This is a genomic window from Algibacter lectus, assembly GCF_004368925.1.
Taxonomy (GTDB): domain Bacteria; phylum Bacteroidota; class Bacteroidia; order Flavobacteriales; family Flavobacteriaceae; genus Algibacter; species Algibacter lectus.
Genome location: NZ_SORL01000007.1, coordinates 1,285,327 through 1,342,997, shown reverse-complemented (window position 1 = coordinate 1,342,997; position 57,671 = coordinate 1,285,327). Strand labels below are relative to the sequence as shown.

At 33.3% G+C, this 57,671-nt stretch carries 39 protein-coding genes (2 of these 39 only partly in view); 33 read left to right on the top strand and 6 right to left on the bottom strand.

The features are described 5' to 3' along the window. Positions 1–644, bottom strand: the 5' portion of a protein-coding gene (locus DFQ06_RS06185; protein ID WP_133966705.1) for a pyridoxal-phosphate dependent enzyme. It extends 418 nt beyond the left edge of the window; only the first 644 of its 1,062 coding nucleotides appear in the window; its start codon is at positions 642–644; its stop codon lies beyond the left edge, outside the window. A gap of 472 nt (positions 645–1,116) precedes the next feature. On the opposite strand from DFQ06_RS06185, the gene fsa reads away from it, so the two are divergent. The 12 genes from fsa to DFQ06_RS06125 all read left to right on the top strand — a co-directional run bounded on the left by fsa (position 1,117) and on the right by DFQ06_RS06125 (position 26,081). After that, positions 1,117–1,773: a fructose-6-phosphate aldolase gene (gene fsa / locus DFQ06_RS06180; RefSeq protein ID WP_133966704.1), complete on the top strand. Its 657-nt coding sequence runs from the start codon at positions 1,117–1,119 to the stop codon at positions 1,771–1,773. Between the two features lie 124 nt (positions 1,774–1,897). Next, positions 1,898–4,726: a DUF5060 domain-containing protein gene (locus DFQ06_RS06175; protein ID WP_206672765.1), complete on the top strand. Its 2,829-nt coding sequence runs from the start codon at positions 1,898–1,900 to the stop codon at positions 4,724–4,726. A gap of 59 nt (positions 4,727–4,785) precedes the next feature. Further along, positions 4,786–8,871 carry a two-component regulator propeller domain-containing protein gene (locus DFQ06_RS06170; RefSeq protein ID WP_235833501.1) on the top strand — a complete coding sequence of 1,362 codons (4,086 nt, stop codon included), beginning with the start codon at positions 4,786–4,788 and terminating at the stop codon, positions 8,869–8,871. 502 nt (positions 8,872–9,373) lie between these two features. Then, positions 9,374–11,962 carry a glycoside hydrolase family 3 protein gene (locus tag DFQ06_RS06165; protein ID WP_159140073.1) on the top strand — a complete coding sequence of 863 codons (2,589 nt, stop codon included), beginning with the start codon at positions 9,374–9,376 and terminating at the stop codon, positions 11,960–11,962. A gap of 35 nt (positions 11,963–11,997) precedes the next feature. Then, positions 11,998–14,997, top strand: a complete 3,000-nt coding sequence (locus DFQ06_RS06160; protein ID WP_042504554.1) for a SusC/RagA family TonB-linked outer membrane protein — start codon at positions 11,998–12,000, stop codon at positions 14,995–14,997. 17 nt (positions 14,998–15,014) lie between these two features. After that, positions 15,015–16,508 (top strand): RagB/SusD family nutrient uptake outer membrane protein, encoded by a 1,494-nt coding sequence (locus DFQ06_RS06155; RefSeq protein ID WP_133966701.1) that lies wholly within the window; start codon positions 15,015–15,017, stop codon positions 16,506–16,508. Between the two features lie 144 nt (positions 16,509–16,652). After that, positions 16,653–19,979, top strand: coding sequence for a VCBS repeat-containing protein (locus DFQ06_RS06150; protein ID WP_133966700.1), 3,327 nt, complete (start codon positions 16,653–16,655; stop codon positions 19,977–19,979). 183 nt (positions 19,980–20,162) lie between these two features. Then, the gene (locus DFQ06_RS06145; protein ID WP_133966698.1) at positions 20,163–21,425 is read left to right on the top strand and encodes a carbohydrate binding domain-containing protein; all 1,263 of its coding nucleotides are present in this window, start codon (positions 20,163–20,165) and stop codon (positions 21,423–21,425) included. Positions 21,426–21,441: 16 nt separating this feature from the next. Then, entirely contained in the window at positions 21,442–22,809 is a 1,368-nt protein-coding gene (locus DFQ06_RS06140; protein WP_159140074.1) for an endo-1,4-beta-xylanase, read from the top strand. A gap of 137 nt (positions 22,810–22,946) precedes the next feature. Further along, complete coding sequence (locus DFQ06_RS06135; protein WP_133966695.1) at positions 22,947–24,029, top strand: endo-1,4-beta-xylanase; 1,083 nt, start codon at positions 22,947–22,949, stop codon at positions 24,027–24,029. Then, positions 24,029–25,318, top strand: a complete 1,290-nt coding sequence (locus DFQ06_RS06130) for a sugar phosphate isomerase/epimerase family protein (protein ID WP_133966694.1) — start codon at positions 24,029–24,031, stop codon at positions 25,316–25,318. The genes DFQ06_RS06135 and DFQ06_RS06130 overlap by 1 nt, the downstream gene beginning before the upstream one ends. Positions 25,319–25,328: 10 nt before the next feature. Continuing rightward, positions 25,329–26,081 (top strand): ThuA domain-containing protein, encoded by a 753-nt coding sequence (locus tag DFQ06_RS06125; protein WP_081958663.1) that lies wholly within the window; start codon positions 25,329–25,331, stop codon positions 26,079–26,081. A 115-nt stretch (positions 26,082–26,196) separates the two neighbouring features. Here DFQ06_RS06125 and DFQ06_RS06120 read toward each other — a convergent pair whose 3' ends face one another. From DFQ06_RS06120 to DFQ06_RS06105, 4 genes are all read right to left on the bottom strand, one after another. Continuing rightward, a complete protein-coding gene (locus tag DFQ06_RS06120) occupies positions 26,197–27,234 on the bottom strand; it encodes a glycoside hydrolase family 43 protein (protein ID WP_133966692.1) in 1,038 nt (345 codons plus the stop codon). A gap of 20 nt (positions 27,235–27,254) precedes the next feature. After that, positions 27,255–28,691: an MFS transporter gene (locus DFQ06_RS06115; RefSeq protein WP_133966691.1), complete on the bottom strand. Its 1,437-nt coding sequence runs from the start codon at positions 28,689–28,691 to the stop codon at positions 27,255–27,257. A gap of 5 nt (positions 28,692–28,696) precedes the next feature. Beyond that, positions 28,697–29,857: an endo-1,4-beta-xylanase gene (locus DFQ06_RS06110; RefSeq protein ID WP_133966690.1), complete on the bottom strand. Its 1,161-nt coding sequence runs from the start codon at positions 29,855–29,857 to the stop codon at positions 28,697–28,699. A 540-nt stretch (positions 29,858–30,397) separates the two neighbouring features. Then, positions 30,398–30,868 carry a hypothetical protein gene (locus DFQ06_RS06105; RefSeq protein ID WP_133966688.1) on the bottom strand — a complete coding sequence of 157 codons (471 nt, stop codon included), beginning with the start codon at positions 30,866–30,868 and terminating at the stop codon, positions 30,398–30,400. Between the two features lie 433 nt (positions 30,869–31,301). On the opposite strand from DFQ06_RS06105, the gene DFQ06_RS06100 reads away from it, so the two are divergent. From DFQ06_RS06100 to DFQ06_RS06055, 10 genes are all read left to right on the top strand, one after another. After that, a complete protein-coding gene (locus DFQ06_RS06100; protein ID WP_206672766.1) occupies positions 31,302–32,258 on the top strand; it encodes a glycoside hydrolase family protein in 957 nt (318 codons plus the stop codon). Positions 32,259–32,458: 200 nt separating this feature from the next. Then, positions 32,459–33,118 (top strand): Crp/Fnr family transcriptional regulator, encoded by a 660-nt coding sequence (locus DFQ06_RS06095; RefSeq protein ID WP_042499009.1) that lies wholly within the window; start codon positions 32,459–32,461, stop codon positions 33,116–33,118. A 207-nt stretch (positions 33,119–33,325) separates the two neighbouring features. Beyond that, positions 33,326–33,991, top strand: coding sequence for a DUF6796 family protein (locus DFQ06_RS06090; RefSeq protein WP_133966687.1), 666 nt, complete (start codon positions 33,326–33,328; stop codon positions 33,989–33,991). Beyond that, a complete protein-coding gene (locus tag DFQ06_RS06085; RefSeq protein ID WP_133966686.1) occupies positions 33,984–35,651 on the top strand; it encodes a CRTAC1 family protein in 1,668 nt (555 codons plus the stop codon). The genes DFQ06_RS06090 and DFQ06_RS06085 overlap by 8 nt, the downstream gene beginning before the upstream one ends. Positions 35,652–35,654: 3 nt before the next feature. Beyond that, the gene (locus DFQ06_RS06080; protein ID WP_133966684.1) at positions 35,655–35,924 is read left to right on the top strand and encodes a hypothetical protein; all 270 of its coding nucleotides are present in this window, start codon (positions 35,655–35,657) and stop codon (positions 35,922–35,924) included. Then, positions 35,924–36,304, top strand: a complete 381-nt coding sequence (locus DFQ06_RS06075; RefSeq protein ID WP_133966683.1) for a hypothetical protein — start codon at positions 35,924–35,926, stop codon at positions 36,302–36,304. Before DFQ06_RS06080 ends, DFQ06_RS06075 begins: the two co-directional genes overlap by 1 nt. Before the next feature lie 38 nt (positions 36,305–36,342). Continuing rightward, positions 36,343–37,749, top strand: coding sequence for an FAD-dependent oxidoreductase (locus tag DFQ06_RS06070; RefSeq protein WP_133966681.1), 1,407 nt, complete (start codon positions 36,343–36,345; stop codon positions 37,747–37,749). Between the two features lie 4 nt (positions 37,750–37,753). Then, positions 37,754–38,125: a hypothetical protein gene (locus DFQ06_RS06065; RefSeq protein ID WP_042504565.1), complete on the top strand. Its 372-nt coding sequence runs from the start codon at positions 37,754–37,756 to the stop codon at positions 38,123–38,125. An 88-nt stretch (positions 38,126–38,213) separates the two neighbouring features. Next, a complete protein-coding gene (locus DFQ06_RS06060; RefSeq protein ID WP_133966680.1) occupies positions 38,214–39,455 on the top strand; it encodes a cation:proton antiporter in 1,242 nt (413 codons plus the stop codon). A gap of 25 nt (positions 39,456–39,480) precedes the next feature. Further along, the gene (locus DFQ06_RS06055; protein WP_133966679.1) at positions 39,481–40,107 is read left to right on the top strand and encodes a Pycsar system effector family protein; all 627 of its coding nucleotides are present in this window, start codon (positions 39,481–39,483) and stop codon (positions 40,105–40,107) included. A gap of 112 nt (positions 40,108–40,219) precedes the next feature. Here the strand turns inward: DFQ06_RS06055 and DFQ06_RS06050 are convergent, their stop codons facing one another. After that, complete coding sequence (locus DFQ06_RS06050; RefSeq protein WP_074935687.1) at positions 40,220–40,864, bottom strand: carbohydrate-binding family 9-like protein; 645 nt, start codon at positions 40,862–40,864, stop codon at positions 40,220–40,222. 264 nt (positions 40,865–41,128) lie between these two features. On the opposite strand from DFQ06_RS06050, the gene DFQ06_RS06045 reads away from it, so the two are divergent. From DFQ06_RS06045 to DFQ06_RS05995, 11 genes are all read left to right on the top strand, one after another. Next, complete coding sequence (locus DFQ06_RS06045; RefSeq protein ID WP_074935686.1) at positions 41,129–42,181, top strand: substrate-binding domain-containing protein; 1,053 nt, start codon at positions 41,129–41,131, stop codon at positions 42,179–42,181. Positions 42,182–42,296: 115 nt separating this feature from the next. Further along, entirely contained in the window at positions 42,297–43,784 is a 1,488-nt protein-coding gene (locus tag DFQ06_RS06040) for a sodium:solute symporter family protein (protein WP_074935685.1), read from the top strand. 23 nt (positions 43,785–43,807) lie between these two features. Beyond that, entirely contained in the window at positions 43,808–44,941 is a 1,134-nt protein-coding gene (locus tag DFQ06_RS06035; RefSeq protein ID WP_074935684.1) for an N-acetylglucosamine-6-phosphate deacetylase, read from the top strand. A gap of 47 nt (positions 44,942–44,988) precedes the next feature. Next, on the top strand, positions 44,989–46,305 hold the full coding sequence (locus DFQ06_RS06030; protein WP_074935683.1) for a sugar MFS transporter: 1,317 nt from the start codon (positions 44,989–44,991) through the stop codon (positions 46,303–46,305). A gap of 1 nt (position 46,306) precedes the next feature. Continuing rightward, positions 46,307–48,250: a glucosamine-6-phosphate deaminase gene (gene nagB, locus DFQ06_RS06025; RefSeq protein WP_262709880.1), complete on the top strand. Its 1,944-nt coding sequence runs from the start codon at positions 46,307–46,309 to the stop codon at positions 48,248–48,250. 118 nt (positions 48,251–48,368) lie between these two features. Beyond that, positions 48,369–49,970: an aryl-sulfate sulfotransferase gene (locus tag DFQ06_RS06020; protein ID WP_133966676.1), complete on the top strand. Its 1,602-nt coding sequence runs from the start codon at positions 48,369–48,371 to the stop codon at positions 49,968–49,970. 439 nt (positions 49,971–50,409) lie between these two features. Further along, positions 50,410–53,502: a SusC/RagA family TonB-linked outer membrane protein gene (locus tag DFQ06_RS06015; RefSeq protein ID WP_133966671.1), complete on the top strand. Its 3,093-nt coding sequence runs from the start codon at positions 50,410–50,412 to the stop codon at positions 53,500–53,502. A 12-nt stretch (positions 53,503–53,514) separates the two neighbouring features. Next, positions 53,515–54,885 carry a RagB/SusD family nutrient uptake outer membrane protein gene (locus tag DFQ06_RS06010; RefSeq protein WP_133966670.1) on the top strand — a complete coding sequence of 457 codons (1,371 nt, stop codon included), beginning with the start codon at positions 53,515–53,517 and terminating at the stop codon, positions 54,883–54,885. Between the two features lie 44 nt (positions 54,886–54,929). Further along, positions 54,930–56,375, top strand: coding sequence for a CBM96 family carbohydrate-binding protein (locus DFQ06_RS06005; RefSeq protein ID WP_133966668.1), 1,446 nt, complete (start codon positions 54,930–54,932; stop codon positions 56,373–56,375). A gap of 18 nt (positions 56,376–56,393) precedes the next feature. Beyond that, positions 56,394–57,140, top strand: coding sequence for a glycoside hydrolase family 16 protein (locus DFQ06_RS06000; RefSeq protein WP_133966666.1), 747 nt, complete (start codon positions 56,394–56,396; stop codon positions 57,138–57,140). Between the two features lie 124 nt (positions 57,141–57,264). Next, positions 57,265–57,671, top strand: partial view of a 6-phosphogluconolactonase gene (locus tag DFQ06_RS05995; protein ID WP_133966664.1) — the 5' portion only. It continues 355 nt past the right edge of the window; only the first 407 of its 762 coding nucleotides appear in the window; it begins with the start codon at positions 57,265–57,267; the stop codon falls past the right edge of the window.

The window sequence follows — 57,671 nt, the reverse complement described above, 5'->3', positions numbered from 1 at the left end:
GCAAATAAAGTGCCGTTAGAAACTGGTGCAGCGCAATATTTTGGGGCATCACCTAGATCTTCCACGATTTCGTAAGCTATTTGTGCATAAGCCGTAATTTGTAAAGGTGTATTGGCTCCGCCTGGATTGGCATCGTACCAACCATACTCAAAAGCATAATCTGTGCTAGATTTTACAACATCTTCATAGCTGCCTTCCAATTTAATAATTTCCGCGTTAAGTATTTCCATTTCCTTAATACGCTCGGTATGGTAACTTTCAGGAATAAACACTTTACATTTTAAGCCCGCTAAATTTGCTGCCAATGCTACAGCTACGCCATAATTACCACAGGTTGCTAGAGAAATAGTATCGTAATCGCGACGCAAAGCATCATACACCTGTGCAAAGGCAATGCGGTCTTTTTGCGTACCGGTTGGGTTGTCACCTTCATATTTAATATATAGTTGGCGAATATCGAATTCGCGTTCTAAGGCTTTTGCTCTATTTAATCCGGTATCTCCAACTTCAATATTTATAATATCTTCAAAATACTCCAATCTATCGATTAGTGATTTCGTTTTATCTTTTACAAAATCACTCAGTTTTCGAGTTTCCGAAGAGACCTTTATCTCTGCATTTTTTACGCCATCTCTTAATAACATAGCATTGTTAGATTTATTAATTGCGTATCTAATTTATACACAAAAAGAATATAAAGGTCAATTTTTTAGATAAATTTTTATTAAATTTTTGAGTACTTTTTAATGAGGATAAACTGTGAAATTTAAGGTGGTTTTTAAGAGCAATTTACTTCTGTATTTATGAGGTTTAATGGGCGATATTGATCTTTAATCGACCATGTGCTTTACCTTTTTTTTTCAAAAATTTTAAAGTTGAAAAACGAAAAGTTCTCTTTTAGTTTTAATACTATCTAGCAATAACTGTTTCTATAGATGTGAATTATGGAGCAATTCGCATCATTTGTTTCATAGAATGATTGATTTGTAATATGGGGTCGACTTTTCTGTATGTAGATTTGAGTATGAATTTTCGATTTAAGGGAGAATTTAATTTATTTCAGATAAACGAAAATTAAATAGTAAAAACTTAACGATAAAATTAAGAAAGTAAATTATGAAATTTTTTATTGATACAGCAAATTTAAGTGATATTGCAGAAGCTCAAGCTTTGGGTGTTTTAGATGGCGTTACAACAAACCCATCGTTAATGGCGAAGGAAGGTGTTACAGGAAGCGATGCAATTTTGGCACATTATAAAAAAATATGTGAGTTAGTTGAAGGTGATGTAAGTGCCGAAGTAATTTCTACCGATTATGAAGGTATGATAAAAGAGGGAGAAGCTTTAGCCGCGTTGCATCCACAAATTGTAGTAAAACTACCGATGATTGCTAATGGCGTAAAAGCTTGTAAATATTTTTCGGATAAAGGGATTAGAACCAATGTTACTTTGGTGTTTTCAGTTGGGCAGGCCTTATTAGCAGCCAAAGCAGGAGCAGCCTATGTGTCGCCTTTTTTAGGGCGTTTAGATGATATTTCTACAGATGGTTTACACTTAGTAAAAGAAATTAGACATGTGTATGATAACTATAATTTTGAAACACAAATTTTATCAGCATCTGTTAGAAATACTATGCATGTTATTAATTGTGCTAAAATTGGCTCTGATGTGATGACGGGACCACTATCATCTATAACAGGTTTATTAAAACACCCTTTAACAGATAGTGGTTTGGCTAAATTTTTAGAAGACTATAAGAAAGGTAATGGGTAGGATGTGATAAAAATAATATATACTTTTAAAGAGTAAATAAAAACTAAAGTAGATTTTGGTGGATTTTAATTTAATTCTCCGAAATTTAGCAAAACAACCAATTAACCAACCAAAACTAGATATAATGAGAACATTAACAGTGATGTTTTTTTTAATTACCCAATTAACTTTTTCGCAAAATAATGATGTGAAAGTCGAAGGCGTCTTAAAAAAATGGCAAAAAATAACCTTAAGTTTTAAAGGAGATACTTTTAGTGAAAGTCAAGAGGATAATCCATTTTTAAATTACAGACTTAATGTTGTTTTTAAGAATAAAAACAAGACTTATAACGTTCCCGGTTTTTATGCTGCAGATGGTAATGCTGCCGAAACAAGCGCTAAGAAAGGAAAGGTTTGGCAAGTTCGATTTACTCCAGATGAAGTTGGCACATGGACTTACGAGGTGTCTTTTAGAAAAGGAAAATATATAGCTATAGATGATAGTAAAGAAGCCGGAGAACCAGTGGCTTTTGATGGTGTAAAAGGTGATTTTGAAATTACTAAACCAGATGAACAAGTAAAAGGAAGATTGCAATATACGGGCGATAGATATTTGCACTATGCAGAAAATAATACACCATTTTTAAAAGGAGGAACGGATAGTCCTGAAAACTTTTTAGGATATTATGAGTTCGATCAAACACCTGATAAACACAGATACCAACCACATTTTAAAGATTGGAAAAATGGAGATCCAACGTGGCAAAATGGAAAAGGGAAAAACATTATTGGTGCATTAAATTATCTAGCATCAAAAGGCATGAATTCGGTTTATTTTTTAACAATGAATGTGCAAGGAGACGGAAAAGATGTTTGGCCATGGACAGACGAGAATGAGCGTTACCGCTTCGATTGTAGTAAACTAGACCAATGGGAAATTGTTTTCGATCACATGGATAAGTTAGGTTTAATGCTACATATTGTAACTCAAGAAACAGAGAACGAATTGTTAATGGATATTGGTGAACTTGGCGTACAAAGAAAACTGTATTACCGAGAGTTAATAGCAAGATTTTCTCATCATTTAGCAATAACATGGAATTTGGGAGAAGAAAATGGACCTGTACATTGGTCTCCAAAAGGTCAAAATAATAGCGATAGAAAAGCTATGGCTAAGTATATTAAAACCCATGACCCTTACCAGAGTTTAGTGGTGCTACATACACACTCTCAACCAAAAGATCAAGATTTGTTTTTAAATCCATTATTAGGCTATCCGTTTTTAGATGGTCCTTCACTTCAAACACACGAACCTGATTTAATTCATGACATAACCAAAAAATGGATAGATCAATCTCAAAAAAATGGAAGAAATTGGGTTGTAAATCAAGATGAAATTGGCCCTGCCGATACTGGAGCAAAACCAGATAAGGACGATCCTGACCATGATGATATTAGACACAAAGTGTTATGGGCAAATTTAATGGCTGGAGGAGCTGGCGTAGAGTGGTATTTTGGGTATAAATTTGATCACAACGATTTAAAATGTGAAGATTGGCGTTCTAGAGATGTCGTTTGGGATCAAACAAGATATGGTTTAGAGTTTTTTCAGAAGTATTTACCTTTTACAGAAATGCAATCGGCCGATGGTTTAACTGATAATCCAGACGATTTTGTTTTTGCTAAAAATGATGATATCTATGCTATTTATTTACCAGAGGTAAAAGAAACAAAAATTAACCTGTTTGGTTCTAAAAAAATGTTTCAAATACAATGGTATAACCCAAGAACAGGCGAAGCATTACAAAACGGAACTATTAAGAAAATACAAGGTGGCCAAAAAGTAGACATTGGTTTTCCTCCAAATAAAGAAAAAGATTGGGTGGCTTTATTAACCTTAAAAAATAAAAAGAAAAAAGGAACTTCGGAAACTAAAAAAGAAGTAGTAACCTTAAATGCTTTAACGGATTTTGAGATAGAAACAGATAATAACAACGCGGTATATTATAAAGATAAGTCCAATAACGTTTTAGCTATAAACGCTGCAGATAAAGACCAACCCTCTAAGTTAGCTTATGCTAGTAATAGGTTTAGCGGATTATCTGGATTGTATAACTTGACGTTTATTTCTATGTCTGAGAATGATGGGGAATCGGAATACCTTATTTTAAAAAATGGTAGTATTATAAGTGAGGTAACAAACCCAGAAACAGATAAAACATTTAATGAAGCACGTCATGATTTAGGCAGGATTTTTATTGCTGAAAATGATATTATCCAAATAGCATCTAAGGCTGTTACAAATAAACAAATACCTGAAAACGATGAAACAGCCTGGTCTAGAGGTCGATGGAGTCGTTTAGTTTTAACACCCGAAGGCATGGTAACTAACGGTATGTTACAAGCTGAAACTGCTTTTACAGAAAAAGATGGGGTGTTAGAAATTGAAGCAGAGGATTTTCATTATAATTCAAAAAATGGAACAAACAGAGCGTGGATTGTTAAAACGGCTAAAGAGAAAACAGACCAAAGTAAAACCGCAAGCTCTAATAAATATATTGAGGCCTTTCCGGATACACGCGTTACGCATGACGATGTTTTAATTACAGGTGATAATTTTTTCCCTTTGCCAGGTGTTGGTGGTTTGGTTTCATATAAAATAAACGTTAATACAGCTGGTCGTTATTATGTTTGGGTAAGTGCTTACTCTAAGGGTACCGAAGACAACGGCGTTCATGCTGGTGTAAACAATACGTGGCCAGAAAGTGGAGAACGCATGCAATGGTGCAATGGTAAAAATAAATGGACTTGGTCGTCAGCGCAACGTGTGCCTGAAAATCATTGTGGAACGCCAAAAACTATATTTTTAGATCTAGAAAAAGGAGAATCTATTTTATCATTCTCTATGCGCGAAGATGGTTTAAAAATGGATCGAATTATTCTAACAAATGATGTTAACTTTAGTCCTAAATAAATTGTAATAATATGCAGCTAAAAAGATGCACTAATCTTTTAATATTTTTCAGCTTTCTCTTGTCCCTAAATTTTTGGGCACAAACACCTACTCAAGATTTTAGTTTTGTTAATATCAGGGAAGGAATTTCTAAGGTAGGTATTTATTCTATCACCCAAGATCATCATGGGTTTATGTGGATTTGCACCAATGGCTCTGGGCTTTATAAGTTTGATGGTATAGATTATACGTCATATAAATTTAAAGTTGAAGACTCTACGTCATTACGAAGCAATCTTGTTTTTTCGTCGTATTTAGATAGAGAAAATCGACTATGGATTGGTACAGAAGATGGTTTAAATCTATACAATAGAGATTTAGATCAGTTTGAAAAAATACCTGTTGGTAATACCAATGAGATTGGTATTTCAGTATTAAGTATTAAAGAAGACAATCGAGGGAATCTTTTAATAGGGACTCGAGGTTTAGGTTTGTTTTTAATGAATTTAGAAACACGAGAAGTTGTTCAAGTGATTAACCGAAATCGATATCCCGCTATAAATGCCATAGAAATTTGTAATGAAACGGTGTTTTTGGGAACCAGTGTTGGGCTTCGCATATTAGATTATTCCAATAATAAAATTAGAAAACCACATAGCAACAATAATTTTAATTTCAATCTACCTATACAAACATTAAAATGTAGTTCAAGCAATAATTTATGGGCAGGAACTTACGGAAATGGCGTTTTTAAATATCAGTTAGAAGATGATACCATTACGGCATTTTCAAATTTTGAAATAAGTAATAAGCGCATACTTGCTATGGTTCAGTTGCCAGATCAGTCCTTATTAATTGGTTCTGAGAATGATGGGCTTTTTCATCTTAACTCCAACGGAACGCTGATTAAAAGATATTTGTATCACAAAAGAGATGAAAATAGTATTCGCTCAAACTCTATTTGGTCTTTATTTCTTGATAAGGAAGAGCGTATTTGGCTAGGGTATTACAACAGCGGTGTTGCTGTAAGTGATAAACTCTTTGATAAGTTTGGCAATATAGAAAGTTTAACAAGTAATGTAAACTCTTTACAAACGGGCTCTGTAACTGGTATAGTTGAAGATAGTGATGATAAACTATGGGTTTCCATGGATGGTGGAGGCATTGATGTAATTGATGTTAAAAACTCAAAATTTAAGCATATAAATCTATCTAACGTTAAGCATTATTCGGGGTTAACTAGTAACTATATCCAAACGATTTTTATAGATAGTAAAGAAAATGTTTGGGCAGGAAGTTGGGACAATGGTTTTTATATACTAAAAAAAGGAGAAAATAAATTTAAGAATTACAATGTAGAAAACTCTAATGGAAGTTTAATTTCTAATGCTATTTTATCCATCACAGAAGATCAAGATGGGATTATTTGGATAGGATCGTTTTACACTGGTATATACGCTTATAACCCAGAAACAGGTGTGCTTGAAAATTATAATTCTGGTCCGTTTGAAAGCATTTCAACTACCGATGTTAGAAAAATTTTAGTCGATAAAGATAATACCATTTGGTTTGGTACTACCGCTGGGCTTTTCAAAATAACAAAAAGTGAAAATGGCCAATTGCAACTGGATTCTTTAGAAGAGCAGATGTCGCAGGCACCTAACAATCAAAAAAGTGCCAATCATATTCTGTCATTATATCAATCTTCTAACCAATATATTTGGATAGGAACGCGGGGTGCCGGACTTTGTAGATACAACAAGGAAACCAACGAGTTTAAATGGTATAATAAAATTACAGGTTTTCTAGAAGAAAATGTAACCGGAATAATTGAAGATGATGCTGGCGATATTTGGGTAACGGGTAATTCGGGAATTTCAAAGTTAAATATTGAAACAAATGAGGTAACAAGCTACTCGTCTAACGATGGCTTATTGTCCGACGATTTTAATTTCAACGCCACGTTAAAAGATGAAGGTGGAGTGCTTTATTTTGGTAATTACAAAGGTATAGACTACTTCAACCCAGAAAAATTGGAGGTAAATTCGAGCGTACCTTCTTTGTTTTTAACAGGATTAAAAATTTTCAATAAAGATGTAGTTCCAAATCAGGAAAATAGCCCACTCACTAAGGTTATTACCGAAACTGAAAGTTTAGAGTTTAATTACGAGCAAACGGTATTTACTATAGAATATACAGGAATTAATTACACAAGACCAGAAAAAAATCAATATGCTTATTATTTAGAAGGCTTCGAGGAATCTTGGAATTATGTGGGCGATCTGCAAAGTGCCACCTACACAAACCTAGATTATGGCGAGTATACCTTTAAGCTGAAAGCCGCGAATAATGATGGAGTTTGGAACGAAACGCCGCTAACGCTTAAAATAACTATGTTACCACCTTGGTGGAAAACAAATGTTGCCATGGTGTGTTACATTGCTTTATTTTTTATGGGAGTATATCTTTTAAATAGAATGACTCAAAGTAGAATAAAAGAGAAGGAGGCTATTAAAAACGAACGTATTCAGCGTGCACAAGAAGATCAATTAAATGAGAAGAAAATTCAGTTTTTCACCAATATTTCTCACGAGTTTAGAACACCACTTACTTTAATAATTAATCCGCTACAAGATATTTTAAGAGATACAGGATTAAGCCTTCCGTTTACTGTTAAAGATAAACTAGATGTTATTTATCGAAATACCGATAGGCTTTATAGAATGATTAACGAGCTTATGGATTTTAGAAAGTTAGAACTCGATAAAGTTAATATTAGAGCTTCAGAATTTAACCTGGTGAGTTTAACAAAAGATGTGGTTGCTTTTTTTAAAGAAGAAGCATCTAACCGAAATATTTATCTTTCTATGGATTCCGATGTGCCCGATTTACCAATTTGGGCAGATGCGAGTATGTTGGAGAAAATTATTTTTAATATCCTGTCTAACGCTATAAAAGTTACGCCAGATGGTGGTGCTATTAATGCAGATATTTTATCTACAGACGATTTGGTTTTATTCCCTTTAATAGATGAAAAAGAACCACGTAAGGCATTAGAAATTAGAATATCGGATACAGGTCCAGGATTAGAAAAAGATCAAATAAATAAAATTTTTGAACGTTTTTATCAAATTGAAAACCTTAACAAAGGGTATTACGGAAGTACAGGTATAGGTTTAGAGGTTGTGCAAAGTTTTATTAAACTGCATAAAGGTAAAGTTGAAGTGGAAAGTGAAGTCGGTAAGGGCACCACATTCAGAATTCTACTTCCTGCTGGGAATACACATTTTACAAAAGAAGAACTTGCACCTCAGGTAGTTTCAGAAAGTGCGAAAAAGGAAAAATTTATATTAAATTCTGCTGTAGAGGCAACAGAAACCGATAGCGATGCAGCAAGTGGCACTAAATCGAGTACATTACTTATTGTAGAAGATAGTGTGGAGCTGAGAAAATATTTAAAAAGTGAATTAAAAAATCATTACAAAATATTGGTTGCAAAAAACGGAAAGGAAGGCTTAAAAATTGCAAAACAATCTATACCAGATATTATTCTAACCGATGTTATTATGCCAGAAATGGACGGCTTTGAGTTTTGTAAACAAATAAAAACGGATATAAAAACGAGTCATATTCCGTTATTAATGCTAACTGCTAAAACCAGAATAGACGACCGTATGGAGGGCATTGGTTTTGGTGCCGACGCGTATATGGTAAAACCGTTTGATATGCGTTTACTAAAATTACGTTTGGCACAATTAATAACGAGTAGAAAGTTAATATTCGATAAATATTTTGGAGATATAAGTGGTAAGGAACAAGCCGGAACTACATCTATTGATAAAGAGTTTATACAAAAAGTATTAAGCTACATTAGTGAAAACATGAGTGATTCCGATTTAAGTGTTGAGGTTTTGGCATCGCAGTTAAATTTAAGTAGAAGTCAGCTTTATCGCAAAATAAAATCGCTTACGGGCCAAACGGTAAATGAGTTTTTAAGAAAAATACGTATACAGAAGGCTAAACAAATTCTGGAAACCGGAAATTCTAATATTAGTGAGGTATGCTATAAAGTAGGGTTTTCTTCACCTTCATATTTTACAAAATGTTTTAAGGCCCACTTCGGAATTCTGCCTACGGAAGTTAAGGTAAAAGACGATGAGGTGTAAATAGATTATAGCTTCAAATTAAAGAAGAAAAACACATAAAAGCAGCTTGTAAAAGCATAGTTTTTATGTGTTTTTTTATACATTATAATCTGTGCTAAACGTATTCAATCTTAATATTTCTAGCTGCCTTATTTTAAGTATATCAATGTTTTAACATCAAGGCTGTTTTGTAATAGATGTTGCATCTTTTGTGTAAAATGTTGTAAAACATGTGTTTATAGGGGTAATCGCAACAAAATTCTCATTGTTTGCTTAATGCGTTCTATCAAAAAAGTGATTCGTCAAGTATATTTGATTTCATAATTATTGAATTTCAAAATGAAACATCGCAAAACCCTATTAAAACTTTTAGCAGAAATTTTACTGGTCTGTTTTATGCTTTTCATTTTGGTTATGATATTCAGTTTCTTTTAAACGCAAATTATATATGCTAATAACTAAACTTAACATATTGAACATTAAATATTATAACATAGCTTTTGTTGTAATATTGACATGTGTCTTGAATTTTTGTAACTCTAACAAAAAAGAGGTTGCTTTTCAATTTCAAGATGAATCGCTTTCTACAGAAGCACGTGTTAACGATTTAGTATCGCGTTTAACTTTAAAAGAAAAAATATCTCAATTAAGATATGATGCTCCAGCAATAGAACGGTTAGGTATTCCTGAATACAATTGGTGGAACGAGTGTTTACATGGTGTTGCTAGAGCGGGAGAAGCAACTGTTTTTCCTCAAGCTATAGGTATGGGGGCAACATGGAATCCAGGTTTAATTTTTGAAATGGGAACAGCAGTTTCAGATGAAGCTAGAGCTAAGCATCATCAGTTTATAAAAGAGGGTAAAAGACGCATGGGCCAAGGTTTAACATTTTGGACACCCAATATCAATATTTTTAGAGATCCGCGTTGGGGTAGAGGTCAAGAAACTTATGGTGAAGATCCATTTTTAACCAGTAAAATTGGTGTTAATTACATTAATGCCTTACAGGGCGATGATGATAAATACTTGAAAGTAGTTGCTACAGCTAAGCATTTTGCTGTACACAGTGGTCCGGAGAAATCGAGACACCAAGATAACTACCAAACGAATAATAAAGATTTATACGAAACGTATTTGCCAGCATTTAAGGCAGCCGTTAAGGAAGCGAATGTCTATTCCGTAATGTGTGCGTATAATAGATATAGAGATGTGCCATGCTGTGGTAGCGATATGCTATTACGAAAAATTCTTCGCGACGACTGGGGTTTCAATGGTTATGTAGTATCCGATTGTTGGGCGATAAACGATTTTTGGCAAGCCGAACATCATGGCGTTGTAGAAACACCAGCAGAAGCGGCGGCTATGGCGTTAAATAACGGCACAGATTTAAATTGCGGAAATGTTTACGACCCTAGTCTTAGCGATGCTGTTTTAAAAGAATTGGTAGATGAGGTAGCTATTGGTGCTGCTGTAAAAAAACTGTTTTTAGCACGTTTTAAATTAGGTATGTTTGATGCTCCAGAACATGTAAAATGGGCAAACATTCCTTATGATGTTGTAGTAAGCGAAGCGCATTTTGCACTGTCGGAAAAAGTGGCTAAGGAATCTATGGTGTTGCTTAAGAATGAAAACGAAACATTACCACTTAGTAAAGATTTAAAATCCGTTGCTATAATAGGTCCTAATGCAAATTCTACACAAGCTTTATTAGGGAATTATCATGGTACGCCAAACCAGTTTATTACTCCTTTAAAAGCTATAAAGTCGAAATTACCTAATACGGAAATACATTATGCTTTGGGTAGTGATATTGCTACGGGATGGTCCACTTTAACACCTATTCCTAATTCGGAACTCAAAAGCGAAGGCGAAGCAGGTTTAAAAGGAGAGTACTTTAGTAATAACATTTTTAAAGGTGAGCCTGAGTTTACAAGGGTAGATAGTATTATCAATTTTGTTTGGACGCCAAAACGCCCTATTAACGATTTAAAATCTGATAACTTTTCGGTTCGTTGGACAGGAGCATTAAAACCAACCGAAAGTGGTGCATACAGAATAGGTTTAAAGGCAAGTAGTTTTGCTAAATTGTTTATAAACGATTCACTTTATTTCGAGTTTAGTGCAGAATATGAGCCAAAAACAAAGTATTTCGATACGGTTTTAGAAAACGATAAATCATACAATATTAAAATAGAGTATAACAACGTATTGTCCGATCCGCAAGCACATTTGCTTTGGGCCAAATTAGATGAAGACTTAATAACTCCAGCTATAGAGGCGGTTAATAAGGCCGATGTTGCCATATTGTTTTTAGGGCTTTCACCAGAAATTGAAGGCGAAGAAATGGAAGTGAAATTAGAAGGTTTCGATAAAGGTGACCGCTCTGAAATTTCATTACCTAAAAACCAAATAGAATTAATGAAAAAGGTGCATGCAACCGGAAAACCAACTATTGTTGTTTTAATGAATGGGAGTGCGTTAGCTGTAAATTGGGCAGCCGAAAATGTTCCTGCAATTTTAGAAGCTTGGTATCCTGGAGAATTTGGAGGAAAAGCTATTGCCGATGTTTTGTTTGGTGATTATAATCCTGGAGGGAAACTTCCGGTAACCTTTTATAAATCGGTAACAGATTTACCAGATTTTAAAGATTATAACATGGAGAATAGAACGTATAAATATTTTAAAGGAGATCCTTTATTTCCTTTTGGTCACGGACTAAGTTATTCAAATTTCGAATATTCAAACCTAAAAATAGCAGATCAAGTAACGCTTAAAGATGCTATTAATGTTTCAGTTGAAATAAAAAATATAAGTAAAGTTGCAGGCGATGATGTGGTTCAAATTTATTTAACACATTTAGATAAACAAGAGCAAAACGCAATTAGAACTTTGGTTAGTTTTGATAGAGTGCATCTAGCTGCTGGAGAGACTAAAACCTTAAATTATAAATTAGATGCTGAACAGTATGCTTGGGTTAGTTCTAAAGGGAAAAAAATATTAGAACCGGGAAATGTATTGCTAAGTGTAGGAGGTAAACAACCAAATTTTACTGGTGTTGCCGATGCGAGTTCTACATCTGTTTTAAAAAAAAGAGTATTATTAACAAACTAAATAAATAACTAATTAATTAACTTAAACTATTTAATATGATGAAGTTTAAACTTTTGGGTATGTTGCTTGCTATGTTCTGCATGCAAAATGCCTTTTCACAAGCAAAAACCATAAGCGGTACAGTTTCAGATACTGGAGGTATGCCTTTACCTGGTGTGTCTGTAATTGTTTTGGGTACCACAAATGGAGCATCTACAGATTTCGATGGTAATTTTTCTTTGAAAAACGTAAATATAGGAGATCAAATTACAGTAAGTTACGTTGGTATGGCTACTAAAACGCTAACTGTAGGTAATCAAAATACATTAAAAATAACTTTAGAAGAATCTCTAGAAGCACTAGAAGCTATTGTTGTAGTTGGTTACGGAAAGCAGAGTAGAGCCACGGTAACAGGAGCCGTTTCTACGGTAGATGCTGAAGAAATGTCGGCTTTACCAGTAACTAATGCAGAGTCTGCACTTCAGGGGCGTGCACCAGGAATTACTGTTGTAAACGGTGGTGTTCCAGGTTCTAGTCCAGTAGTTTTGATTAGAGGTTTAGGTACTTTTGGTAACAACTCGCCATTATATGTTATAGATGGTGTTATTGTTGGTAATTTATCTGGAATAAGCCCTAACGATATCGAGAATGTATCTATTTTAAAAGATGCATCTACTACTGCTATTTATGGAGCACGTGGTTCTAATGGTGTGGTTTTGGTAACAACTAAAAAAGGAAAAAGTGGTAAAAGCCAACTATCATTCAATACGTATACGGGGTTTCAACAAAACACGAAACGTTACAACACCATGAATACCATTGAGTATTTGCAACATGCAGGTAATTTAGGAGTTTTTCCAAACAGACCATTATCTACGTATAAAATAAATACAAACTATCAAGATGAGATATTTAGAACAGGAATGATGCAAAATCATAGTTTAAACTATTCTGCGGGAACCGATAAAAGTTCTCAATATTTTTCTGCGGAATATTTAAAACAAGAAGGAATTATTGTTAACACAGGCTTTGAGCGTTATTCGTTTAGAGCAAACAGTTCTGTTAATATCGGTAAATTAAAAGTAGGTGAGTCTATGGCGCTTTCGTTTGGAAAACAAAACCCAGAATTATCGGGTGGTGGACGTTCTTTAATTACTCATGCTATTAAAGCGGCTCCGTATTTACCCGTTTATAACTCTAATAACGATGGCGGTTTTCAAGGGCCTTCTTCATCTGCAGATGGACAAGATGCTGAAAACCCAGTACGTATTCAAACACACCCTACAAGCATTAACAAAACGTTAAGCGTTATCGGTAACTTATATGCCGATTTAGAGATTATTGAAGGTTTAAATTATAAAACACAAGTTGGTTTAGATTATTTTACGTTTGATGGAAACACATTTACGCCATCATTTAGTGATGATAGTGTTGACGGTAGTAGTACACATGCTCAAAACTATGCCGAGTATGGTAGAAGTCATACTCAAGGGCAAACTTTAATTTTTACAAACAGTTTAAGTTACAGTACAACTATTGCTGAAAAGCATAATTTAGAATTATTAGCACTTGCTGAAAAAACAGAGAACAAGAGTACAAATTTTGGTGGAAGTGCAAGAAACTTAATTACAAACGAGTTAGTTCAATTTGGTGCCACAACGCCATCTATTGGAAGTGGTTCTAGTGAAACCAATAGATTAGGTTATTTAGGAAGGGTTAATTATAACTTTGAAGATAAATATATTTTATCTGCTTCTATTAGAAGAGATGCTTCTTCAAGATTTGGTGCAAACAATCGTTGGGGAACATTTCCATCGGCTTCTTTAGGTTGGAATATTGCTAAAGAAAACTTTTTAGACGATTCTAATGTTAGTAATTTAAAACTTAGAGCAAGTTACGGTGTAGTTGGTAACGATAATATTGGAGACTATTTATACAGTGCCACGTTAACGGGTAATTTTGAGTACCCATTAGGCGATGGTAATGGAGCAGGTGTAACTGCAAATGGTGGCGCAAATCCGGATTTAAAATGGGAGGAAACTACCATGTTTAATGTTGGTTTAGATTTTGGTTTAAATAATGGGCAGTTTACTGCAAGTTTAGAATATTATAGAAACCAAAGTGACGATTTATTATTAAGCTTACCAGCACCATTATCTAATGGTATTAATGCCGGAAACATCACGGCAAACGTTGGTTCGGTAGAAACTAGTGGTGTAGAGTTAGCTTTAGGATTTAATGATTATGAAGGGGATTTTACATGGTCGGCGAATTTAAATTTAGGAACTAGTGGAAACGAAGTTTTAAGTTTAGGAAGCTTAGATGCTTTTGAAGGTGCAGCCATGAAAGATGGTAAAGGAAACATTTCTAGAACTACGGTTGGCGAATCGTTATTTCATTTTTATGGTTTAGTAAGCGATGGTATTTACCAAACTCCAGAAGAGGTAGCAGCGGTATTTACATCAAATCCAGGGCAAACTACAGTACAACCTGGAGATGTTAGGTATAAAGATTTAAATGGAGATGGAGACATTACTTCTGAAGATCGCGATATTTTGGCAAACCCTTATCCAGACTTTACTTATGGATTAAACTTAAGTGCTAATTATAAAAACTTCGATTTAAATTTATACATCACAGGTATAGAAGGTGTTGATATTTATAACACTAACAAATACGATTTAGAAGCTGGTGCCAATAGATTATTTAATGGAAGTAAAGTATTACTAGATAGTTGGACACCAACTAATCCATCTACAACACAACCAAGAGTGCCAGGAGCACCGCAAAACCATAGTGTTTCAGATAGATATATTGAAGACGGATCGTTTACAAGGTTAAAGAACATTAGCTTAGGTTATACGTTTACCGACGGTGTATTCGAAAATTATTTTTCAAAGTTGAGATTATATGTAAGTGCCCAAAACTTAATCACCTTAACGGATTACAGCGGATTAGATCCAGAAATAGGACAAGGAAATCAAGAATTTGGAATAGACCGTGGACTTTATCCACAACCTAAATCTGTTATTTTAGGACTTCAAGTATCATTTTAATAAAAAAGAAATAAATTATGAAAACATATAAATTAATACTTACAGCACTGTTCGGGATATTTATAGTGAATTCCTGTTCAGAGAGCGAGTTCGAATTAGCCAACCCTAATCAACTGTCTCCCGAAACTTTCTTCGCTACAGAAACTCAAGTAGAATCTGCAGTAAATGCTGCTTATGCTAACCTACAAACCATTTCATTATATGGTAGATTAATTTGGTATATGATGGATAATATGTCTCATGAGCAATCTCCAAACGGACAGCAAGAGGCCGATAAAATTACATTTTACGATTTCTCGTTCGATTCCACTAACGGACAAATTGCAGAATATTGGGACAGTTGTTTTAGAGGCATAAACAAAGCAAACTTTGTTATAGGTAATGAAGCTACTATAAATAAGATTCCAGAAAACGAATTGTCGACTGCTACAAAGGCTAAATTTATGGCAGAAGCTAAATTTTTAAGAGCGCAATATTACTGGTTATTAGTAAATAGATTTGGTAATGTGCCTTTAAGAAACGGTGATTTTACACAACCAGAAGGAAAACCATTGAGCCCAAAAGCCGATGTAATGAATCAAATTATTGAAGATTTAACTTTTGCATCAGCAAACTTATTACCAAAATCTCAAGAAGAAACTGGTCGTGCTACAAAAGGAGCTGCGCAAGCATTTTTAGGAAAAGCATTATTATACCAAAAAGAATATGAACTAGCTTTAAATTCTTTTAAGAAAATGTCAGGATACGAATTAGAGTCTGATTACTACGATAATTTTAAAGAAGAAACAGAAAATGGTATAGAGTCCGTTTGGGAAATTCAATACGATTTATCTTTAGGAACAGGAGACAAATGGTCTAGTCTTGTTGCTGGTTTTGGTAAAAATCATGCGACTTATAGAGGTCAAGATTATGGTGTGTTAGATTGGTTTAACGTATATCCATCAGATGATTTAGTGGCCGAATTTGAACCTGGAGATAACAGAATTGAAGGTAGTTTTTACTTTGTTGGAGATACATACAACAATGGCGCTAATACTTTTGTAGAAGGAGATTTTGCTGAAAATAGTGGAGATATTCGCCCTATTGCTTGGAAAAAATATCAAAATTATTACAAGCAAGTTAGTGAGGTGCAGGAATCTGGAATTAACCCGAAAGTAATTCGTTACTCAGATGTGTTATTAATGATGGCCGAATGTGAAAATGAAAGACCAGGCGGTTCTCAAGCAACTGCTGTTGGGTATATTAATGAAGTTAGAGCACGTGCAGATTTAGATCCTTTATCTACTTCGCTTTCTAAATCGGCTGTGTTCGATGCTATTGTGCACGAGCGTAAAGTAGAGTTAAGTGGAGAGCAAGTACGTTTTGATGATATGATTCGTTGGGGCATCGCATCTACAGAGTTAGCAGGTACTAATTTTCAAGCTGGTAAACATGAGCTTTGGCCAATACCAGATAAGGAAATTGCAACAAATCCAAACGTTACAGTAGCAGACCAAAATCCAGGATATTAAAAATAGTTTAGAATTAGTTTAGTGATAGTTTTTTAAGTTGGATAAAAGCAGCACAATGTAATTGTGCTGCTTTTTAACTTTAAAAAACGTTTGTAAAAATAAAGATGTTTTAGAATTTTATTATCAACCATTAAAAATTAATAAATGGAAATCAGATATTTAAAAGCATATGTAGTAAGTGTAATTTGCTTTGTAATACTTATTAGTTGTTCCAAAGAGAAAGCACAGGTGAAATCTATAGATGGTAAAATTTTTTCTTCAGTTGAGGTTTCAAAATCAGGAATAGATTTTAAAAATACACTTAGTGAAACAGATAAGTTAAACTACTTTACTTATGCTTACATGTATATGGGAGCAGGCGTTTCTGCTGGAGATATTAATAATGATGGTTTAATAGATTTGTTTTTTACAGGCAATCAAGCAGAGAATAAATTGTACTTAAATAAAGGTGGTTTAAACTTTGAAGATATTACAACTAAAGCAGGTGTTTCTGGAGATCAAAGGTGGTATACAGGCACAACTATGGTAGATATTAATAACGATGGGTTTTTAGATATTTATTGTTCCGTAAGCGGGAAGTTTGAACCTAGAAACAATCAATTATTCATCAATAATCAAGATGATACGTTTACCGAAAGTGCAACTGCTTATGGATTGGATGATGCTAGCCATAGTATACAAGCAACATTTTTCGATTATGATAAAGATGGAGATCTGGATGTGTATGTAGCCAATTATCCGCCAACAAAATTTGGTTCGCCAACCTTTGTATATCAACAGAATATGCGAAATGTAAAAGCTATTGAATCCGATCATTTATATAGAAATGATGGTAACACGTTTACCGATGTATCGGAAGAAGCAGGTATTATAAATTTCGGATTAACATTAAGTGCTACAGTTGGCGATTTAAACAACGATTCTTGGCCAGATATTTATGTGTCTAACGATTTTGATTCACCAGATTTAATGTTTTTAAATCAAAAAGATGGTACGTTTAGCGAGGTTATAAAACAAGCGACATCGCACACAGCGTTTTATGGTATGGGTGCCGATATTTCGGATTTTAATAACGACGGAAATCTCGATATTTTTCAAGCAGATATGGATGCGGAAGATAATAAAAGACAAAAAGCAAACATGTCTAGCATGAATCCGCAGTTGTTCACCAATATTGAAAATGCGGGATTTCAAACCCAATACATGCAAAACTGTATGCAAGTTAATTCGGGAGTTTACCAGAATGGAATTCCTCATTTTTCTAATATTTCAAGATTAGCAGGAGTATCTTCTACAGATTGGAGTTGGGGACCACTGTTTGCTGATTTTGATAACGATGGGTTCAAAGATTTATACATTTCTAACGGTTCACGAAGAGAGATTCATAATAATGATTTTTTTAATAATTTAGAAGAACTTAAGGTTGCAAACGATTCTGTCCTTTATTTAGTTGAACAAATTCCTTCAGAGAAATTAGATAATTACATGTATCAAAACAAAGGTGATTTCAATTTTAAACGTGTTAATAAAGATTGGGGTATTGAGTGCGAAGGCTTCTCTAACGGTATAATTTATGCAGATTTAGATAATGATGGCGATTTAGAAATTGTGACAAATAATATTGACGACTATGCTTCCGTTTTTGAAAACAAAAGCTCCGAAATCAATAATTATTTAATGGTTTCATTTAAGGGGGAAAAAGCAAATGCTTTCGGTTTGGGAGCGCGCGTTTATATCACAACGGCGAATAAAACTCAAATGCAAGAGCTTACGCTTACTCGGGGCTTTGAATCTTCCGTAGCACCAATATTACATTTTGGATTAGGCAAACAAAGGGATATAGAAGCCCTAAAAGTGGTTTGGCCCGATGGAAAAATTCAGCAATTAAAAAATCTAAAAGCAAATCAAGAATTAGTATTGAGTTATGCTGATGCCATAGTTGAAGTAAAGAATAACATAGAAACGGATAGCTATCAAAAAATATTTTCTAAAGCCTCAGAAAGTCCTTTTCCAAAACATAAACACGTTGAAAATAATTTTGATGATTTTGAACATCAAGTTTTAATGCCTCACAAAATGTCGGCGTTTGGCCCTGCTTTGGCTGTAGGTGATTTAAATGAAGACGGTTTGGACGATTATTTTATTGGAGGATCTCACGAAAATTCTGGAGCTATGTATTTTCAGAATAAAGAAGGTGTTTTTGAGCAGCAATCTATAAAGGCATTGCTAGAAGATAAAAGCTATGAAGATATTAGCGCACTCATTTTTGATGCAGACAAAGATAATGATAACGATTTGTATATAGTAAGTGGCGGTTATGAGTTTGCTACGCAACCAAAATTACTACAAGATAGATTGTATATTAATGATGGAGTTGGAAACTTTATACGAGCAAAACCTGAAGTTTTACCTGAGTTTTTAGTAAGTGGATCTAAAGTTTATAATGCAGATTTTGATAAAGATGGAAAGGACGATTTATTGGTTTTAGGTAGGCAAATACCAGGTAAATATCCAATGCCAGTTTCTTCTTATGTATTAAAAAATGTTGGAGAAAAAGGCAGTCCAAAATTTAATTTATTTGAAGAAAGTTACTCCAAAGTATTCGAAAATATAGGAATGGCTACAAGCGCTGTTATCACCGATTTTAATAGCGATTCTTGGCCAGATGTTATTTTAGTAGGCGAGTGGATGCCTATAAAGATTTATAAAAATATAAAAACTGGTTTTGAAGACGTATCGGAAACCATGGGGTTAAGTAAAGATACTACAGGTTGGTGGTGGAGTATTGAAGCAGGAGATTTTGATAACGATGGTGATATGGATTATATACTCGGCAACAATGGCTTAAATTATAAATATAAAGCCACAGAAAACGAAACCTTCGATATTTTTGTTAACGATTTTGATAATAACCACAAAACCGATATTGTTTTAAGCTACTTCAATAAAGGCAAGCAATACCCAGTTCGTGGTAGGTCGTGTTCATCTCAACAAATACCTCGTATTAAAAGTAAATTTAAAAATTACGAAACTTTTTCTCAGGCTACTTTGGTAGATGTTTACACAGAAAAAGCTTTAGAGTCGTCGTTGCATTACAGCGTAAAATCTTTTGCCAGTGTGTATTTAGAAAATAAAAACGACCATTTTGTTACGCATCAATTACCTATAGATGCTCAGGTATCTAGTATCAATAAAATAATAGTAAAAGATTTTGATAAAGACACGCATTTAGATGCCCTTTTAGTAGGTAACTTATATGTGTCTGAAGTTGAAACACCACGAAATGATGCTAGTCATGGATTACTTTTAAAGGGAAATGGACAAGGTGAATTTAAGGCTATGTCTGCTAATCAGTCTGGCTTTTTTGTTACTGGAGATTCAAAAGATATGCAAAGCATAGCAGTAAAAAATGAAACCTATATTTTGATTGCTAAAAATAACGATTCGTTGGATGTTGTAAAAGTGAGGTAGAACGTTGGTTTTACTATAAAAAGCAACAATTTTGTCATTCATCGCTACATTTATTATACTCAAAAAGATGGCTAAAGAATAAATTTGAGTATCAAAAATATGGATTCAATTAAAAAAATATTTCAGGTTACTTTTTTATAGTTGAAAACATATCGATAACTAAATAAACTAATTAAAACAATTATGAAAACAACTAAAATTTTAAGTTTTTTATGTTTAAGTCTGGCGTTTTGGTCATGTTCTGATGACGATGCGGTTATAGAACTAACACAACCACAATTTACAGTAACTGCTCCAGAAGGAGAGTCTGGCTTTTTTACATTCGAAAATACAACACCAAATAAAGAAGAGTTTTATAGCTTTTGGGAATTTGAAGTTGGAGGTTCTAAAGTAATCGATCAAAATGGCCCGTTAGTGTATGAGTATAAAAGTTCAGGTTCTAAAACAGTAAAATTAACTATGGTAAGTACTTTAACAAACTTACATACAAGTCAAAATATTACGGTAACCTTGCCACCGCCATCAGACATTCGTCATTTAATAAATCCTGAGAATTTGTTAGCTAATGGTTATTTTGGAGAAGGTGAAGGTAATGATTTTACTAATTGGGGTAGAAATAATGGAGCCGATAGAATGACGGAAGAACGCAGCGAACCATTAGTAGGTTCTAGAGCTGTAAAAATTAACAATGATGTTGATGGTAACGAATGGGAAACTCAATTAGTTTCAGATGCATTTCCTACCGTAGATGGTGAAAAATATACTGCTTCTGTTTGGATTAAAGGTTCTCCTGTTTCAATCCGTTTTTCTACAAACCCTGGAGTTGGTGGCGATCAGTATGCTGGTAATTACACCGCAACTTCCGATTGGGCTCAATACTCTTGGACCTTTATAGCAAACTCTGCAACAACCTTATTAGCACTAGATATGGGAAAAACAAAAGGAACATTTATAATAGATGCTGTTGAGGTTGTAAAAGGCGAAGTTGCCTTGCCATTACCTTCTAATGATAGCGAATTATTAAACGGTGATTTAGAAGCAGGTGAAGAAAATGATTTTACCAATTGGAGTCAAAACAATGGAGCAGATAGAATGACTCAAGAAACTGTAGATGTTTTAAGTGGTTCTAGAGCGCTTAGAGTTAATAACGGCGTCGATGGTAATGAATGGGAAGCTCAAATGGTAAGTGATGGTTTTGCAACCGAGAATGGAGCAGACTACACCGTATCACTATGGATTAAAGGCGATGCTGTTTCTGTTAGATATTCTACTAATCCAGGTGCAAATAGTACCGAACAATATGCTGGTGGTTATATCGCATCTGCAGAATGGACAAAATATGCTTGGACATTTACAGCAAATTCAGATACATCTTCTATAGCTTTAGATATGGGGAAAACAAAAGGAACATTTTTAATAGATGCAATTAAAGTTGTTAAAAACTAAACAAAACGAAAAAACTATGAAAAACACATTTAAATATATAATTCGTTTGGTCTTATTATTTATGGCTTTTAGCTGTTCTAATTCTTCAGATGATTCTCCAACATTTGGACCAACCGAACTTCCAGATGCTATACAAGCATCGTTCGATTTTACAATATCACCATCAGATCCAAAAGTGCTTATTTTAAATAATACAACCGAATATTACCTACCATATACCGGAGTTTGGGATTACGGAAATGGCTCTAGCGCTATTGCTGATGGAGCAGGAGTAAAAGAGGTGACTTACGATACTCTAGGAAGATATACTATTAGCCTTACCGTATCTAGTGATGGTATTACAAACACCATTAGTAAAGATATTATTGTAGATGAAATAGGTATTTGTCTTAATGCCGTTTGTGGAAGTGTAAATACAGCGAGTTTAAAAGGTGCAGCAACTACATTTTCGGTAGGTACAATTACAAGATCGCCTTATGTTACGGCAGGAGGTACGCATATAGAAATTCTAAAGAATGAGTTTAATAACTTGACTTCGGAATATGAAATGAAGATGAATATTATGTATCCATCAGAAGGTAATTATGATTTTTCTGCAGGAGATGCCATTGTAGGTTTCGCTCAAGCAAATGATATGAATGTGCATGGGCACGCTTTAATTTGGCACAATGCAACACCTAGTTGGGTAGAAAATTTTTCTGGAACCGATGCAGAGTTTGAAGCTATGGTAGAAGATTATATTACAACAACTTTAAATCACTATAAAGGAAAGGTACGTTCTTGGGATGTTGTGAATGAAGCTTTTGAAGATGGTACAGGGCACCCGTTAAGAAATTCAGTTTTTAGACAAAAAATGGGAGATGATTATATTAAAAAATGTTTTCAGTTTGCTAGAAATGCAGACCCAGATGTAATTCTTTTTTATAACGATTACAACATGGCATCTAGCCCAACAAAACGTCAAGCTATGTTTAACTTGGTTGATGAGTTGGGAGATTTAATTGATGGTGTAGGTGCACAAATGCATATTTCTTACAACGGGCCTTCCGCAGCCAATATTCAAGCTGTTGCAGATGGTACAGTATCTAGAAATTTAAAATTGCACTTTGCAGAATTAGATATTAGAGCAAACCCAGAAGAAGATACCAGTTTAACTTCACTTTCTTCAGATAGAGCAAATGCTCAGAAAGACAAATTTAAAGAGGTTGTTCAAATTTATAATGCCATTCCGTTGGATAATAAATTTGCATTAACAGTTTGGGGTGTAAGAGATAATGAGTCATGGTTGTTAGATTTCTGGGGTGTTCCAGAGTGGCCATTAATGTTTGACGAAGATTATAATAAAAAGCCTGCATATGCTGGGTTTTTAGAAGGATTAGAGTAATAAATATCATTTAATATTTTAGTTAGAAAGCCCTAAGTTGTTCCGCATTTTAGGGCTTTTCTATATAAAAAAGTTAAAGTATTTAGGTCTAGAGATAAAAAACATACAAACGAAAGTAACCAACAAATAATAAAAATATGCTTTTCAATAAAATCTTAAAAATTACCTGTGTAACCTTGTTATTACTAGTTATGCATGCATGTAATAAAAAACAGAAAGAAAATGGCTTAAAAGCTAATGCGGAATTTCCAATAGGAACCGCCATTAAAATTGAAACTTTAAATGCCGATTTTGAGCTTCAAGATTTACAAAAATCAAACTTCAATAGCATAACCTCTGCAAGCGACATGAAAATGAACCGAATCATAGAAAGCGAAGGTGTGTACAATTGGAGCAGAATAGATGGTATTCTTAATTACGCTCAAAATAATAACCAACGTTTGTTTGGTCATAATTTAATTTGGCACAGTTCTACACCTAAATGGGTAGAAGAGAAAGCTTTAAAAGATACGTTGTGGTTAGCCGGTTTTATGAAAGATTATATAACAACTTATGTAGGCCGCTATAAAGGTAAAGTCGCGGGCTGGGATGTTGTAAACGAAGCATTTGAATCTGCAGGAGGAGCCATGAGAGAGACCATCTGGTACAGCGTTATGGGCAAAGATTACATCGCTAAAGCATTTACTTATGCCCATGAAGCCGACCCAAATGCAGTTTTGTTTTATAACGATTTTAATATTGAGCGAGACACTTTAAAACTAAATGCAACACTTAAATTAATAGAAGATTTAAGGGAGAAAAATATTCCAATTCATGGTTTAGGTTTTCAAATGCATATCCGTATGGATATTCCAGATGAGGTGATTGCAAATGCCTTGAAGAAAGCAGCCGATACAGGTTTAAAAATTCATTTATCTGAAGTTGATATTATTTTTAATACACATAATGATACGCAATATGGCGGTGAACAAATTTACACTGAATTAACCGATGATATGAAAAAGGCACAAGCCGAAAAATATAAAAACCTTGTTATAATGTACCGTTCCATTGTACCGAAAGCACAACAATACGGCATTACATTTTGGGATTTTACAGATAGAGACTCCTGGATAGATGGCTTTTTTAGTATAACCGATTGGCCAACTATTTACGATGATAATTTACAACCAAAACCAGCTTATTTTGGAGTTTTAGAAGGTTTAAAAGAAGAATTGTAATGAAAGCAAGAAATAGAATCATTAAGATATTGACTGTATTAATGTCTACGTTCAGTTTTGGGCAAACAGACTATAGTATTTCTTCTCAAAAAGATAGATTAAGGCAATATTCTGGGCAATGGGTAAGTGCTATTAATTCTAGCACAGATAGCGTTGCAGTACTGCCGGCTTTGAAAATGAGCAGTATAAGTGATTTTAATAATAATTCGCTTAGCATAACGGTTTTGCAAAAAAATAGTGCCAGTAAATATGAATCAATACTTAGGGAGATAATTGGTTATGATCGTGTTACGAATACTGTCTTTGCAGCCGGACATAATAATGAAGGTGCTTTTTTTACAGGGAAAGGCAGGTTTTCTTCAGAAAAAAAATGGACCATGCAGGATAAAGATCTTAATGGAAATAACACCATGACGGTTAATTTTAACTTTAATAATTATACCGATGTTACTTTGGAAGGCTTTGATAATAATGAAAAACATTTATGGAAAACGAGATACATCAAACATAATCCTAAAAATAAGAATATAGGTATTCAATTAGTTTCGGTGCATGATGATATGCTTAAAAATCCAGAAAAAACTTTGATCCAATTAGGTAGAATGGGGTATAGTTATGTTGAAACTTTTGTGTATAGAGAAGGGGGTTTTTATGGTTATACTCCGGAAGTGTTTAAGGCTGTAGTTGAAAAAGCAGGTATGAGGTTTTTAGGTTCTATGACGTTCTTTGATCCTGCAGATAAAAATGATGATGTTGCAATCAAGTTTTGGTGGAATAAGGCTATACAAGATCATAAAAAAGCGGGTGTCGAATATCTTTCAACTTCAAATAGTAAAATAAAAAGTATTAAGACAATTAAAGAGCTTCAAGATTATTGTAATTATTATAATAAAATCGGAAAACTTTGTAAAGACAATGACTTAAAATTTATTTTTCATAATCATGCTGATGAATTTTTAATGGTTGAAGGTATAAGAGTTTACGATTACTTTCTGCAAAACACAAATCCGGAATATGTGTTTTTTCAATCGGATATCTATTGGATGCATGTCGCAGGTGTTAATCCTGTTCATTATTTTGAAACCTATCCTAACCGATTTATTAGTTGGCATGTTAAAGACTATAAAGAATTAGGAGAAAGCGGGAAAATAGATTTCGAAGATATATTTAAGTATCAAAAAATATCTGGAGTTCAATATATTTTATCTGAAGTTGAAGATTATAGCTTTCCACCGTTGTTTAGTGTTGGTTTAGCTTGGGAATATATTTATTATGAATTATTAAAATAAACCTTTGATTATGAAACCTGTTACAATTAAGAATCTTTTATTAACTCTATGTATGCTTACAATGATTAAAACCAATGCTCAAGATCAGTTTAGTGTTTTATTGTTTACCCAACATGATGATTGGCACTACAATAGCATTCCTATTGCTATTCAGGCCTTTGAAGATATGGCAGAAGAACATCAATTCAAATTTAATTGGACACAACGACCAAATGATCTTATCGAGAAATTACCAGAACATGATGTAGTAATATTTATGAATGCCAATGCCGATTCTTTGAAGACAAAGCATATGGTTGCTTTAAAAACATTTATGAAACGTGGTGGAGGTTTTGTTGGTATACATGGAACAGCAGATGGTGAAAACGATAATACTTGGTTTGATGGCCTTGTGGGCGCAAAATTTGTTGATCATCCAAAATTACAGGCTGCCATTGTAAAGGTTGAAAACACCGATTTTCCAGCAACATGGCATTTGCCAAATAAATGGTTACGTAGTGATGAGTGGTATAATTTTGAAAATATGAATTTAGATAAACTAAATATAGTATTAACTGTTGATGAAGCTTCTTATAATTTTACTGCAGGTTATGATGAAATTCCGTTAAAAGGTATGGGAGAAATACACCCTATTTCTTGGTTTCAATATTATGAAGGAGGAAAGTCATTTTATACAGCCTTAGGGCATAAACCAGAATCGTATAAAGACAAAAATTTCTTAGATCATATTTTTGGTGGGATCTACTGGGTGGTTAGTAAGTGAAATAATTTAGGTTTGAAGTTTTTAGTTAAACTTCATATTAAATAAAAATGGATTGTAATGCTCAATAAGTCGCTTTACAATCCATTTCATTTATAGTCTTATTTCATAATAAACATTAGTCTTTATAAGGGGTTAAGGTCTCAATACTTCCATCTTCTCTATGTGTGATTTCAGCAACTTTAACAGACCTTAAATGCGTTACACCTTTAGATAAACTAGAATCATGATAAAATAAATACCATTTTTTATCAACTTTGCAAACAGAGTGGTGAGAGGTCCAACCAACTACAGGATTTAAAATACGTCCGCCATAAGTAAATGGTCCATAGGGGCTGTCTCCAATAGCGTAGCAGATAAAATGCGTGTCTCCGGTAGAATAAGAGAAATAGTATTTACCGTTATATTTATGTAACCAGGCAGCTTCGAAAAAACGACGATTATTGTCGCCAGCTAATAGTAAGTTTCCGTTTTTATCTAAAATTTCTATAGCTTTTGGTTTTTCGCTGAATTCTAATAAATCGTCCGTCATTTTTGCCACATAAGGGAGTAATGCAGGTTCGTTATCTTCAGGAAGAAATGCCGTTGGGCTATCGGGTTGAGCTGCATTAAATTCTCCACTTCTCCAGCGCTGTAATTGCCCGCCCCAAAGACCACCAAAATACATGTAGTAACTCCCGTCGTCATCTTTAAAAACTGCAGGGTCAATAGAAAAACTGCCTTTAATAGCTTCTTGTTGCGCTTTAAATGGTCCTATAGGCGAGTTGCTTGTGGCGACTCCAATTCTAAAAATGCCATCATGAGCTTTCGCAGGAAAAAACAAATAATATGTACCGTCTTTTTCATTGGCATCTGGAGCCCACATTTGCTCTTTTGCCCAAGGCACATCATCTACGTGTAAAGCGACACCGTGGTCTACGGCTTCACTATCGATAGAATCCATTGAGATTACATGATAGTCTTCCATTGCGAAGTGGCTTCCTAAATCGTCAAAAGCTTCTCCAGCATCAACATCGTGAGATGGGTAAATGTATATTTTTCCGTTAAAAAAATGGGCAGATGGATCAGCAGTGTAAATATTGGTTACCAATGGTTGGGAAATAGCGCGCTTATTTAGGTCATCAAAATTGATGTTTTCGATACTTTCTTCAGGCATAATTTTATGTTTTGTTAGTTTTAACTTTGTCTTCGTTCTTTTAGTTCAGCTTCAATTTGTACTTCCATTTTCTTATTAATTTCATAAAAGAAAAGTAAACCTACTCCTAGTAAAAATGGAATTGCAGGATATATACTTACAAGCATTTTAGTGCCTGTAATTGTAATGGCAGTTTGTTGCGTAAGGTCTGCATCATAACCATAACTTGCTAAAATGTAGGCTAAAAGCGCAGAGCCAATGCTTAGGCCGCCTTTTAAACCGACCATCATTGCAGAGAAAATAATGGCTGTTGCTCGACGGTTCGTTTTCCATTCAGAATAATCTGCAACATCGGCAATCATAGCCCAAAGTAGCGGGATAGTGATTCCATAGAAAAAACCATGTAAAATTTGTGATGCAAACATCAGTTCTACAGATGTTGAAGAGAAGAAATAAAAGAAGATGATAAACAAAGTTGAAATAAATAAAAACGTCATAAAAACATCTCTTTTTCCATATTTGTCTGCTAATTTTTTAGATAAACCAATACCAACTATCATGAAAATAATACCACCAGCGTTGAATAATCCAAACCCTGCAGATACAGGATCTTCACCAAAGAAATTTACACCAATACTTGATAGAAAATCTAATAACGGACCTATAAAACTTGTTAATCTATCGGCATCTACGTAGTTTTTAAAATAATACACATAAGAGCCTCCCTTCATGGCTAGAGTAACAAAAACTAATGTGGTAACGGTTAACGTTATAACCCAAGGTTTGTTTTTAAATAAATCGGATAAATCTTCCTTAACACTCGATTTTTGTTCTGGCTTAGGGACAATACGCTCTCGCGTAGTGAAAAATGTGATGAGCAACATAATGGTGCCTATAAAGGCAAGCCACGTCATTACTATTTCTATTCCAACTGCTTTATCACCACCTCCGGCAGATTCAATAATAGGTAGCATAAATACTTGCACAAAAAATTGTGCAAACATTACTGCAACAAAACGATACGCAGAAATGCTATTTCGTTCGCCCATATCGCCAGTAATTACCCCGCTTAAAGCTGAATATGGTAAGTTGTTTGCAGCATAAAGTAAAAGTAATAAAGTGTAAGTAACAACAGCATAAATAACTTTGCCTTTATATTCAAAGTTGGGTGTGCTAAAGGCTAAAAGTGCCACAACTCCAAGTGGTACTGCTGTCCATAAAATCCATGGTCTAAACTTTCCCCATTTAGAAGTTGTTCTGTCTGCAATAGCACCAATAATTGGATTAAACCCGAAAGCAGCAACAAGGCCAACACTTAATATAATTGCTGAAGCATGATTGGCTTCAAGACCATAAATATCAGTATAGAAAAAAGCTAAATAGGTAACTAATGTTTGAAATACTAAATTGGCAGCTAGGTCTCCTAAACTATATCCTATTTTTTCTTTAACTGAAAGTTTTTGTGTATCAGAACTCATAACTTTTAGTTTTGTTTTGGTTGATTATCACTTTTTAAAGCCATAACACGCTCATATGCTTTTTTAGGATTGAAGTCTCTATCGAATAATAACGGATGATTCGTTCTTCCGTTTATAGGCCAGTAATTTAACCAAGACTGACCGTCGTTTACCCCCCAAAATGTAACTCTATCAATTTTGTCTTTATGTTTCAAGAAAAGCTTAAAAATAGTTTCATATCTGTTAGCCAATTGCATAGCTGCAGCTTCAGATAATTTTTCTGGATACGGATTCATTTTTGGGTCACCTTCATACTGCTCATAACTTTGTTCTACGGCAGCACCATCCAAATCCCATGGGTTTGGTAGAGCTGTAACATCTAACTCGGTGAAACTAACTTTTACGCCTAATGCGGCATAAGCAAGAATACTATTTTCTATATCTTCTATAGATGGGCCTTCTAAACTCCAGTGGGCTTGCATACCAACACCATCTATTTTTACACCTTTTTCTTGTAGACTTTTTACAAGCCTTACTACACCGGCTCTTTTTTCTGGTTTCCAAAGGTTGTAATCATTGTAAACTAATTTTGCATTAGGGTCGGCTTCAGCAGCTAATTTAAAAGCAAGTGCTATAAAATTATCACCCATAACCTCGTAAAAATTAGAAGTTCTAAAACTGCCATCTTCATTTAAAGCTTCGTTCACCACATCCCAAGTATCTATTCTGCCTTTGTATCTTTTTACAATAGTATTTACATGGTGTTCTATATTTTTCACCATAGTAATGCTGTCTTTTTCATTTTGCATCCATGGCGCCAATTGGCTATGCCAAACCAAAGTATGCCCAACAATATGCATATTATTTTTTTCTCCGAGTGCTACATATTTATCGGCAATATCAAAATAGAATGTATCTTTTTGTGGGTGAATTTGTTCCCATTTCATTTCGTTTTCTGGAGTAATGGTATTAAATTCTTTTTCTATAAGGTTTATAGATAATGTGTCTTTTTCTTCTATTTGAGATTTGTTTAATGCCGCTCCAATAAGAAAATCACCTTTAAAAGCATCTTTCAATGAAGTGGTTTTAATTTCGGTTTTACTAATTTCTTTTATTTCGTTTTTACAGCTAGATGCACTTAAAATTAGTGCAGAAACTAAAAGGATATTTTTTATTCTGTGGGTCATGGTTATGGTTTAAAAAAGACGTTTTATAATTGAAATTTTAATACTTAAAATGATTTGAATAAAATTACTTTTTTAATAGAATGTAGAGTAAAACAAAATGGACTAATGGTGAAACAATTGTTGCATATGATTGAAATTACTATGTATAACAGCTATTTCGAAATGATTGATGTGAAATAATTTTACTAGGGATAGATTTAGATGTCTAAAAGAAATTTAGTGTAAATGCTCTTTTTAGTTATAAAACATGGACACTTTTAAAAGATGAAATAATAGGAGGAAAGGCTTAGTTTTTTCATGAGGAAGGCTGTGTTTTCAATCTCACTTCAATAAAAAGCGAAGTATGAAAATAATAACAGATAATATAAATTATCCTGAATGTTTTTACGTAACCAATGAATAAGTTGGTTACGATTTTTTTTTTTTGATGTTATCCAGAACATTAGTAGGTTGAACTGGAAATTATAAAGTCTTCTTATAAATACTTTAAATATTTATAAGAAGACTTTTTTGTTCCGTAAGGAAAGTGGTTGATGGACCTTAATTTATTTTTTTATAAACTTCAATGTTGTGATAAATGGTATCATTATTCTTATAAGTGTTTACTTGTTTATAAGAGTTTTTTCCGCGTTCAATAGGTATAACGTATGTGTTCACGTCACTTTTCATTGATTTCGAAGTAGACGTTAGTTTTTCAATAATGGTGTCGTTTTTAAAAGTATAAGTACCATAAGCATGCCATTCCGAAGCATCGGGAGCCGGATCTGTGTTCCATATTACATAGCCGTCTAGGTAAATTTTATGTTGCACTTTTGAAGTATCAACTATAAGGGTATCTTCATTTGCAAGATGGTAGAATTCGCTTAATTCCCAAACACCTTCCATGGTATTAAAATTTTTAACTTTTTTTGAATTAATTCTAGAACCACAAGCGATAGATATGATTGAAATTAATGCTAAATAAAATAAGTTTTTGAACGTTGTGGTTTTAATAATAGCCTTTCTTTTCATGGTTTTCTGTAGGTGTTTAAGATGAATTGTTTTTCGTCTTTAAATTAGAGATGTTTTAGAAATTTATTCACAATATATCTACGTAGGTAAAGTTTTACTAATATAATATAAATTTTTTAGTAGATAGAGGAGAAGGGCTTATCTTATTTTAAAAAGATAAGCCTTACTCTGTTTCGTGCTATTCAAAGGTATTTTACATCAAAATGAAACATAATTTATACGAATAGGGAATAATTAATACTTATAAAGATAGAGTGAAGGCTATTTTTGTTTGCATGACACGTAATGTTATTGATAAGCTATTACAGACGGCAACACAGGAGCAGAAATAAAAATTACTACTTGTTATAACAAGTCGTTCTATTCTAAAAAAGTATATATGATAAATCGGGTTTTTTGCAAACAGACTTTATTTCTTGTCCTGAGTTTAATAATGTTTCAAGGTTATGCTCAAAAAGAAGGGCAAGACAAGTCTAAAATTGTTGTGTCTACCTCTAGTCTAGAAAAGGACAGCGAAAGTGTTTTTGTGCGTTCGGAAAATAATTTGATGATCTATCCGGAAATGGATGGTTTAGAAGGCCGATTAGGTGAAAATATAAACGGGCCTTCGGTAATAAAAGTACCCGATTGGATTGAAAATCCTCTAGGTAAATACTATATGTATTTTGCGCATCATCATGGTAAGTTTATTCGGTTAGCTTATGCAAATTCGCCGGTTGGACCTTGGACTGTATATAAGCTAGGAGTGCTTCATATTGATAAAACAGCAGCTATTGGCCATATAGCTTCGCCAGATATTATTATAGATGAAGAAACGAAAACCATTAGAATGTATTTTCATGGATATAACAGAAATAAAGAAGGGCAAAAAACGTTTTTCAGCACGTCTAAAAATGGAATAGATTTCAAAGCATCCGATATCATACTGGGGCCTTCCTATTTTCGTGTTTTTAAATACAAATCGGAATATTATGCATTAGTAAAAGGTGCTTTTTATCGGTCTAAAGATGGTATGCAACCATTTGAGAAAGGTGCTTTAATTTTACCTAAAGCAAGACATACCGCTGTTAGCTTAAAAAAAGATAAGCTTGCTGTATTTTATTCCCAAAAAGGAGATGCACCAGAACGGATATTAAGTTGTGATGTTGATCTTTCTGAAGGTTCATGGAAAAGCTGGAAAGCTAACGAGGTTAAAGAAGTATTAAAACCAGAAATGGATTATGAAGGTGTAAATGTTCCTATTGAAAAATCGGTAAAAGGTTTTTCTAGAAAACCACTGCATGAGTTGAGAGATCCAGCTATTTTAAATGATAACAAAGATGTATACCTTTATTATTCAGTATCTGGAGAATTTGGAATTGGAGTTGCTAAACTCCTGAAAAGTAATTAAATATTATCTTCTGAACCAAATCGTTATAGTTGTTATTGATGGCTTGCTTTTTTAAGTTGCTTTTCAGCTAAATTAGGAGGGAAGTTTAAGAGAAACAAAATCGTACTAAGTGTCGCGTTAAGTAACTATCAAAAATTTAATACCCTTATTCAAATGTTAAATGTGATACCTTTGGCTTTATAATTATTACCAAACTACAATTGAAAGCAATTACAAAATACTGGTTTTTAGAAGATTTCAATCTTTTTAAGAAGCTTGGCACGTTCAATATGATGAAGATTGTTGAGATTCTAGAAATGGATAATATTGAAAAGGGAAAAGCTATTAACCTTAATGATGAGCATAAGAATAGTGTGTTCTTTCTAAAAAAAGGGAGTGTAAAAATTGTAAACAAAACGAACAACACTGTTAAGTATGTTTTAAAGCGTGGTAATATTTTTGGAGAACTTGCATTATATGATAAAAAAGCGGCAAGCGAAGAAATAGCTTATGCTTTAGAGGACTGTGTAATCTGCTACATAGAATCTGAACAGATGGAAGTGCTTATGGAAAAACATAAGTCTTTGAAAAATGGCGTGCTAAAAATTTACGGACTTCGAATTCAAAAACTAGAAAGAAGACTTCACAATTTGTTATACAAAGATAGTGTAACAAGAATTAAAGAATTTATTGCAGATTATCTAGAAGAGTTTGGTGAATCCAATGAAGGTGGGCATTTAACTGCTAAAAACTTACTTTCACATAAAGAGATTGCAAACCTTACAAATACCTCTAGACAAACAGTGAGTAATGTACTGAGTACAATGAGGAAAGAAGGGATAATAGATTATAATATCGAGTTTATTTCAAGTATAAAATAGTTGTTAGAATCTATTAACGTTTCTTGTATGAATTCGATATAGATTATACATCGGTAGGCGTAATAATTAGCTGTTAAACTTGGCTTTTGATACTGTTATTATATAGATTGTTACTTATTGTAACCTGTTAATTCATAGTGTTTTATTTTATCTGAAAGGAATTTTAACATATCTCGACAAACCCATAACTAACACATTAACAATTAAATGAAATTAACTAAAACTTTAGGGTATCTAGGCCTTATTGCTTCTATTCTTGTAGGTTTGGGCGAATACTTTTTACACTATTCACCCTCAATTTTAGAACATTCAGAAAATTATGAATTTTTCAAATTTGTAACATTAAATAATCTTACCGCAGGTCATTTCTTGGCCGTTATTGGATTGCCATTCTATTTTGCAGGATACATACATATATACCGAATGCTTAAATCGGGTAACGAAAATTTAGCTAGGCTAGTTCTTGCTATTGGGTTTGTAGCTTTTGCTGTAGGCGGTGTTTGGATTGGCTCTCGTGCTTCTATAGGTAATATTGTTCATTTAGAAGAAGCCATGGATGCTAAAACTTACCAAAATCTATTAGCGCATTATACAAATCACATGGAAGTGTTAGTGCAAGCGCTACGTGTTATTATAGCAACATTATCTGTTGTTTTTGCTATTGCTATTTTAAAAGGCGGTACATACTACCCAAAATGGATGGCAGTTTTCAACCCCATTGTAATACTTGTTTTATTAGTGGTTTTAGGTAAACTAATACCAGATTTAGGAAAACACATGCTACCTATTTTAATGAATGTCACTCATTTTATTCTTTTCGGATTATCATTATATCAATTTAATAAATACATTAAAAATCAAAAAAATGCTTAAAAAAATTCTAAAATACACAGGAATAGTTATCCTTTTACTAGTTGTACTCGTTCTTGGTTTTTTCTGGCGTGATTCAGTTTCAGATAAATACAACATCACAATAGAAGATAGTAAAATTCCTTTATTCGAGGACGTTGTAATCGATTTTAAACATCAATATAATGGTGATAAATCTTTACCAATTGCACCTTCTGCTTTAATAGATATTGATAACGATAATATAGATGAAGTCTTTTTTGGAGGTGGCATGTTTCAAGAAGATGCCATTTTTGCTTATCGCGATAATAAGTTTGTAGATATTTCTTCTGAAGTTAATTTACAGAAAAAAGGAAGTACTTTAACCACTGTTGGTGTTGTTTCTGCCGATTTTGATAACAATGGATTTACCGATGTTTTACTTGGTAGAGAAGATGGTTTAACAATCTATTATAATACCGACGGGAAATTTACCGCTAAAAAAATTGACACACCAATAAATGAAAAATCAACACCTGCAGGATTAACGGTTGGTGACATTGATAAAGATGGCGATTTAGATATTTTTATGGCAACCTATCTTAAAAAAGAGCTGATGGAAGGGCAAACCATTTTTGAAGATTACACTTATGGTTCCACAAGTGAATTACTTTTAAATACAGGCAACGAAAATTTTGTAAGTATCACTAAAGAAGCTGGTTTAGACTATGTTCACAACACGTTTCAAGGTGTTTTAGTTGATATTGATAACGATTCTTGGTTAGATTTAGTTGTGGTACATGATACGGGTGAAGCAAGAACTTATAAAAACAATGGCGACCTAACATACACGATGAAACCGAACCCGCTAACCAAAAAATTCGCCTACCCAATGGGGTTAGCAGTTGGAGATTATAATAATGATGGGTTGGTAGATTTTATGTTTTCGAATACCGGAAGTACGCTTCCTAGAGCGATTGCGAAAGGCGATATAAAAGATGCATCTTTATTTAATGAAAAATGGATTCTTTTTAAAAATGAAGGAAACTTTAAATTTACAGATACGGCGGAAGAGACTAAAATTGCAGATTACGAATTTTCTTGGGGTTGCACCTTTGCAGATATGAATAATGATGGTTTACAAGATTTAATGGTGGCCGAAAATTATGTCGATTTTGCTCCTAATAAACTTTTTAAACTGCCTAGTAGATTTTTAGTTCAAAAGGAAGATGGCACATTTGCACCAACAGAAGAAAAAAGTGGTGTTGTTAATCCGTATTACGCTATAACATCATTAGTAAGTGATTTTAATCAAGATGGGTATTTAGACATGATTTGGGTAAATATCGATTCACCATCTTTAGCCTACATCAATAAAGGAGGAACTAATAATTATTTGCAAGTAGACTTAGGAGAATCTGTAAATGCACAAGGAGCAAAAGTAACAGTAACTACGCCAACAAGAACGTTAACCGATTGGCTGGTAAGCGGAGAAGGTTTAGCTAGTGATCAAACGGCATTGCTTCAATTTGGATTAGGGAAAGAATCTACTGTTTTGAATATTAAAGTGCTTTTGGCAGACAATAGGGAGATTAGTATTGATAATCCGAAAATTAACTCGGTTATCGATTTAAAACCACAAGTTAAAGTTCAAGTTGCTCAAGAAATAGATGTAGATACAGAAACAATCGAAGAAAGTAAGTAAGAAATGAAGTTTATAAAACAATTACTAGGAAAAGGTAAACAAGAGACGATCAATGATTTATCTAAGGGCTATTGTCCTAATTGTTGGGGGCATCAAGAGTACGATAACCTCATAAGAGAAAAGTATGAAGATGCACAGATAAGTGTTAATAACCACAGTGCTAATTATGCCTTTGTACAGAATTTTATGGTAACACATCTAAATGGTATAAAATTAAAGAGCACAGTTAAAGGTACAGAATGCCCTACTTGTGTGGTTGTTAATAACAAATAATGCTAAAAAGAATTACATATTATGCTATTTTTGGTATACTCATAATAGGTGTATATGGAGCTGGCGGATTAGTTGTTGAAGAATTTAAAACAGGTGAAGGTTGCCCAAAAATAATGGGCCTCCCCATGTGTTTAGTTATTCTATTCTGTTTTCTTATTCCGTTAATAGTACATCTTTTAAAAAGGAAGAATATCGTATATTTTTTACTTACAGGCTTAGCAGGCAGTATTGCTTTAATAGCTTCAATCATGCAGTTTTTTGGTTATGCCAAATGCCCTAAAGCAGCTTCAGGAACACCAATGTGCTATTATTCATTATTACTTTTTAGTAGTTTAGTTGTGTTAAAAATAGTACATTCAAAAATGAAAGTTCAACAATAAAAAACATTAGTCATAACGCTATTTTAAAATAAAAAAATATGAATACAATAGATTTATATGGAGCAGATTGGTGCCCAGATTGCCAAAGAGCAAAAGCTTATTTAAAAGAAAATAATATTGATTTTAATTTTGTTGATGTTGATTTAGATAAAGAAGCAACAGCAAAAGTTGAAGATATTAACAAAGGTAAGCGTATTATACCAACCATTATTATTAACGAAAAGCCATATACCAATCCGGACAATAGTATTTTAGCAAGTGTATTAGGTATTAATGAGCAAGGCCGCGTTATTTTATACGGAGCAGATTGGTGTCCAGATTGCCAGAGAGCAAAAGGGTATTTACAAGATAATCATATTAATTTTCAATATATAGAAGTTGATAAATACACTTGGGCTGCCGACAAAGTAGAAGAAATTAATAATGGTAAACGTATTATTCCTACTCTGTTTATTGGCGATAAGAGCTATACAAATCCAGATAATTCAATCTTAAAAGAAGTTCTGAACATTGGTGAAGAATCTAAAAAAAAGGTATATGATAGTATTATTGTAGGTGCTGGTGCAGCAGGATTAACGGCTTCTATTTATATTCAACGGGATCGTTTTAGTTCTTTAATTCTTGAAAAAAAGAATATTGGAGGTAATGCTTTTTTAACTCAAAAAATAGAAAATTATCCTGGTTTTACGGAGATTTCTGGTCCAAAATTAATGCAACGTATGGCAGAACAAGCCAAGGTTTATGGTGCAACTATTGAAACGGGTGTTGAGGTGAAAAGTATTTCTAAAGACGGAAATTTATTCAATATAGATTCTAATATGGGCAAGTATCAAAGTAGATCTGTGGTATTAGCTTTAGGCTCTACATATAGAAAATTAGGAATTCCAAATGAAGAAGATTTAATAGGAGCAGGCATTCATTTTTGTGCAACTTGTGATGGTGCTTTTTATAGAGATAAAGAAGTTATCGTTATTGGTGGAGGAAATAGTGCTTTGGAAGAAGGTATATTTCTAGCAGGTTTTTGTAAAAAAGTAACTATTGTAAATCGCGGTGCGGCGTTTTCAGCTTCTGAAACTTATATTGAGAAATTACCATCAATAAAAAATATTGAAACACACCTTAATAAAGAATCATTAGCATTTATTAAAGATGAAAATGGAAACTTCAAAGGTTTAGAAGTAAAAGATAAAACGACTGGAGAAACGGAAGAGCTAACGGCAGATGGAGCTTTTATTTTTATAGGATTAATTCCAAATACAACGAGTGTAAAGGATAGTATTGAATTAAATGAAAGAGGCTTTATCACCACAACCGGCTTAGGAGAAACTAGTATGTCTGGTGTTTTTGCAGCAGGAGATTGTCGTGAGGGTGCCATTGCTCAAGTTGCTGCGGCTACAGGCGAAGGTGTGTTGGCAAGTTATGGTGTGCGAAATCATTTAAAATAAAATCATGGAAAACTGGCATTTACCAATTACAATTGTTCCGGGTTTGGGGTTACTTATTCTTTCTACCTCAAACCTAATGGTGACTTTGAGTAATGAAATAAGCGGAATGATTGAAAATTCTAAAAAGAAAGTAATTACAGCAAAAAAGTTAAAACAATTAAAGTTGCTTAATATGGCGATGGTGTTTTTCTATGTTGCTGTGGCACTTTTATTAGTTTCTGCTGTTATAAATGGTTTATATGAAGTTGGGAAAACTTCATTATATACTAGTGTTTTGGCTATTGTTTTCGCCCTCATCGGACTTATTTCTTTGGTAACCTTTTCCTTTAGGGCAGTAACAATTCGGCAAAATCAATTTCAGAACAAAATAGATTAAATCTGATATCTTATTATTAATTCAATGGGAAGTTTTACCTTACTATTGTTATTTTCGTAGCGAAATATTTTAATACCATCTAAATAAAATGTTCGAATCATTCAGTATTGTATTTACAATTTCAGCGCTTTTTAGCTACATTAATTATAAGTGGTTAAAATTACCAACAACTATTGGGCTAATGATTCTAAGCTTAATCTTAATCGTTCCAATAACGCTTAGCAAGACTGTTTTTCCTGAATTTTACAGATTTTTTTGTGATATCATTGTTAATGCAGATTTTAAAACATTATTACTTAATGGTATTTTAAGTTTTTTACTGTTTGCAGGAGCTCTGCATGTTAATCTTGCGGCGCTTACAAAAGAAAAAAAGTCAATATTTCTATTTGCCACTTTAGGTGTGCTAATATCTACATGTATAGTTGGTAGTTTAACCTTTTTTGGAGCGCAACTTATTGGTTTAGAGTTACCTTTTTTACATGCACTTTTATTTGGAGCATTAATATCTCCAACCGATCCAATTGCTGTTATGGCTATTTTAAAAGAAGCGAATATTGCTGAAAGTCTAGGTATTAAAATAGAAGGAGAGTCCTTGTTTAATGATGGTATTGGTGTTGTTGTGTTCTCTGGAATATTATTAATTGCGGCTGCTACGGGAGAACTTAGTAATACAGAGATTGGCACAGAAATAGGCATGTTGTTTTTAGAAGAAGCAGTAGGCGGGTTGTTCTACGGATTGGTAATTGGTTTTTTAGGATTAAAATGTATTCAATCTTTAAAAGAAAATCCTCAATTGGCCGTAATGATTACCCTTGCCGTAGTTATGGGTGGAACGGCTGGAGCTTTTTTAATGGAGGTTTCAGCACCATTAGCGATGGTTGTTGCCGGATTATTTATAGGAAATAAAATTCATGTTAATGAAGATAAGAACCCAATACAAAAAGCAATTAGTTCCTTTTGGGAAATTCTAGATGATGTTTTTAATGGTATTTTATTTGTGCTAATTGGGCTCGCCATTCATTTACTGAATATTAATACAAGTTATTTTTTATTAGGCATTCTTGCTATTCTAATTGTACTTCTAGCTCGCTTTATTTCTGTGTTTTTGCCTTATTCCCTCCTAAAGCATGAGGAAACAAAACCAATGAAAACCGTTGCCGTTTTAACTTGGGGAGGATTGCGAGGTGGTATTTCTATTGCATTAGCTTTAAGTTTGGGTGAAGAACTTTCGGGAGGTTTAATACTTCATATCACTTATATTATTGTATTCTTTTCCATTATAGTTCAAGGATTGACTATTGGTAAAGTTGTCAAAAAAATCTACTCTTAACACTTCAGTTTTTATAAATTTTAATATGAACAACAAACAAAAGGAAAAAGCAGAAAACAAATATTTAATGGAAGAATTAAATATTGATAAAGACGCTTTAAAACAATTAAAAAAGAAATTGGCTAAAGTCGCTCCAAGGTCTGAGCGAGGTGTAGAAACGTTGTTTAGGTTATTGTCTAAAAATCAGTATACTTTAAATACAATGATTGATACCAAATCGAACATTTTAATATCTATAAACGCTTTAATTTTGTCGTTAATATTAGGGACGGTAATGAGTCAGTTAAGTAATGACCCACATCTCATTTTTCCTATAGTCATGATATTATTCACCAATTTGGCCTCTATTACTTTTGCCATTTTAGCAACACGACCAGAACTTGCTCATGGAAAAAATGAAACGAAAAATTTAATGTTTTACGGCAATTTTCAAGATATGGAAGAAGATGAATATGTTGAAAATATTACCAATTTAATGAATGAAGGGGATGAGCTTTATAAAACCATTGCAAAAGATACCTATCATTTAGGAAAAACGATTGATCGTAAATTTAAGCTCCTTCGCAAATCGTTTAATATTTTTTTAATTGGTATTATTTTATCCGTGATTGCATTTGTTTTGTGCCATGCTTTGTTTGGCGGATTGATGTAGTTTTTAATAAGAGAAGAGTGACTTTTTTAATATTAGCCAAAACATAAAGTGCTTAAGTAAATATTGTTAGAGTTTTTTAAATTTATGGCGCTTTTAATTAGAAAATAATAAATTAATTAAAATCAATTTCTCCAAAGTATGATTTTAAATGAAAGTCTGGTTTTTCTGATTTTATGGGGGTCCAACTTATGTAATGAGGTTTAGAAAGATCATCTCCACATTTATAAAAATTTGCTCTTGCTTTTAGTTTTTCGAAAGATTTTATGGTGCTAAATGCAAAAGTTTTTAAAGGAATTTTAATATATAATTTCCAATTAAATGTGGTTAAATCATGTTGATTTATTCGTTTTATTTTCGTTTTCACTTTAATTAAATCTATTGTTTCGATGTCGATTAATTGTCTTTGATATCTGTCTAGACCATAGCCGAATAATATGGTTCCCAGGGGGTTAAACTCAAAATTATAATAGCTTGGGTCATCTTGAAGGCTAATGAAGAATTCGACGCAGCTATCTTTGCAAACAGGATCGTTGTGATTAAGGTACCTAGCTGCCATTTCAAGTTCGATAACATCGTAGTGTAAATAAATATTTTTATTATCATGAGCTATTTTGAAGCGTATATGCTCAGGTCCATTAGGTGTTTCCCATGAGTATTGGTCTATATTATGGTAGTCAATAAATTTAAAAACTTTTTTTAAACTTGTTTTTTTATTTAAAGATTTAGATATATCTGGTACTACTAGTTTATTTTTCAATGACTCTTTTATTTAAAGAACGAAACTAATTAATTTTAGTAACTAATTATTGTTTTTTTTTATATAAATTGAGTTGCGTTACCGTAATTTTAGTTTGTATTCAAGATTAAGGAGAATGTTATTTTTAACAATGAGTAATATTTTAAGATGAAAGTAAGTTTTATAGTCCTTTTGGGGTTAATGAATGTTTTAGTAAAAAGATATAGTTTAATTTTGCTGTTAAATTAGAGTGAAATAAGTTTCGAGATAGTATAAAAGTTAAGTATGGATAATGATGAGCGCGTAATAGGTATTAAAGATGTAGCTAAAGCGGCTAACGTAGCATTGGCAACGGTAGATCGTGTAATACATAATCGTGCAGGTGTAAGCCTTAAAACAAAAGAAAAGGTTCTAAAGGTAATAAAACAAATGGGGTACAAGCCAAATATTATGGCTAGTAATCTGTCTAAAAGCAAGAAAATTGTAATAGGAGTTTTGTTGCCTAATATTTCTGAAGGTTCTGGTTATTGGGAGTTTCCAATGCAAGGAATTTTAAAAGCTAAAAAAGAATTAGCTCAATATAATATCAAGATTAAGACATATACCTTCAAGCAAGATAATAGCAAGGAAATTAGAAAAAAAATATTAGAATTGATTAATAGTGATATCCAGGGTTTGGTTTTAACTTCTAAGTTTGCTGATGAGATTGAAATTTTATTAGACGATTGTAAACAAAAGAATCGTCCATATGTTTTTATTGATTCCAACGTTAGAAAAATAGATTCACTATGTAGTATTCATCAACCGTTATTTGAAAGTGGGGAATTAGCAGCTCAGTTATTTAATTATTGTTTTGATCGAGGAGAAATTCTAATTCTACACTTAAAAAAGACCATGGATACAGAGGGTATAATAGGTCTAAAAGAAAAAGGTATGAATGCGTATTTAAATGAGAAAAATAACGCTATAACTACCAAGTCACTTGTTTTAACAGATTTTAATGAAGATGCCATAAGTGATATTTTATTTAAAACTTTAGAAGATAATCCACTTATTAAAGGTGTTTTTATCCCTAATTCGAAAGTGGCGTACATCGCAAAATATTTTGAAAAGCGGGCTGGTGATAAAATATATCTTATTGGATATGATTTTTTTAGAGAAGATGTTGAATATATGGAGAAAGAAATTATAGATTTTCTTATTTGTCAACGCCCGGAAGAACAGGGGTATCAAGCTGTTTTTAAGTTGTTTGAGCATCTTGTGCTGAAGAAAGAAGTTGAAAAAGAAATCATAATGCCTTTAGATATTATAACAAAGAAGAATTATAAATATTATTAAATAATTACGTTCTTTTTTTTAAACATGCTAGGTTAGTATGTTTTTTTTTATATTTTTGAGGTACGTTACCGTAAATTGAGGCATTGATTGTTAACTAATAAAAATTAAAACGCACATGACGCTACAGCTATTAGATTGGATTGTAATTATTATATTTTTCTTAATAATGGTAGCTATTGGAGTTTGGGCACATTATAAAAATAAAGACTCTGGAGATTATTTTACAGCAGGTGGCAATTTGCCATGGTGGTTATCTGGTATTTCTCACCATGTTTCTGGTTACAGCGGAGCTGTGTTTGTGGCTTATGCGGGATTAGCCTATACCCATGGATTTTCAATTTATGTATGGTGGGCCATGACGGTTGGTATTTCAATTTTAGTTACAATAAATATATTTCCGGTGCGCTGGGTGAGATTACGACAGAGAATCGGGATCCAATCGCCTTTAGAATACCTCGCTATAAGATATGGTGTAAAAACTCAGCAAGTAATAGCTTGGAGTGGTGTTGTTTTAAAACTGTTTGATGTTGCTGCTAAATGGGCAGCTATTGCTATTTTATTAAAAGTATTTACAGGTGTTCCTATTCTTTATGGGGTACTTTTTTCTGGTGGTATTTCTATTGTGTATATAACTATTGGAGGATTATGGGCTGTAACTGTTAGTGATTTTATTCAGTTTATAGTTCAAATCGGAGCTGGAATTGTTATGTTCTTTGCTGCAACATCTAAATTAGGTGGTATAAATTCTGTTTTTACTATTTGGGATCAATTACCGGCCAAAAACAGTGAGCCTTTTACTGAGCCTTATACCGTTGGTTTTGCCTTGGCTTTCTTATTTATAAATATGTTGAGTTATAATGGTGGTACATGGAATTTAGCCACAAAGTACATTTCCTCTCCCGATGAAAGGAATACAAAAAGAGCAGCGATACTGTCGGGGGTATTATATCTTATCTGGCCTTTAATATTGTTTTTCCCTATGTGGGCAGCACCTATTTTGTTACCAAATTTGAATGATCCTACAGAATCTTATGGGCTTTTAACCATCACGCTATTACCAAAAGGGATGATAGGTTTGGTGTTGGCGTCTATGTTTGCAACCACCATGTCTATGACTTCTAGCGACGCAAATACTATTTCAGCAGTAATAACAAGAGATATATTACCACTTCACTTTAAAAGGTTTAATGTTAATGCGTCTGTTAATCCGTTGATTGTAGCACGAAAAGTAACATTTATATTCATCTTTTTTACAATCTTGATAGCAACACAATATGAATCTTTCGGTGGTATATTGGGGCTTATAGTAACTTGGTTTGCTGCACTTGTAGGGCCTATTGCAGTACCTATGTTGTTAGGGATGCTTCCGTTATTCAGAAAAAGTGGATCTACAGCTGCTTTGGTCTCCATTTTTGGAGGTCTGACGAGTTTTGCTTTAATTAAAATCTTCTCTATAAGTCTACCTTTTGCACTAGAGATAAGTTTGCCTCTAATAGTATCCGTTTTCTTATATATCCTTTTTGGCTTTATAAATCGAAAAGTAGAAGTAGCTCCAGAAGTCTTAAAGTTGCTAGAATCTATTGATAAAAAATTTGAAAATTAAATTTTAATAATTCTGAAAAAATAATGAAAGAAAGTATTAATTGTGTTGACTGTATTTCGAACGAATTAATTCAAATAGTAATTGATGATAATTTATTAGTTTCAAAAACAAAAGGTGAAACCAAAGATTCTGAAACTATCTTTTTTGGTCCTGGTTTATTTGATCTTCAAATAAATGGGTTTTCTGGAGTCGATTTCAATACGTTTCCTATTATTGAAAAGGATTTTATTAAGGTGATTAATAAACTTTCAAAAGAAGGTGTTTTGTCCTTTTTTCCAACGGTTATTACAAATTCAGATGAGAATATTATTAATCTTTTAAAAAATATAAATGAACTGTGTTTACAAAACCCTTTAATAGCGTCTTACGTTACTGGAATTCATTTGGAAGGTCCTTTTATTTCCCCTGTAAAGGAGGCTTCTGGGGCGCATTCTAAAGATTATATTAAGGCGCCCGATTGGGAACTGTTTCAAGCATTTCAAAAAGCCTCAGGAAATAGAATTAAAATAATAACATTAAGTCCGGAATGGGACAATTCAGCAGATTTTATTGCAAAGTGTGCAGCACATAATATTATTGTTTCAATTGGACATACAGTGGCAAGCAATGCGCAAATAGACGCTGCCGTTAAGGCGGGAGCGACCATGTCTACGCATCTTGGTAATGGAGCTCCTTTATCGCTTCATAGAAATTCAAATATTATTTTAGATCAATTAGCAAATAATAAACTAACACCAAGTATTATAGCCGATGGATTTCACTTGCCTGATAATTTTTTGAAAATAGTACTTAATGTTAAAAAAGAGAATGTTATTCTAGTGAGCGATTCTACCATGTTTGCAGAGATGGAGACAGGTGTTTATCATACGCATATTGGAGGTAAAGTAAAGTTGGAAAAAGGAGGGAGGCTTTCTACTTTTAAAAACGAAAATGTTTTAGCAGGCTCAGCTGTTTCTTTACTTGATTGCATTAATACACTTTTTTCAAAAAGTATATTGAATTTGGCAGAAGTATGGTCTTTAGCTTCGATAAAACCTAAAAATTTGGTTGATTTACCTGATAACACAGAGGACTTTGTTTTGTTTAAATTGAAAAATAATTCCATATCTATTCTAAGTGTTTTTAAGTCAGGAAAACAAATTTTTATAAAAAATTAATATTTGAAATATAGTTTAACAAATTAATCAATTTTATAAAGTTACTTATGAAAGAATCTACCAAATCAAATACACTAATTCCAATTATTGTTATAGCAAGTTTGTTTTTTATTTTCGGATTTGTTACTTGGATAAATGGTGCGTTAATCCCTTTCATGAAGACTATTAATGAGCTTACAGATGCTCAATCGTATTTGGTAGCTTCAGCCTCGTATATTTCCTTCGTAGTTATGGCATTACCAGCTTCATGGATTTTAAATAAAATAGGTTACAAAAAAGGGATGTCTTTAGGTTTGGTAATAATGGCTATTGGTGCCTTAGTGTTTATACCTGCTGCGGAAGCTAGAACGTATTGGTTATTTTTAACAGGAATTTTTATACAAGGTATTGGTATGACCTTGTTGCAAACTGCTGCCAACCCCTATATCACGATATTAGGGCCTATAGATAGTGGCGCTAAACGTATCGCAATTATGGGTATAGCCAATAAAGTAGCAGGAGCTTTGGGGTCTATTATATTTGGGGCATTATTACTATCAGGTATCGACGAAGTAAAAGAAAAATTAGGTAAGGCTTCTTTAGAAGAGAAACAAGTACTTCTAGATACTATGGCTGATAGTGTTTTTATGCCTTATTTAATAATGTCGATAGTTCTATTTATTTTAGGTATTCTAATTAGAAAAGCTCCATTACCAAATGTAGAAGCAACCCAAGAAGAATTATCTGATGAGGATGGTGCAGTAAAAACCAATATTTTTCAATTTCCTCACTTATGGTTGGGGGTGCTTACCTTGTTTGTTTATGTTGGAGCAGAGGTTATTGCAGGTGATACCATTATAGCTTATGGTATTTCTTTAGGTTTTCCTGCAGCCGATGCTAAGTTTTTTACCACGCTTACTCTATTTGCTATGGTTTGTACCTATGCTATAGGAGTTTTGTTAATTCCTAAATATTTAAAACAAGGCACTGCCCTTAAAATAAGTGCGGTATTAGGTGTCGTTTTTAGTATATGTATTTTATCAACAACAGGTTTTAGGTCTGTTTTATTTGTTGCAGCCTTGGGGATTTCTAATGCTTTGGTTTGGCCTGCGGTATGGCCGTTAACCTTAGCGGGATTGGGTAAGTTTACTAAAATAGGCTCAGCTTTATTAATTATGGCTATTTCCGGAGGAGCTATCATTCCTCCACTATATGGCAGAATGGTAGATGCCAATAAGTATGAACTCATTACAAATGGAGTCAATGAAGTAGACGCTTTGGCAACAGCCTCAACAAATAGTTATTGGATATTAATTCCCTGCTATGTATTAATTCTATTTTTTGCATTATGGGGACACAAATATAAAAGTTGGTCAAAACAATAAAATAAAAAAAACAAGCATGTTAAAGAGTAATACAGACAAAGCAACAGGCTTTGAAAAAAGATTTGAGAACATCGGAACGATTGTTTTTGAAAACTCAACTATGGCATCAAAAGCTGTAGCCAAAGAAATTGCCGATTTAATAAAAGTTAAACAATCTCAAAAGCAACCTTGTATTTTAGGTTTGGCAACAGGAAGTTCGCCTAAAGGATTATATGCAGAGCTAGTTCGTTTACATAAAGAGGAGGGTTTGAGTTTTAAAAATGTAGTATCATTTAATTTGGATGAATATTATCCAATGGAGCCAGATTCTATTAATAGCTACGTGCGGTTTATGAAAGAGCAATTATTTAATCATGTAGATATTTTACCGGAAAATTATAATATACCTGATGGATTATTATCTAAAGAAGCTATTGCAGGTTATTGTGATGCCTACGAGGCAAAAATAGAAGCTCTAGGAGGTATCGATTTACAGATTTTAGGTATTGGTGGTAATGGCCATATAGGGTTTAATGAATCGGGATCACTTCAAAATTCAAAAACGCGTTTAGTAGCCTTAGATCATATTACCAGAGTAGCAGCAAGTGGCGATTTTTCAGGCTTAAATAACACCCCTAGAACAGCTATTACTTTAGGTGTTAAAAAAATAATGGAAGCGAAAAGAGTAATTCTAATGGCTTGGGGTGAAGGTAAATCTAATATTATAAAAGCCTCGGTAGAAGATACGGTTACCAACTTGGTGCCTGCTTCTTATTTGCAAGAGCACAATAATGCAACCTTCGTGTTGGATAATGCGGCGGCATCGAAACTAACACGTGTTAACAGCCCATGGTTAGTTGAAAAAATTGTTTGGACCGATAGACTAATTAGAAAAGCCGTTTTAAATTTAGCCTTAGATTTAAAGAAGCCTATTTTAATGCTTACTGATGCCGATTATATAGAAAACGGTATGAGCGATTTATTAGCAGATTCGGGGCCTGCCTACGACATAAATATTAGTATATTTAATAAACTTCAAAATACCATTACGGGTTGGCCAGGTGGCAAACCTAATGCAGACGATAGTAAACGTCCAGAACGTGCCGAACCTGCAAAAAAACGAGTGCTTATTTTTAGTCCACATCCAGATGATGATATCATAAGTATGGGAGGAACATTTAAACGTTTACAGGAACAAGGGCATGAAGTGCATGTAGGGTACCAAACTTCAGGAAATATTGCTGTAGCTGATGATGAAGCTTTGCGTTTTGCTAGTTTTGTATGTGATTATAACGATAAGTTTGGAATAGAAAATACAGAAGCGAGCGCCATTTATAAAAAAGCTGCTAAGTTTTTAAAGAATAAAAAATCTAGTGAAATTGATACTGCCGAAGTGCGTTATATCAAAGGATTGATACGTAAAGGAGAAGCGCGTGCTACATGCCATTTTGTTGGTATCCCAGACGAACAGATACACTTTATGGAATTGCCATTTTATGAAACTGGGGCGATAAAAAAGAACCCAATTGGTATCGCAGATGTAAAAATAACTTCAGATTTAATTGAAAAAATAAAGCCTCACCAAATATATGCTGCTGGTGATTTGGCCGATCCACACGGCACTCATAAAGTTTGTTTAGATGCTATTTTTGAAGCTGTAAAGCAATTAAAACCTAAAACGTTTATGAACGATTGCTGGGTATGGCTATACCGGGGAGCATGGCAAGAGTGGGGTATAGATGAAATTGAAATGGCAGTACCTATGGGGCCAGATCAAGTACTTGAAAAACGTAAAGGAATTTTTAAACACCAATCTCAAAAAGATGGGGTGGTATTTCAGGGGAATGATAGTCGAGAGTTTTGGCAACGTGCAGAAGATAGAAACCGAGAAACTGCCGATATATATCACCAATTGGGTTTATCTCATTATGCTGCGATGGAGGCATTTGTGAGGTGGGAGTATTAAACTAGTGATACGGCTTTTAAGTTTAGCATAGGCAAATTAAATTGTAAACGTTTGCATTTTTCTATTTTAAATTGTCTATTGTATTTGTTTCTGGAAATTAGCTATTTATAAAAAAAAAATGATAAAAAAAATAACATTTATTCTTATTTTAACCGTTTCTGTCGTTAGAGCGCAAGCGCCAACGGTTGGGTTGCTCTTTTCAGATAGTAATGTATCGGAAGGTTACACACTATTTTCCCCAGAAGTAAACAATAGTGTGTATTTAATTAATAACTGTGGTGAAAAGGTAAATGAATGGACTTTTACGGAGTTTCCAGGAGCAACCTGTTATTTGTTAGAAAATGGAACATTATTAAGAGCAGGTAAAAATAAGTTAGAAATTAGAGGCTGGGATAATACAGTACTATGGAACTATGAGATGAATGCCAATGGGCTAAATCAACACCATGATATTGAACCACTTCCAAATGGAAATGTTTTATGCATAGTTAGAGATAGTTATTCTAATACAGAGATTATTGCTCAAGGAAAAGACCCTCTTAAAGTTGATCAAGTTATTGACTTAGATAAAATAGTTGAATTAAAACCTATTGGAACTAACCAAGCTGAAATTGTTTGGGAATGGAAATTTATAGACCATATCATTCAAGATTATGATAGTTCAAAAGCGAATTTTGGTGTTATTGAAAACCATCCCGAACGTATTGATATAAACTATGTAGATTCTAATATTGAAAGTTTGGATAGAGGTTATACGCATGTAAATGGGATTGATTATAATGCAAATCTTGATCAAATTATTATCTCTGCACGAAATTTAAATGAAATTTATATTATTGATCATAATACCACAACTGCTGAGGCTGCGGGACATGCTGGAGGTTATTCAAATCTAGGAGGCGATTTATTGTGGAGGTGGGGTAACTCTAGAGTTTACAAACAAGGCGGAGTTGAAGATCAAAAACTATTTTCGCAACATGATGTAAAATGGGTAGAGCCTGGGTATTTGGATGAAGGTAAAATATCTGTTTTTAGTAATGGAAGTGATCAAACTAGAGCTTACAGCACAGTCCATTTATTAGATACTGAGATTTCTGGTAATACGTACACTAAAGAGAATAATACATTTAAACCATTAGATTTTAACTGGTCGTGGAGTGGTGATATATTAGAAAAACCCATGTACGAAACAATAAAATCTGGAGCACATAGCCTTCCAAATGGGAACTTTATAATCTGTCAAAGTTCTTTAGGGCAGGTATCTGAAATTACAAAAGCTGGTGAGCACATATGGACTTATAAAAATCCATCTGGGAATAGTATATTTAATCAATTTGATAATATTTCTCAAAATTTCAACCCAATATTTAGAGCCGAAAAATATTCTAGTAATTATATAGGGCTTTCGGGCAAAGACTTAACACCCAGGGGATTTATTGAAAATGAAAATTCTCTTTCCAGCGCTTGTGCAACTTTAAGCGTAGCTCAAATTGAAATCGATAATATTAGGGTAACCAACCCGGTTACTGGTCATGTTCTAAAATTCAACCAAAAAATAGAACTCGATGCATTAAGAATAATAGATATAAATGGGAGAGTAGTATTCTCATCTAAAAATTTCTCGAATGATCATGCGTTGATAAATACTCAATCAGGTTTTTATCTTATTGAATTTGAAAAAGAAAAAATTATCAAACGAATAAAAATTATAGTCAACTGATTTTTTTATCATTAGAAACTATATAACTGTTGAACTCATTTTGTAAAAGTCATTCATGTTCTTAGTCTAATACTCTTCAATATATAATATGGTTACTAGTAGTAAATAGGGGGTAAATGGATAAAAATCAATACTCTGAAGCTCCTAAAAAACTACCAAACCCTTCAAAATATCAATTTTATAGATTTCTTAAATTCTTTATCTAAAAATTTCAATTACTTAATTAATCGTATCAATAAATTCACATTCCACAATCGTTTGCATTTTTTAATACTTTAATTATAACTAAAAAGTGATATTTATGAATTATTGTCACAGTTTATTGATTTTAGTGTGTTAAATGTTAAGATTTTTGTTAAAATATTTTATGCAAACGTTTGCATTGAATTTAATTTTAGCTATATTTGGAAAACTAATTCTCAATAACAAATTTTAATTCATGAAAAAACTAACGAAAAAACCTTTTCTCGGTCTATGGAAATGGAAGAGTAAAACAATTTTGGCGTTGCTTGCTATTTGTTTTTCTACAGCTCATATGTATTCTCAGAATATGACTGTTTCCGGTAAGATCACCGATGAAATAACAGGAGAGTCTTTGTTTGGAGTAAATATTATTCTAAAAGGCTCAATTAGAGGCGTGTCATCAGATATGAGTGGTGTTTACAGCATAGGTGATGTTTCTCCTAACGATGTTTTACTGTTCACATATTTAGGATATGTTGATATGGAACTTAAAATTGGTAGCGAAAATGAAATTAACGTCGCTTTATCTCCCGCCATTGATGAACTTGATGAGTTGGTAATAGTTGGTTATGGAGTTAAAAAGAAAAGAAATTTAACGGGTTCTATAGTTTCTATAAGTAGTGACGATATTGGCGAATCTAATTTACAAGATCCTATATCTGCAATACAAGGTAGAGCTGCTGGAGTTCAAGTTGTTTCTAATTCAGGTGCTCCAGGAGGAGGGATGTCTATAAAGGTGAGAGGAAATTCGTCTTTAAACTCTGGAAATACACCGCTTTATGTTGTTGATGGTGTTCCAATAGAGTCTAATTCTTTATCAACTTTAAATGGTACTGAAAATTTTGGTTTAAATCCATTAGCTGATATAAACCCTAATGATATTCAATCTATTGAAATATTGAAAGATGCGGCATCCACAGCTATTTATGGTTCTCGTGCTGCAAATGGAGTTGTATTAATAACCACTAAACGTGGGAAATCTGGAAAAGCACAAGTTGATATTAATATTTCGACTGGTATCAGTAGTTTAACTCGTAAACTAAGTGTTTTAAATGCGAGCCAATATAGAGATGCGGTTATTGATTCTTACAGGAATATGGATAACCCAACGCAACCTAATGCTATTGTTATAGATTCTTTAAACCCTAGAAATAGTGGAGATGTAGATTGGCAAGATGAAGTGCTTAGAATTGCACCTCAGCATAAAATTGATTTTGCTGTACGTGGTGGAACAGATGATGTTAAGTATTCGTGGAGTTCTTCTTTTTTAGATCAGGACGGAATTATTTTAAATTCAAATTACCAAAGAGTTACGTCTCGTTTGAATGTTGATTTTAAAGTTTCAGACAAATTTACTTTTGGTCAAAGTATATCTTATACAAATGGCATTAATAAAAGAATTAATGCTGCTGGTGCTAATAACCTAAGTATTATAAGAGAATTATTGGTTCGTCCCCCAACTTTTGCTATATATCTACCAGATGGTTCGTATAATGGATATCAATTTGGTAGAAGAAACCCAGTTGGTCTAGCAGAACTTGCCACAAACCTTAATAAGAGTAATCGTATTATAGGAAATCAATATGTTGAATATAATATTGTAAAAGGATTGAAGCTGCGTAGTAACGTTAATTTGGATTATGTTTCTATGAAAGAAGATAAATTTCTTCCTTCAACGCTAGATTATCGAGCAGGTTACAATAGCGGTGAGGTTCGTGCTATAAATAATTTAACTTGGGGTAATGAAACCTTTTTAACATTGGATAAACAGTTTGGAGAAAATCATAATTTTGGAGCTCTAGCCGGTATGAGTTTTCAAAATTGGCAATATGAAAGAACGGGATTAGATGGTATGTTCTTTTCTAGCGATAATATAACAACGTTAAATGGAGCAGGAACTATTTCTAATCAAGATGTAAACATCACAACAGAACATTCATTACTATCTTATTTTGGAAGATTGTCTTATGATTATAAAGGGAAATATTTGTTTGAAGCAAACCTTCGTGCAGATGGCTCTTCAAGGTTTGGTGAAGATAAAAGATTTGGGTATTTTCCATCGGCTTCTTTAGCATGGCGTTTTTCAGACGAGAATTTCTTTAAGAATATAGAAGTTGTAAATGATGCCAAAATACGTTTAAGTGTTGGGCAAACAGGTAATGAGTCTATTGGTAACTATACGGCACAAGGAGAGTTTGCTGTTGGTGCTAATTATTTAGATTTTTCTGGAGCTGCGCCATCAGTAATGCCAAACTCTGGTTTATCATGGGAAACAACAACACAATATAATGCTGGTTTAGATTTGTCTTTCTTAAAAAATAGAATAACATTCAATGCAGATGTATATTTAAAAGTTACCGAAGATTTACTTTATAATGTTCCAATACCAAGAACGACAGGGTTTTCTTATGTAACGCAAAACATTGGAAGTATTGAAAATAAAGGAATAGAATTATCGCTTAACTCACGTAATTTAGTTGGTGAATTTAAATGGGATACTGGATTTAATATTAGTTCTAACCGCAACCAAATTACAGAGCTACCTGAAGATTTATTAACAAATGGTTTTATTCAAAACGGTAGCTACCATATTTTACAAGAAGGCAGTCCAATAGGAACGTTTTATGGTTGGAAATTTAATGGCGTTTACTCACGAGATGAAGACAACATTAATCAAGTTACCAATGGTGCTTTAGGTGCTGTGTTTGAAGGTGGAGATCCTATTTGGGAAGATGTTGATGGTAACAATATTATAGATAATAATGATAGACAAGTTATTGGAGATGCTACGCCAGATTTCTTTGGAGGGATTACAAATAATTTCTCTTATAAAGGCATTAGTTTAGGTGTGTTTTTTCAGTTTTCTTACGGAAACGATATATATAGTGAGATAAATCATCAGCGAAATTCTATTGTAAGATATAACAACTTATCTACAGATGCATTAAACAGATGGAGAGAACAAGGTGATGTTACAGATTTTCCAAAACCAGTTCAAGACGATCCTTTACAATCGGATAGTAGAATTCAAAGCCGTTGGGTTGAAGATGGATCTTATATAAAACTTAAAAATATAAATTTAAAGTATAATTTCCCTGATCCTGTAGTTTCTAATCTAGGCCTAAGAAAGGTGGAAGTTTACGCTTCTGCACTTAATGTTATTACTTGGACAAAATATACTGGTTTCGATCCTGATGTTAATTCTTACAGTGGTTTAAGAGAAGGAGTAGACGAGGGGTCTTACCCACAAAGTCGTACCATCATGTTAGGTTTAAATATTGGATTTTAAAATAAAAATATTATGAAATACATAAAAAATATTATAGGAATAGGGTTTCTTGCTTGTCTTGCGGTATCCTGTTCAGAACAAATTTTAGAAAAGGATCCAGTAAGTAGTTTTTCTGGTCAAGGATTTTATCAAACATCTAGTGATGCTCAGGCCGGCGTTTATGGTATTTATGATGCATTACAATCTACATTCCGTATTAACTTTTCTTATTGGGGAGAGGGACGTGCCGATGCAGTAAATACAAATCATTCTGGCAATCCATTAGCGTTACAACAAAACACACTTAGTCAAGATATTTCATCTGCAAGTTGGAATAATATTTATGAAACTATTAGTCGTGCAAATTACGCTATTAAATATATACCAGGTGTCTTCGCTGGTGAAAGTGAATTTAGTTTACAGCTTATTGCTCAAGCTAGAGCCTTAAGAGCAATCTCTTATTTCTATGCTGTTAGAGTATGGGGAGATGTTCCATTAATTACCGAGCCTTACGAAAGTGTTGATCAACAATTTTTTATTTCAAAAACAGATCAAGAATTAGTACTCGATCAAATTGTTGAAGATTTTATTTTTGCAAGTGAAAACTGTAGAGATAATTTTTCGGGAGATAATACCAGAATACTCTTAACAAAAGGTGCTGCACACGCATTTCTTACCCAAGTGTACATGTGGAGAAAGGAATATGCAAATGCTATTGAATCTGCTGAAAAAGTAATAGACAACAGTCTGTATTCATTAGTGCCTATAAATGATTGGTCTAGAATATTTACTTCAGGATACTCTAATGAAAGTATTTTTGAAGTAGGTTATAATGATGTGCAAACCAATTCCTTACGTGTTTTGTATGCTATTGGTGCAGATAGTGATTATTTCCCAAGTGAATCCTTTAGAGATACGTTTGAAGATGACGATTTAAGAAAAGATCTTATTTGGGATACTACAGAGGAAAACCCACGAAAAATATGGAAATTTTTTGGAGAAGGTTTTAGCGATGAAAGTGCAGACCCGTCGGCTAATAATATTGTTCTTGTGAGGTTAGCAGATATTATGCTTTTAAAAGCAGAAGCTCATAATCAATTAAATGAAACCACTGAGGCTCTTAATTTATTAAATACTATAAGAAAAAGAGCAGGCATTACAGAACTAACGCTAGCTGATGCAAACGGCTTATATGGTGATTTAGAATCAGCAATATTACATGAAAGATTAATTGAATTATCCTTTGAAGGGCATCGTTGGTTCGATTTAGTTCGTACCGGAAAAGCAATAAGCACCATGAATCCAATTAACGGATTAAGTGACGAGGCAAATCTTGTTTGGCCTATTCATGAAGATGCGATAAATAGAAATCCTAGTTTAGAACAGAATGATTTTTATAAATAATCTGAAGAAATATTATTGTTCAATAAAATTTAAACTCAAAAATAATGAAAAATAATAAACCAATTTTATATGTTACCATAGCAGTTTTGTTTGCAGGTGTAACAAGTTTGTTTCACAGTTGTGAAATTCAAGAGAATTTTTCATACCAAAATTCAAACTCTAATGCTTCGTTAGGTGTAAATGCTTGGGAATATATACAAGCAACAGACTCTTTAAGTCTCTTTGAAGAAGCAATAAAACTTACAAACACAGAAAGTTTGTATGAGTCTAGTTCTAACAAAACATTTATAGCGCCTTCAAATCAAGCATTTGAAGAGTACCTTCAAGATAACGCATACACTGATTTGTCTGAAGTACCAGTGCCAATTTTACGCAATACTATTAAATACCATGTCGTAAATACTACAGTATCTTTTGATGATCCAAATATTTCAGAAAGCAATAATCCGTTGCCATATATGAGTGAAAATGGTCAAACCATTTTTTTATCACGAACTAGTGGTTATATGGGGTTAGTAAATGAAGGCACCAACAAACAATGGAGCATTTTTACTTCCAATTTAAAAGCAACCAATGGTATTATACATATTTTACCATCTATAGTTTATTTTTCAGCGCGTTCAACAAGTATAGAGGGACCGGATGATATAGTAAGAGATACTATATTTCCAATAGCAGATACTTATGTTAATGGTGGAAGTAATTCTGGACGTAATTATGGTGCTGATGTACGTATGAGATTGAAAAATGTAACTGGTAGTGGAGGTTATGACAGAAAGGTTTTTTTAATGTATGACCTAGACGATTTTACAAAAGAAGGAGTTATAGTCGATTTAAAACTTGAATTAGCTGTAAGTTTTACAGCAGCAAAAGGAATTGATGTAGATGTTTACAACGTAGAAGACACCTCATGGACAGAAATGGGATTAACTTTTGATAATGCTAACTTTCCTACCACGGAACCAATATCTACAATAACATCATCAAAAGTAGATAAATTTGAATTTGATATCATTGACTATTTCAATGGATTAGATCACAATGGACGCATTGCTCTTATGGTAGATCAAGAAGCAGGTAAAGATGAAACCGATGAGTTCCATTCCAAAGAAAATACAGGAGGATTCTACGCACCTATGTTAATTGCAAGATATGCTTCTGGAGGTACTACTTTAATAATCGAAAAAAATACAGGATTCATTGTTAATAGTGGAGAGGCTTACGCTTTAAACAACGATGTTTTAGAGGTTTCTGGATCCATACCGGCCGATGTTAGTTTTACAATTCAACAAGCACCACTAAATGGTTGGTTAATAAGGGGCGCTAGTGTTTTACAGGTGGGAGAATCTTTTACACAAGAAGATATTGATGCCATGAATGTGGTTTACATAAATAATGGTGAAGGAACTGAAGATACTATTATAGTTGATGGAAAAGATAAAGCTGGAGCAACTTTAGATGCTTTCAATATAAATATAACAGTGCAATAATGCAAGTATGCTTAACTCATGAAAATTAATAGCCCTATGCATTATATAGTAATAATATTATTAGCCATTAGTTCTTGTAGTTCACCCAAGGATGAAAACATTGAACCCATTGAACCCATAACACGAATCATTAATTTTTCGGGTTATGAATGGATAGTAAGGACTTCCGATGATGCTAAACAAGGTCCAGGTCCTAATTTGTTTTCAGATTCAGAAGATAATGTTTGGGTAGATGAAGAAGGTCGATTACACTTAAAAATTGTGCAAAAAGGCGGTCATTGGTACTGTTCAGGAGTCACACTACGGCTATCTCAAGGTTACAAAAAGTATGTTTTTTATGTAGCGAGTAGAGTAGACCAATTGGATGAAAACGTTGTGGGCGGACTTTTTACGTATAAAAACGATAATGAAGAGATCGATATAGAGTTTTCTAAATGGTCTCAGTCTGAAAATCAGGACTCTCAATTTGCAATTCAACCTTCAGATAATGTGGGTAATAAAACGCGTTACGATTTAAATTTGAAAAGCGACTTATCAACTCATTTTTTTAATTGGCAAGCCAGTAGTATTGAGTTTGCGAGTTATCAAGGACATACTTTAGAACCCAATGCAGAAGATGTTATTAGTACTTGGACGTATACAGGAAGCGATATTCCACCTCTTAATAATGAAAAATTGAAATTGAATTTATGGTTATTTAGAGGAAATGCTCCAACAAATAATCTACCCGCAGAAATGATTATAGATCGCGTAGAAATACTATAAATTTATAATTATTGAATTAGTCTGCAATTATATAAATTCTGGTTGGTTTTAACTGGCCGGCCAGAATTTTTTAACCTAACATAAGCACCTACGCTGTGTTTTAATAATAATTTTTAATAAAGAAATGCTAGATTTTACACAGAATATAAACGTTCTTTCTAACAAGACAATAACAGGTATGGCTGCTGGAAAAGCAGTAGAAGATTGTATATTACTATTACAAAAAACAAAAGAAAAAATCAGAATAGTTTTTGCAGCTGCGCCTTCTCAAGATTCTATGCTTGATTATTTATCAAAATCAAAATTAATAGATTGGAATAAAATAGAGGCATTTCATATGGATGAATATATAGGGTTAGCCCCCGGTTCTCCACAATTATTTTCGTCTTATTTAGAAGATAATTTGTTTTCAAAAGTACCTTTAAACAAAAACACCATTAATGTAAATAATGATGTGCCAAGCGAAATTATAAGATATACTAATTTGTTAGAAGAAGGTCCTATTGATATTGTGTGTTTAGGCATAGGAGA

Excerpts from the sequence above, each read along its gene's own strand:
- fsa (WP_133966704.1), top strand. The coding sequence starts at position 1,117 with ATGAAATTTTTTATTGATACAGCAAATTTAAGTGATATTGCAGAAGCT.
- DFQ06_RS06175 (WP_206672765.1), top strand. The coding sequence starts at position 1,898 with ATGAGAACATTAACAGTGATGTTTTTTTTAATTACCCAATTAACTTTT.
- DFQ06_RS06160 (WP_042504554.1), top strand. The coding sequence starts at position 11,998 with ATGATGAAGTTTAAACTTTTGGGTATGTTGCTTGCTATGTTCTGCATG.
- DFQ06_RS06155 (WP_133966701.1), top strand. The coding sequence starts at position 15,015 with ATGAAAACATATAAATTAATACTTACAGCACTGTTCGGGATATTTATA.
- DFQ06_RS06150 (WP_133966700.1), top strand. The coding sequence starts at position 16,653 with ATGGAAATCAGATATTTAAAAGCATATGTAGTAAGTGTAATTTGCTTT.
- DFQ06_RS06145 (WP_133966698.1), top strand. The coding sequence starts at position 20,163 with ATGAAAACAACTAAAATTTTAAGTTTTTTATGTTTAAGTCTGGCGTTT.
- DFQ06_RS06140 (WP_159140074.1), top strand. The coding sequence starts at position 21,442 with ATGAAAAACACATTTAAATATATAATTCGTTTGGTCTTATTATTTATG.
- DFQ06_RS06135 (WP_133966695.1), top strand. The coding sequence starts at position 22,947 with ATGCTTTTCAATAAAATCTTAAAAATTACCTGTGTAACCTTGTTATTA.
- DFQ06_RS06130 (WP_133966694.1), top strand. The coding sequence starts at position 24,029 with ATGAAAGCAAGAAATAGAATCATTAAGATATTGACTGTATTAATGTCT.
- DFQ06_RS06125 (WP_081958663.1), top strand. The coding sequence starts at position 25,329 with ATGAAACCTGTTACAATTAAGAATCTTTTATTAACTCTATGTATGCTT.
- DFQ06_RS06120 (WP_133966692.1), bottom strand. The coding sequence starts at position 27,234 with ATGCCTGAAGAAAGTATCGAAAACATCAATTTTGATGACCTAAATAAG.
- DFQ06_RS06115 (WP_133966691.1), bottom strand. The coding sequence starts at position 28,691 with ATGAGTTCTGATACACAAAAACTTTCAGTTAAAGAAAAAATAGGATAT.
- DFQ06_RS06110 (WP_133966690.1), bottom strand. The coding sequence starts at position 29,857 with ATGACCCACAGAATAAAAAATATCCTTTTAGTTTCTGCACTAATTTTA.
- DFQ06_RS06105 (WP_133966688.1), bottom strand. The coding sequence starts at position 30,868 with ATGAAAAGAAAGGCTATTATTAAAACCACAACGTTCAAAAACTTATTT.
- DFQ06_RS06100 (WP_206672766.1), top strand. The coding sequence starts at position 31,302 with ATGTTTCAAGGTTATGCTCAAAAAGAAGGGCAAGACAAGTCTAAAATT.
- DFQ06_RS06090 (WP_133966687.1), top strand. The coding sequence starts at position 33,326 with ATGAAATTAACTAAAACTTTAGGGTATCTAGGCCTTATTGCTTCTATT.
- DFQ06_RS06085 (WP_133966686.1), top strand. The coding sequence starts at position 33,984 with ATGCTTAAAAAAATTCTAAAATACACAGGAATAGTTATCCTTTTACTA.
- DFQ06_RS06080 (WP_133966684.1), top strand. The coding sequence starts at position 35,655 with ATGAAGTTTATAAAACAATTACTAGGAAAAGGTAAACAAGAGACGATC.
- DFQ06_RS06075 (WP_133966683.1), top strand. The coding sequence starts at position 35,924 with ATGCTAAAAAGAATTACATATTATGCTATTTTTGGTATACTCATAATA.
- DFQ06_RS06070 (WP_133966681.1), top strand. The coding sequence starts at position 36,343 with ATGAATACAATAGATTTATATGGAGCAGATTGGTGCCCAGATTGCCAA.
- DFQ06_RS06065 (WP_042504565.1), top strand. The coding sequence starts at position 37,754 with ATGGAAAACTGGCATTTACCAATTACAATTGTTCCGGGTTTGGGGTTA.
- DFQ06_RS06060 (WP_133966680.1), top strand. The coding sequence starts at position 38,214 with ATGTTCGAATCATTCAGTATTGTATTTACAATTTCAGCGCTTTTTAGC.
- DFQ06_RS06055 (WP_133966679.1), top strand. The coding sequence starts at position 39,481 with ATGAACAACAAACAAAAGGAAAAAGCAGAAAACAAATATTTAATGGAA.
- DFQ06_RS06045 (WP_074935686.1), top strand. The coding sequence starts at position 41,129 with ATGGATAATGATGAGCGCGTAATAGGTATTAAAGATGTAGCTAAAGCG.
- DFQ06_RS06040 (WP_074935685.1), top strand. The coding sequence starts at position 42,297 with ATGACGCTACAGCTATTAGATTGGATTGTAATTATTATATTTTTCTTA.
- DFQ06_RS06035 (WP_074935684.1), top strand. The coding sequence starts at position 43,808 with ATGAAAGAAAGTATTAATTGTGTTGACTGTATTTCGAACGAATTAATT.
- DFQ06_RS06030 (WP_074935683.1), top strand. The coding sequence starts at position 44,989 with ATGAAAGAATCTACCAAATCAAATACACTAATTCCAATTATTGTTATA.
- DFQ06_RS06020 (WP_133966676.1), top strand. The coding sequence starts at position 48,369 with ATGATAAAAAAAATAACATTTATTCTTATTTTAACCGTTTCTGTCGTT.
- DFQ06_RS06015 (WP_133966671.1), top strand. The coding sequence starts at position 50,410 with ATGAAAAAACTAACGAAAAAACCTTTTCTCGGTCTATGGAAATGGAAG.
- DFQ06_RS06010 (WP_133966670.1), top strand. The coding sequence starts at position 53,515 with ATGAAATACATAAAAAATATTATAGGAATAGGGTTTCTTGCTTGTCTT.
- DFQ06_RS06005 (WP_133966668.1), top strand. The coding sequence starts at position 54,930 with ATGAAAAATAATAAACCAATTTTATATGTTACCATAGCAGTTTTGTTT.
- DFQ06_RS06000 (WP_133966666.1), top strand. The coding sequence starts at position 56,394 with ATGAAAATTAATAGCCCTATGCATTATATAGTAATAATATTATTAGCC.